This window comes from Parabacteroides sp. AF27-14 (genome assembly GCF_003635425.1).
GTDB lineage: Bacteria > Bacteroidota > Bacteroidia > Bacteroidales > Tannerellaceae > Parabacteroides > Parabacteroides distasonis.
Window position 1 is genome coordinate 15370 of sequence record NZ_QTLZ01000023.1, and the last position, 54355, is coordinate 69724.

A 54355-nucleotide genomic window follows, 5' to 3' on the forward strand; every position below is an offset into this window, starting at 1 on the left:
GCTTGCTTGCTTGCTTGCTTGCTTGCTTGCTTGCTTGCTTGCTTGCTTGCTTGCTTGCTTGCTTGCTTGCTTGCTTGCTAGACAATTATTCCGATTTACCAAGCGCATACTGATAAAAAAGGTTAACATCATATATCCATCACACATTATCATATGATTTTCATATACTCTTTTAATGTATAAGACGTAGTAAATATAAGAAATAAAAAAATATGTAATAAAGACCTGCACACCCCACACCCCAAAATTCATGCTTATTGTGCGTATATAGCGGATAAGCGATTAAAAATAGCGGTTATGTGACATAAATAAATTTGAATACCATTTTGAGGGGATGGAGACGGGGCACGCCCCGTCTCTACAACTGGGTAATGAGTTAATCCTATAGACCTACTTTTTTCCTTACCAAATATCTTATTACATGGAAATTATTCCATACATTTGCCACTGTACTAATAAATAACAGTTACGACTATGACAAAATTAAGCAACATCCCCGCCAAGGAAACTACGGCCAAGACCGCAAAGACACGTAAGACCAAGACCGGACCCGCAAAGCTCAAGTGGGATCCTACCAAGCCGATGCAATTCACCCAAGAAGAGATCTGGGAACATATCCATGAGATTGAGAAGGGGCCGTTCATGACCCTAGATGAAGGTTTTAAACGTTTTGAGGCATGGAAGCAAGACCTACTCAAAAGCAGGTTATAACCAGTAGTTTATTTTGGGAAAGTTACGATAATGTATATGTTCAAGGCCTTGACTTATTTGGATTCTACCAAGCGGAATTATACGCTAACAAGATAAAATCCATCTTATACGAGTTAGACCAAACCTATCCTTATTATCCCGAATGCCGACACCTAACCACGAAAAGCCGCATGTACCGGAACATCATCCTAGATTCACACCTTATCATCTACCGCATCACCGAGGAACGCATCGAGGTGCTGGACATCGTCCATTCAGCATCCAGCATGCGAAAGATCAAGAAGACTAGGAATATCCACATCGAATAACACGAAGAAAGGCGAGCCACCCATAAGTGACCCGCCTTCTTTTTTACTCATTAAATATCTTATTACATGGAAATTATTCCATACATTTGCCACAGTACTAATTAATAACGATTACGACTATGACAAAATTAAGCAACATCCCCGCCAAGGAAACTACGGCCAAGACCGCAAAGACACGTAAGACCAAGACCGGACCCGCAAAGCTCAAGTGGGATCCTACCAAGCCGATGCAATTCACCCAAGAAGAGATCTGGGAACATATCCATGAGATTGAGAAGGGGCCGTTCATGACCCTAGATGAAGGTTTTAAACGTTTTGAGGCATGGAAGCAAGACCTACTCAAAAGCAGGTTATAACCAGTAGTTTATTTTGGGAAAGTTACGATAATGTATATGTTCAAGGCCTTGACTTATTTGGATTCTACCAAGCGGAATTATACGCTAACAAGATAAAATCCATCTTATACGAGTTAGACCAAACCTATCCTTATTATCCCGAATGCCGACACCTAACCACGAAAAGCCGCATGTACCGGAACATCATCCTAGATTCACACCTTATCATCTACCGCATCACCGAGGAACGCATCGAGGTGCTGGACATCGTCCATTCAGCATCCAGCATGCGAAAGATCAAGAAGACTAGGAATATCCACATCGAATAACACGAAGAAAGGCGAGCCACCCATAAGTGACCCGCCTTCTTTTTTACTCATTAAATATCTTATTACATGGAAATTATTCCATACATTTGCCACAGTACTAATTAATAACGATTACGACTATGACAAAATTAAGCAACATCCCCGCCAAGGAAACTACGGCCAAGACCGCAAAGACACGTAAGGCCAAGACCGAGCCCGCAAAGCCCAAGTGGGATCCTACCAAGCCGATGCAATTCACCCAAGAAGAGATCCGGGAACATATCCATGAGATTGAGAAGGGACCGTTCTATCCTATTGAAGAAGTACATCAAAGAATAAGATCATGGATGGACAGCTATCAAGGAAAAAAGTAATCGGTTCTCCCATTTACGAGGAAAGCCTTGAGAGGACTTTCGTGGAAGGCATAGAACGATTCGGTATGTTCCAAGCCCGGAAATATCTTGAGCATATATTGAATACAGTCGAGAAACTAGAAAACGACTATCCTTATTACCCCGAATGCCGACACCTAACCACGAAAAGCCGCATGTACCGGAACATCATCCTAGATTCACACCTTATCATCTACCGCATCACCGAGGAACGCATCGAGGTGCTGGACATCGTCCATTCAGCATCCAGCATGCGAAAGATCAAGAAGACTAGGAATATCCACATCGAATAACACGAAGAAAGGCGAGCCACCCATAAGTGACCCGCCTTCTTTTTTACTCATTAAATATCTTATTACATGGAAATTATTCCATACATTTGCCACAGTACTAATTAATAACGATTACGACTATGACAAAATTAAGCAACATCCCCGCCAAGGAAACTACGGCCAAGACCGCAAAGACACGTAAGGCCAAGACCGAGCCCGCAAAGCCCAAGTGGGATCCTACCAAGCCGATGCAATTCACCCAAGAAGAGATCCGGGAACATATCCATGAGATTGAGAAGGGACCGTTCTATCCTATTGAAGAAGTACATCAAAGAATAAGATCATGGATGGACAGCTATCAAGGAAAAAAGTAATCGGTTCTCCCATTTACGAGGAAAGCCTTGAGAGGACTTTCGTGGAAGGCATAGAACGATTCGGTATGTTCCAAGCCCGGAAATATCTTGAGCATATATTGAATACAGTCGAGAAACTAGAAAACGACTATCCTTATTACCCCGAATGCCGACACCTAACCACGAAAAGCCGCATGTACCGGAACATCATCCTAGATTCACACCTTATCATCTACCGCATCACCGAGGAACGCATCGAGGTGCTGGACATCGTCCATTCAGCATCCAGCATGCGAAAGATCAAGAAAACAAAGAATATCCACATCGAATAACACAAAGAAAGGCGAGCCACCCGTAAGTGACCCGCCTCTTTTTACTGATATATAAGGATTAAGATTGGATTAGTTGTTCTCCGGACGAAGCTTGCGTACAGTAACAGCAGTCTGCCACATCTCGCTCTCGCGCAACGCCTTCAATTCAGCCTCCAATTTCTCACGATAATCCGGCTTAGAGTTTGAGTCGATAGAGATCTGAGCCTCGTTACCGCATTTTACGTTCGCATACAATTTCTCGACAACCGGCTTGATTGCGTCGTGGAACGGACCCATCCAGTCCAAAGCGCCACGCTGGGCAGTCGTAGAGCAGTTAGCGTACATCCAGTCCATACCATTCTTGGCGAATAAGGGCATCAAGGATTGAGTCAACTCCTCGACCGTCTCGTTGAAAGCCTCGGAAGGAGTATGTCCATTCTCGCGCAATACCTCATACTGGGCCAACAACAAACCTTGGATAGCGCCCATCAAAGAACCACGCTCACCAGTCAAATCGGAAGTAGCCTCACGGATGAAAGTCGTCTCGAACAAGTAGCCGGAACCGATACCGATACCCAACGCCAACGTACGATCCATCGCCTTGCCAGTAGCGTCTTGATAGATAGCGAAAGAAGAGTTCAAGCCACGACCCTCAAGGAACATGGAACGCAAAGACGTACCAGACCCCTTCGGAGCGACCATGATCACGTCAATATCCGCAGGAGGAACAACGCCCGTACGATCGTTCCAAGTGATTGCGAAACCATGAGAGAAATACAGGGCCTTGCCAGCTGTCAAATAAGGCTTCATCGTAGGCCATACAGACATTACGGCAGCGTCGGACAACAAGCACATGATGATCGTGGCCTTGTCGCAAGCCTCCTCGATACCGAACAGAGTCTCACCCGGAACCCATCCGTCCTCAACCGCTTTATCGTAAGTCTTACCTTGGCGCTGGCCAACGATTACGTTGAAACCATTGTCACGAAGGTTCAATGACTGTCCCGGTCCCTGTACGCCATAGCCGATAACAGCGATTGTCTCATCTTTTAATATCTCTCTTGCCTTTTCCAACGGAAATTCCTCGCGGGTCATTACATTCTCTACAACACCGCCAAAATTCATTTGTGCCATTTTCTTTTTAACTATTAATGTTTAAAAACCTATTTATGTATCTCTTTTATTATCTCCAAGTAACCGCCGCACGACAGATCGCCTTTCCCTCATGGCAAATAGCCATGTCTTGCTTATCGGGAGCGGACTCCGCCTTATGAAGCGTAAGCGGCATACCTTGTTTACCCTCGGATTGGTAGGCGATCTCCAGACGGCCGATCTCACGGGTCTTGAACTGGTCGATATCGAACAAATCCAGCAGATGCTCGATATACTTCACGCTATTGAAGTGACCGTTGATATCCAAGTCGCTGTATTTGATCGAATACGGGATTCCCTCCGCCTTATTCTCCGCCGGCATGATCTTGCCCGGCTTCTCGATCGGGCACGGACGCTCGTCGATATATTTGCCCAATGCCTCTATATCCAATAAGGTAGGACGGCGGGTCTCCACGTCGATAGCCGCCCAAATAGAACGGGCGAATCCAAAGGTTTTCCCATTCTCATCCGCCAGCTCGAAACAACGACTGGTGAAGAGGCGTCCGACCTCATCGATCCAAGTGTATAGATTAATCTTATCGAAGGCGGTAGGATATTCCTTCATCTCGATAGCCAGACGGGACAACACCCAAGCCGTATGACGCTCCGACATATCATTGAAACCGAACCCACGCTCTCCGGCATGGCTGGAAGCGGCGTGAATCAAATAGTTACCAATCATAGGGAGCGTTACACGTCCCCTGAAATCCATCAAATACGGCTCCGCCACGAAATGAAATAATCCTACTTTCTCCATATCTTATTATTGTTGCTTTTCATGTAACTTTCGCTCCATATCGGCCAACATATCGCTCAAGCGCTCCACCTTGCTCTTCGTGATAGCCACACGTCCGGAGCGGATGAATTGCAGGACACCGATCGTCTCGCTCAACTCATTGAACAAGGCTTGTGTCTCGTCATAGTGGCCACTCTTCTCCAACACCACGCAGGTCTCGTTCATCTCCAAGATACGAGCGTTGTATTTACGGATCAATCCCTCCACGGTTCCCATCTTGATGAAAAGCTCGGTACTTAGCTTATAAAGAGCGATCTCTTGATAAACCAAATCCTCATCCGTATTATAATAAGCCTTCAAGATATCCACACGTTTATCGATCTGTTTCACCACCTTATCGATCATATCCTCATCGGCGAATGTCGTGATCGTAAACTTATGGATGCCCTTGATAGCGGACGGAGAGACGGACAGAGTCTCGATGTTCAGCTGTCGGCGTGTAAAGATAATCGTTATCTGGTTCAAAAGACCTACGATATTCTCTGAAAAGATAATAACGGTATATAATTTCTTTGTTGTCATAGCTTCATCTCCTCCTTATTTCTCGTCTCCCATAATCATGTTTGTCACGCTTCCCCCGGCAGGAACCATCGGATATACCATTCCGCAAGTCTCCACGTTAGCGACCAACACGTAAGCGCCGTCGTGGTTTAGCATCTCAGCGATAGCGTCGTCCAATTCCTCCCGCTTTTCAACGGCACGACCGGCGATACCATAGGCTTTAGCGATCGCCACGAAATCCGGATTCTCCATGATGGTGTTTGAATAACGCTCGTGGAAGAACAATTCTTGCCACTGACGTACCATCCCTAAGAAGTTATTATTAAGAATGATAATCTTCACATTCAGTTTCTCCTGCATGATAGTGCCCAATTCCTGAATCGTCATCTGCATACCCCCATCACCGGTAAAGAAGCAGACCGTACGGTCCGGAGCCCCGAACTTAGCGCCCATAGCGGCCGGCAGACCAAATCCCATCGTACCTAAACCACCGGAAGTCACCACGCTACGGGTTTGTTTATATTTGAAATAGCGGACGCCCATCATCTGGTTCTGCCCAACGTCGGTCACCAATACAGCGTCGTTACCGGTCGCCTCGGAAACCTTACGGACTACCTCGCCCATTTTCAGTTGGCCCTCGGTCGGATACAATTCCTTCTCGATTACCTTATCGTATTCCTCTTTCTCGTCCCGATCGAACTCGGCATTCCATTCCGGACGTTTACGTTCTTCCAGCAACGCCGTGATCATCGGTATCGTGTGCTTGGCATTACCCAGCACCTTTACGTCCACGGCAACATTCTTGCCGATTTCCGAGTTGTCGATATCCAGATGGATAATCTTGGCTTGCTTAGCGTATGTCTTTAAATCGCCAGTCACACGGTCGTCGAAACGCATACCGATAGCGATCAATACATCACACTCATTCGTTTTCCGGTTCGGCCCTACGTTTCCATGCATGCCGAGCATTCCCTTGTTCAATGGGAAATCGGTTGGCAACGCGGATAAGCCCAATACCGTAGATCCGGCAGGTATATCATTCTTTTGGAGAAACGCTTTCAATTCCTCTTCCGCACCGCCTAACAATACTCCCTGCCCGACCAGACAGAAGGGTTTCTTCGCCTCATTGATTAAATCGGCGGCGGCCTTGATACGATCCTTATTGATATCCGGCTCCGGTTGATAACTACGTACGTAATCGACCTTCTTATATTCATATTCCACCAACCCTACTTGCGCATCCTTCGCTAAATCCAGCACAACTGGACCCGGACGGCCTGTAGAAGCGATATAAAAAGCACGAGAAACAGCCCATGCGATCTCCTCCGGCTTGCGGATTTGATAAGCCCATTTCGTGATCGGTTGCGTGATGCCAATCACGTCGACTTCCTGAAAAGCATCGGTTCCCAACAACGGCGAGGGTACTTGACCGGCGATTACGACCATTGGCGTACTATCCATCAGCGCATCAGCGATACCCGTGATGGTATTCGTAGCGCCCGGGCCGGAAGTAACCAACGTCACTCCTACCTTGCCAGATACACGGGCATATCCTTGAGCCGCATGGGTAGCGCCTTGCTCGTGGCGCACCAATACATGCCTCAACTGGTCCCTATAATCATATAAACTGTCGTAAATAGGTATCGCCTGTCCGCCGGGATAACCGAAGATAGTATCTACTCCTTCAGCAATCAACGCTTTCAGCAAAGCTTCCGAACCGGTTATCTTTTGTTTCTCCATAAAAAATAACGTGTTTAATGTATATTATTGGCTTTAATCTTCAACAATCCTTACACCTCCCTTATCGGCGGAGCTAACCATCTTCCCGTACGCTCTCAACGCTTTCGAGACCTCACGCTGACGCGTCGGCGGCGTAAAGGCTTTCTTTCCACGTGCCTCTTCCGCCTTACGGCGCTCGGCCAACTCCTCGTCGCTCAACCGCACGTTGATGGAACGTTCCGGGATATTGATCTCGATGATATCCCCGTCTCTCACCAGTCCGATAGCGCCACCGGAAGCGGCCTCGGGAGAGATATGCCCGATAGAAAGACCGGACGTACCGCCACTGAAACGACCATCCGTGATCAAGGCGCACTCCTTACCTAAGTGACGGCTCTTTATATAAGAAGTAGGATATAACATCTCTTGCATTCCCGGCCCCCCTTTCGGACCCTCATACGTGATGACGACCACATCGCCTGAAACGACCTTGCCTCCTAAAATGCCCTCGCAAGCGGCATCCTGTGAATCGAAGACTTTCGCCGGGCCGGAGAATTTCCAAATACTCTCATCCACACCGGCGGTTTTTACGACACATCCGTCCAAGGCGATATTCCCTCTCAAAACAGCCAAGCCGCCATCCTTGGAATAAGCGTGCTCCACGTCACGGATACAACCTTCGGCACGATCCGTATCTAATTCCTTATAATAAGATTCTTGGGAACCCATCTGGATACTGAACCGATGAGCGGGAGCGCTCTTGTATTTACGGATCGCCTCCTCCGTTACGTTCGGGGAAGTGACGGCGTATTTATCAACAGCCTCGGCCAAGGTCAGGCCGTCCGCACGTCTCGTGCTGCCATCCACAAGCCCGGCTTTCATCAACTCGTTCATGATACCGAGGATTCCACCGGCACGGTTTACGTCTTGTACATGATAAGTGTGCGTATTCGGGGCTACCTTACACAGGCAAGGAGTCTTGCGGGATAACATATCGATATCCTCCATATGAAAATCGGCGCCAGCTTCTTGTGCCACGGCCAATAAGTGAAGCACTGTATTGGTAGACCCCCCCATGGCGATATCCAGCGACATGGCGTTCAAGAAAGCCTGACGGGTAGCGATGTTGCGAGGTAACACGGAATCATCCCCGTCACGATAGTATTTGTAAGCGTTCTCAACGATTTGCTTAGCCGCGTCACGGAAAAGTTGGATACGGTTCTTATGGGTAGCCACGATCGTCCCGTTACCCGGAAGCGCCAGACCGATCGCCTCGTTCAAGCAGTTCATAGAGTTAGCGGTAAACATACCGGAACAACAACCGCAACCCGGACACGCATGGCGTTCCACCTGCTCGATACGCTCATCGCTTACCGATGTATCGGCAGACTCAATCATCGCATCGATCAAATCAAGATGGCGGCCATCCAGCTCACCTGCCTCCATCGGGCCACCGGACACGAACACCGTCGGGATATTTAATCGCATGGAAGCCATAAGCATACCCGGCGTGATCTTATCGCAATTGCTGATGCAAACCATAGCGTCCGCCTTATGGGCATTTACCATATATTCCACGCTGTCCGCGATAATGTCGCGTGAAGGAAGCGAGTAAAGCATCCCATCGTGCCCCATAGCGATACCGTCGTCGATAGCGATCGTATTAAATTCAGCGGCGAAACAACCTTGTTTCTCAATCTCGGCCTTGACCAGTTGCCCGATCTCATGCAAATGCGTATGCCCCGGCACGAACTGGGTAAATGAATTTACGATAGCGATAATAGGCTTGCCGAACTGTTCCTCTTTCATCCCGTTGGCACGCCATAGCGCACGGGCTCCGGCCATCCTACGACCTTCGGTGCTAAATGAGCTTCTTAACGGATTCTTCATCTCTTTCCTATTTTTTGTTCGTAGAGCGCTTTATCCACGCCTCTACCTTGATTTATTTATAATAAAAAAGCCTTTCCCTATATGGAGAAAGGCTTAAGAAATATCTCTACGACTTCACAACTTCTTACACACCTTTCTCCTTACCTACTAATGACTAGAAGGACCACCACGAGAATAATATGCAATACGTTGTTCATCATCTTTTCTTATTGTCTTTGTTTGTTTGACGCTGCAAATGTAGAACAATAATTGATATGCGCAAAGGATTTAAAAGAAAATTCTTCATTTTTCTTTCAATTCTCAAGCAAATACCATTTCAGGATTGCATTTTAACAGGAGCAAGAGTGTATTACTTAGGAATCGGAAGGTATAGAAGGGAAAAAACTTCGATTTCCAAACAGAAACAGTAAAAAGACAAATGTTATCTAAAACAGATTCCAGATAACATTTTTATCAGATAACACGACTTACGATAACACGTATCTCATAAGAAAATCCTATTCTAGCGATAAAAAAGATACATATAAACTCTAAATCACATATTTATTAACACTTGTAGACTATAAATAGCCTTGAAAAAATTCATAATAGTGTTCTAGAAAAAACATAAGGAAGTTTTCTGAAGAACATAAGGAAGAAATTTCATCTAGTATCGGACTAAATTTTGTTAACATTCGAATAAAAATCACCTAAAATCAAGACTAAATCCGGCATAACCCACGCTAGAAGCAGCTCAAGCAAAGACATTTTCAAAATGACTTTCAGACAGAGAAAGCCTTAAATACTCAACCGATAGACAGCTCTTCAAACATCAATCATAAAAAAAGACCAACAAGACCTGCATTCAAACATCATTCTGATTTACACAACCATCAAATGCTTGCGTTTTTTCCGTGCGACCAAGCCCCCGCCCCATAATTCATCACCCACAGAGAGCAATAATAACACTTTGACATTTCGTCAGTTCACGGTTTGATAAGCCATTTAAGTAAACGATTCATTAAATATATCGCCGATTTCCTAATATACAGCATTTCATACTTTGATTTGGATAAACAATAAATATAATAATTTGTATCTTTGACCCCAATAGCAATTAAGAAACTGATCGTTAATAAAAATATGAAACACTACAACTTCGACGAAGTTATCGAACGGCATGGGACGAGTTGCGTGAAATTCGACCGTTTGAAAGAGATGTTCGGTGACGAGAATCTGATACCACTATGGGTGGCGGATATGGATTTCCGCACACCGGACTTTATTGTAGAGGCCCTGAAGAAACGTTGTGAGCACGAGATATTCGGCTATACATTCGGCTCCGACGAGTATTACGAGAGTATCATCAATTGGGTACACTACAAACATAACTGGAAAATACAACGGGAATGGATCAGCTATATCCCGGGAATCGTAAAGGGAATCGCTTTCGCTATCCAATGCTTTACGCAAAAAGGAGATAAGGTCATCATCCAGCCCCCTGTTTACCATCCGTTCCGCATCGTTCCGGAAAAAATGAAGCGTGAGGTCGTTTATAATCCGCTAAAGATGGTAGATGGTGTTTATGAGATGGATTTCGATCATCTTGAATCTATTATAGATGATAAATGCAAGGTATTGATCCTCTGCAACCCTCACAATCCGGGTGGGATCGTCTGGAAAAAGGAAACCTTGGTCCGCTTGGCCGAGATTTGCGCCAAGCACAATATTTTGGTTATCTCCGATGAGATTCATGCGGAAATGGCCTATCCTCAGTATACGCATTATCCATTTGCCTCCGTATCGGATACTGCCGCTTCTTGCAGCATAACTTTCATGGCACCGAGCAAGACGTTCAATATCGCCGGTATCGTGACTTCCTACGCAATCGTTCCCAATGATCGCATCCGGGAAGAATTTTATTCTTTCCTTGAGGCCGGAGAGTTTGGCGATGGCACGATCTTCGCTTATACGGCAACAACCGCCGCTTACACCTATGGCGCCGAATGGTTGCAACAAATGCGAATGTATATCATGGAGAATGTACGTTTCGTGGAAGAGTTCATGAAACTACATCTCCCCAAGATAAAAGCTTACCAGCCCCAAGCCTCCTTCCTCGTTTGGTTGGATTGCAGGGAACTGAAATTAAGTCAAGATGAACTCGTACACCTGTTCAAAGACAATGCCGGACTAGCGCTGAACGACGGAAGTATCTTCGGCCCCGGGGGAGAAGGCCATATGCGTTTGAACATTGGCTGCCCCCGCTCTGTTTTAGATAAAGCGATGAACGCTCTTAAAAAGGCGGTGGATAAGAAATAAAATCGTATCTTTGCGAGCATTTCTATACATATTTAAAATACAAGACAAATGAAAATTACAGCAAACAAATACGTTGCGGTTACATACGACCTGAACGTTGGCGAAGGTGAAGAACGTGAGTTAATGGAAAAAGCGACGGTCGAGGCTCCTTTGAAATTCATCTACGGAACAGGCATGATGCTTCCGGCATTCGAGAAAGCCTTGAACGGGCTGGAAGTAGGTGGCACGTTCAACTTCTCCATCGAGCCAGCCGAGGCTTATGGCGAATATAACGAGGAGCACGTATTGGATCTTCCGAAGAATATCTTCGAGGTGGACGGTAAATTCGACGCCGAGATGATCAAGGAAGGTAATACCGTCCCAATGATGGATTCTAATGGCAACCGTATGAACGGCTCTGTATTGGAAGTGAAGGATGATATCGTGGTAATGGACTTCAACCATCCGTTGGCTGGCGAGACTTTGCATTTCAGCGGCGAGGTAATCGACGTACACGAACCGACAGCGGAAGAGATCGCAGCCTTCTCCGCTCCCGCAGGTGGATGCAGTTGCGGTTGCGACGATTGCGGTAGCGATTGTGGCGATAACCACGAGGGTGGTTGTGGTTGTGGTGGATGCCACTAAATAATGGGAAATTGAGAATTGAAAATTGAAAATTAGGAGAAGTGCCTAATCATCGGCTTTTGATTCTCAATTTTCAGTTTTCAATTTTCAATTAGACAAAACGGTGAATACTTTTGGTAATATTTATAGATTAACATCGTTCGGCGAATCGCACGGCCCCGGTATCGGCGGCGTGATCGACGGATGCCCAGCCGGGATCGAATTAGATACGGCATTCATCCAGCAAGAGCTGAACCGTCGTAAACCGGGACAATCCCGTATCACGACCCCCCGTAAAGAGGATGATGAGGTACAGTTTCTTTCCGGTATCTACGAGGGAAAGACAACCGGCACGCCGATAGGTTTCATCATCTGGAACAAAAACCAACATTCCTCGGACTATGACAATATGAAAACGGTTTACCGTCCTTCCCATGCTGATTATACCTATCAAACGAAATATGGAATCCGTGATCCCCGTGGAGGTGGACGTTCGTCCGCCCGGGAAACGATAGCTCGTTGCGTGGCTGGGGCCATCGCTAAACTCGCCCTTAAGCAATACGGCATACAGATTCAAGCTTATACCTCGCAGGTCGGCCCGATCCAATTAGCGGGTAGTTACCAAGATTATGATTTAAGCTTGACGGAGGAGAGCGACGTACGTTGCCCGGACCCGAAGACCGCCTCAGAGATGGAAACCTTGATCGCCGAGGTCAAATCAAAAGGAGATACGATCGGCGGTGTTATTACCTGTGTGGCGAAAGGGGTTCCCGTCGGATTGGGAGAGCCTGTGTTCGGCAAGTTACATGCCGCGTTGGGACATGCGATGCTTACGATCAACGCCGTGAAGGGCTTCGAGTATGGAGACGGATTCAACGCCGCCTTCTTCCGCGGATCGGAAAGGAACGATCGCTTTTTCAATGATAACGGGCATATCAATACTCGTACCAATAATTCCGGCGGTATCCAAGGAGGGATCTCCAACGGACAAGATATTTATTTCCGGGTAGCCTTTAAATCGGTCGCTACGATCTTGATGGAACAAGAAACGGTTAACATGGAGGGAGAGGATACGATATTAAAGGCACGCGGACGTCATGATCCATGCGTATTGCCTCGTGCGGTACCTATCGTCGAGTCTATGACCGCCATGACTTTATTGGATTATTTATTGATCCAGAAGACACGGGAAAACTTTTAAGACTAATTCTATATGGCTTGGATTCTGTTAATTATAGCCGGATTATTCGAGATCGGCTGGCCGCTGGGCTTTAAATTAGCAAGTATGCATTCCAAATATTTTATTTGGTTTATAGGTTTATCGATCTTATCCATGGGCTTAAGCGGTTATTTCTTATATCTCGCCCAGAAAAGCATCCCGATCGGTACGGCTTATGTAATCTGGACCGGGATCGGGGCTATAGGGACTGTTCTTCTTGGAATCTTGTTTTTCCATGATTCCGCGAATATATTCAGATTATTGTTCTTATCCTTGATATTGATAGGGATCGTCGGCCTGAAATTAGTCCATTAATCCGGGAGAAAAACACCAGTATTCGCATAGCCTCACGGCAGTATCGGTGTGAACTTACGCCAGTATAGGCGTAGGGCTATGCGGATACCGGCGTTAAACGATGCGGTTATTCATGATGGTAAGGCTCGTTATTCAAGATCGTCATCGCCCGGTAAATCTGCTCGATAAAGATCAATCGGATCATCTGGTGGGAAAAAGTCATCTTGCTCAACGAGATCTTTTCCGATGCCGCCTTATACACGGCCTCACTAAAACCGTAAGGACCGCCCACCACAAATACCAAGCGTTTCGGGACCGTATGCATTTTCTTTTCCAGATAAGTAGAAAATTGCATGGAGGTGAACTCCTTCCCTTTCTCGTCCAGCAACACCAAATAATCGCCGGGCTGCAAAGCCTTTAAAATCAATTCGCCCTCTTTCTCCTTTTGCTGCGCCTCTGAGAGGTTCTTCACGTTCTTTATATCCGGTATGACTTCCATTTCAAAGGGTATATAATGCGTCAAGCGATTTTTATACTCATTGATAGCCTCCACAAAATAACCGGCATCCGTCTTACCAATCACAATCAGTCCAATCTTCATCTACTTACATTTACAGGTTTAGAAAGGCTAAGTTACAAGAAAAATACATACCTTTGCCACTAATTACTCAATAAAATAAAGAAAGCTTATGAAACGACTCTTACTTACATTCGCCTTGATATTCGCATTCGTATGTGCGCAGGCGGCGGATATTACCAGTATATCAAATGCTTTCAAGGCAGGAAATGCCTCCTCTCTATCCGGTGCTATGGATAAGGTGGTGGATGTAGCCTTGCCCGGTTCCTCTAAGAAATGTAACGGAAGTGAGGCCGTCTCTATGTTGTCCTCATTTTTCAGCTCGAATAAGCCTTCCGGATTCTCGGTCGTACATCATGCGGATAAAAAGGAAAGCGGTTTCCTTGTCGGAAAGCTTCCGACGTCTTCCGGTGAGTACCGTGTAAACATCACGTACCGTGCCGAAGGGAATACAGCGATTATACAATCAATCAGAATAGAATAAAAGATGGACAAACTTATTGACGACTTAATCAAATTAGCGTTTGCCGAGGATATTGGCGATGGTGATCATACCACCTTATGTTGCATCCCCGAGACAGCGATGGGGAAAAGCCAGCTGATCATCAAGGAAGATGGCGTATTGGCCGGCGTGGAAATGGCTAAACGTATCTTCCACGACTTCGATCCGGAACTGAAAATGACGGTCTTTATACAAGACGGAGCCGAAGTGAAAAAAGGGGATATAGCGTTCGTGGTGGAAGGTAAGATCCAATCCTTATTGCAGACCGAGCGGTTGATGCTGAACGTTATGCAACGCATGAGCGGTATCGCTACTACGACTCGTAAATACGCCAAGGCGTTAGAAGGCACCAAGACACACGTTCTAGATACTCGCAAGACAACTCCCGGTATGCGTATGATCGAGAAAGAGGCCGTACGTATCGGTGGCGGCATGAACCATCGCATCGGTTTGTTCGATATGATCTTATTGAAAGATAATCATGTGGATTTCGCCGGCGGCATCGAGCAAGCGATCACACGTGCGCAAAACTATCTGAAAGAGAAAGGAAAGAGCCTAAAGATCGAGATCGAGGTTCGTAACTTCGACGAGTTGGAACAAGCCATGAAAGTAGGCGGTATCGATCGTATCATGTTGGATAATTTCAATATCGAGAATACAAAAGAAGCGGTTCGCCGCATCAACGGACGTTTCGAGGTAGAGTCTTCCGGCGGTATCACGTTCGCCACATTACGTGATTACGCGGAATGTGGCGTAGACTTCATCTCCGTAGGAGCTTTGACTCACTCCGTGAAGAGCTTGGATATGAGCTTCAAAGCCTGCTAAAACGAAAAACGATCATTCTATAAAAAAACAGCCTTGAGAAGATCAACTTCTTGAGGCTGTTTTTTCTATATCTACCCTATTATCTTGATTCACTATCATTTCTGATAGAACTATTATCATTTTTAAAACATTACCATTCCTTCCTTTCCCGTACTTTTAAGAACAAATTATTCAACCTAAAAATAGTATCATGAAAGAATTGAAAATGTTTATAGATGGCAGATTCATTGAGAATGAGTCTGGGAAATGGATCAAGGTATTGAATCCTTCTACCGAAGAGGTTATTTCACTGATGCCTGACGGGACGGTTGAAGATGCCAGAAAAGCAATCGATGCCGCAGAGAAAGCGCAGAATCAATGGGAAAGAACACCCTCTATAGAAAGGGCTGCTTATCTGACAAAGATAGCGACAGGCATCCGTAAGAGAGAGAAGGAACTGACCGACATCATCGTCCGTGAAGGAGGCAAAACCCAAGGACTCGCCAATGTTGAAGTTCTTTTTACCGCGGATTATATGGATTACATGGCAGGCTGGGCCCGTCGGTACGAAGGGGAAATCATTCCCAGTGACCGCCCTCATGAAAACATTTTCTTATTTAAGAGACCGATTGGAGTAACGACAGGTATCCTACCTTGGAATTTCCCATTCTTTCTAGTCGCTCGTAAAGCCGCTCCGGCCTTGATCACCGGAAATACGATCGTGATAAAACCTAGCCAGCTTACGCCAGAGAACGCATACGTATTCGCACAGATCGTGGAGGAGGCAGGTTTGCCTGCCGGTGTTTTCAATCTGGTAAATGGACGGGGTAGCGTGATTGGGCATGAACTCGCGGCGAATCCGAAAGTAGGTATGGTTAGTCTGACTGGAAGCGTGGGAGCCGGACAACAAACCATGGCAGCTGCCGCTCCTAATATCACGAAAGTTTCTCTGGAGTTAGGAGGTAAAGCCCCGGCTATCGTGATGAAGGACGCAGATATCGATCTTGCTGTTAAGTCTATTATTGCCTCTCGTGTGATCAATACCGGACAGGTATGTAATTGTGCCGAACGGGTTTATGTAGACAAAGCGATAAAAGAGACCTTCATGGAAAAACTAGTCGCCGGCATGAAGCAGGTAAAAGTAGGAAATCCCAATGAGGTCGCGGATCTGGATATGGGACCGCTTATTGAAGCCAGCGCATTGGAGTCTATGGAGAAAAAAGTAGAGAGAGCGATCCAACAAGGTGCTAGGCTACTGTGTGGTGGCCATAGGATCGGTACAAAAGGATATTTCTTCGAACCGACCGTTTTGGATTGTGTTACGCAGAAAATGGATATCATACAAGAAGAGACTTTTGGCCCCGTGCTGCCGGTTGTCGAATATTCGGACATCAACGACGCTATCGCATGGGCGAATGATTGCGAATATGGATTGACATCTTCCGTATATACACAAAACTTGGATAACGCATTCAAGGTAATGCGTTCCTTAAAATTCGGGGAGACTTATATTAACCGTGAGAATTTTGAGGCTATGCAAGGCTTCCATGCGGGATGGCGTAAATCCGGAATCGGTGGCGCGGATGGAAAACATGGACTTGAGGAGTATTTGCAAACTCAAGTGGTTTATCTTGAGACAAAGGAATAAAAAATAAGACTAAAGATCCCTTCTTGGGATCTTTAGCATATCTACTTAATCTAACGTCAAATTAAATTCATCCCTCAAACGACCCAAGGTAGGATTTATCTTCATCAGCAACTCTAGCTTCTCCGTGGATGTATAAGCCAAATGCTTCTCATTTCCCTCTACGATCCGGACACGCATCTGGATACGGCTATTAGTAAGATGCTGGCGGAGAAATGGCAGGATATGGATCGCATTATTGATCAATTCCTCTTGCTGCCCCGGGTTATGTACGGCTACCTCGAAATAATAATTCTCTTGCAAGGTAGGCTTGCAATTGATCATCGTATTCTTAAGATACACTTTCTTGTCAATCGTTGCGGCGTAATTATCCCATTCACGAACCAAGGAATCATTGTCAAAGGGAGTTACTACCTCCTTTACGTTCGTTGTCGCTTGTTGAACGGTTTGTTGCTTAGGCTTCTCCACTCCGATCTCCTTCATGGAGATTCCCATCGGACGAGCCGTTCTACGAACCGGATTAGGCGCTGTAGACGGAGGTGGCGCAGGAACCGAGCTCGGCATGTGCGTACTCATAACTTGTGGAGCACCGGCCGCTGCCGTAACTGAAGGAGCTTGAGGCGGCTGTTGAGGCTTCCCGCTATTCACCGCTTGAGAAGCTGGATTCGTCCCGGCGATCGGCTCAATCAGCGCTTTTTTTTTATCGTCGGCGGCTACCTGTGTTAATTGACAGAGCTGAATCAACGTCAATTCCAATAAAAGACGCTTATTGCGGCTGGCACGATAATTCAAATCACACGTATTCGCTAGCTCTATCGCCTTGAACAGAAGTTGATCCGGACAATGTTTCGCCATCTCCTTATATCGTTCACGTATAGAAGCCCCCACCTCGAATAGCACCAAGGTGGACTCATCCCGGCATACCAATAAATCCCGGAAATGCCCGGCCAAACCGGTTATGATATTCTGCCCGTCGAATCCTTTGCCTAATATCTCGTTCAAGATCAATAAAGATGCCCGCACATTGCCAGATAAGATCGCATCCGTCAGACGAAAATAATACTCATAATCCAGCACGTTCAAGTTATCGATAACCGCTTGATACGTGATATTTCCATTCGTAAAACTTACCACTTGGTCAAAGATAGACAAAGCGTCGCGCATACCTCCATCCGCTTTCTGGGCGATCACGTTCAAGGCTTCCGGTTCCGCTGTTACCCCCTCTTGCGAAGAGACATATTGCAAATGCTCCACCATGTCGGCGATGGATATACGGGAGAAATCATAGATCTGACAACGGGAAAGGATCGTGGGAAGCACCTTGTGCTTCTCGGTCGTAGCCAAGATAAAGAGAGCATGATGCGGAGGTTCCTCCAATGTCTTCAAGAATGCGTTGAAAGCGGCGGTTGTCAACATATGGACCTCGTCAATAATGAAGACTTTGTATTTACCGATTGGAGGCGGGATACGCACTTGGTCGATCAAGGTACGGATATCGTCCACCGAGTTATTCGAGGCGGCATCCAGTTCATGGATATTGTAAGAACGCTGCTCATTGAAAGCCCGGCACGACTCGCACGCATTGCAAGCCTCGCCATCCGCCGTCGGATTCAAGCAATTGATTGTCTTCGCAAAGATACGGGCACACGAGGTCTTTCCTACTCCACGAGGACCGCAAAACAGGTAAGCATGCGCTAATTTGTTACTTTGTATCGCGTTTTTCAGCGTAGTGGTAAGAGACTTCTGCCCTACTACACTCCGAAAAGTGGACGGGCGATATTTTCTTGCCGATACAATATAATTATCCATTCTCTGCTTTTTATTGATAAGACAAAGATAAACAAAATAATTCATTATCTTCGCGAAAACGATGTTTCGATGTCACGCATAAAAGAGTTTTACATAAAGTATCTATCGTGGATCAACGCTTATTGGTTGGTTACCATCGTGTTCCTTATCGTCACCTTTACGGTGGGCGATAGCAGCCTGTATAAACGCTATACGTACGACGAGAAAATACGCGGCTTGGAGAAAGAGATCAAACATTATCAAAAGGAGATCGAGATCAACAGCAAGAAATTAAACGACCTGCATACGGACAAGGAGGGACTGGAACGTTTCGCCCGTGAAGAGTATTTTATGAAAAGGTCGAACGAGGATGTTTTTATTATCAAGGACAAATAAATGAATCAACAAATCAGATCGATTATTTTCGGCGTAGCGGGATTACTCGTATTAGCCGGTGCCGTATTGTTTCTTACTCATTGGGCTGTCGCCCCTTATTTATTCGCTGCCGGTGCGGCGGGTATAGCCGTTTGCTATCTGACCCTTCCGGTTAAGGACTTGGACTTTCGTCGCCGTCGGCTCCACCGTTTCAACGTATTCGCCGGACTTCTAATGATCGTATCTTCCGGCTTTATGTTCAACAACCGTACCGAGTGGATCCTTTGCTTGAGCGTAGCCGCTATCTTACAAGTATATACCGCTTTCGTTACTCCTAAAGAGTAATTGGCCGCAAAACGCAGTCTCGACCGATGAATATATACTGACCAGGCCAACGCAGTATATATTACTTTGCAGATACAGTATATCTTCTATAAAATCCCCGGTAAGTACCGTTAAAAAGGGTGTATCAAACGTTCCTTTGATACACCCTTTCTTTTATAAATTCTATTAATAGCTTACTTGGCCGGAGAGGAATAATTCTTATTCAAGTATTCCAGCAATTCGCCTGTGATATCATAGGAATCGCCAGCCAAAAGGATATTATCTCCTACCGTATTGCTGAATACCACTTGATAGCCCCTACCCAGATTGAAAGCCTTCAATTGAGAAACAACCGTATCGCGTAATTGCTCGTTCAACTTCTGCTGCTCTTGCATCAACTCTTGAGCCAATTGGTTATCTAAGTTCTGCAACTCTTGTTGCTTATTCAATAAACGTTGTTGCTCTTGCTCCGCCCTCTCACGGGTAAGGAAAGCGTTATTTTCTACCTTACGCTGGAAATCTTGCATCTCGCCTTGTAAACTACGGGCTTTCTGGGTGATGTTAGCACGGGAATTCTCTTGTTTCTTCAAGATGATCTCGTTCAGATCCTTGGAATAATTGTAATTAAGTAACAGGGAATCCACATTTACATAAGCGATCGGAAGTAAGGCCGTTGTGTCTCCCGCTGACGCAAATGTTCTTGTTACGCTTGATTCTTTCTTGCCGGAAAATTGCATAATATACAAGATTACGACAGCCACCGCTAGCACACCGTTAATAACGTAGTTAATGTTCTTCATAAAGTGCAATTTAAATCTTATTTTTTTATTCTTTTATTTCGTTCATGATGTCATAGAGCCCCTTTTGCTTAACCGCCATACGATCCATGGTCTTCGCGCAAAATATACCTTTCTTACCCAACGCCCTGTTTCCTTCGATATGCGTATTCGGGAACCTTCCTCCCTTTTTCAACAGCACTTTTATCGATAGCAACACGACACTGATAACAAGAATTATGACCGTAAATAATAACGTTGTAAGCATTTTCTCTATATTTGTGGACGCAAATATAAGAGTTTAAGTGATTACTAAGTGTCTTTTTGGCATTTTATTCTACTTTTTTTCGAACTAAGCTCTTTCAGTTGCGGTTTTATTAACTTTAGAGTAACATCTATAATACATTGTAACATTATGAAGATTACTGATTTAAAGCCTACTATCGTATGGAAGTTCTTCCATCAAGTAACCCAAGTGCCTCGCCCCTCAAAAAAGGAAGGCAAAATGATTGAATTCCTAGAATCATTCGCGAAAGAGTACAAAATAGCTATCAAGAAAGATGAAGCCGGCAACCTTTTAATGTCAAAGCCTGCCACTCCGGGAATGGAGGATCGTCCGGTAGTCGTATTGCAGTCTCACATGGATATGGTTTGCGAGAAAAATAACGGTACGAAACACGATTTCGACAATGATCCGATCGAGACGATCGTCGACGGCGAATGGCTGCGTGCCAACGGCACTACTTTGGGAGCCGATAATGGTATCGGTGTAGCGGCCGAGTTGGCTTTGCTTGCCTCCGATGATATCCAACACGGTCCGATCGAATGTTTGTTCACGGTAGACGAAGAAACAGGTTTGACTGGAGCGAAAGCCTTGAAAGAAGGTTTCATGACCGGAGATATCTTGTTAAATCTCGATAGCGAGGACGAGGGAGAGATCTTTATGGGTTGCGCCGGAGGTAAAGACACACAAGCGACTTTCCATTACGAGCCAGTTCCTACGTCCGATAAGATGCAGTATTTCCGTATCGACGTGAAAGGGCTGAATGGCGGTCACTCCGGTGGCGAGATCCACAAAGGATTAGGCAATGCCAACAAGATCTTGGTTCGTTTCTTATTCTTATTGAAAAAGAAATATGATTTCGTTCTTTGCTCTATCGATGGAGGAAACTTACGTAACGCAATCGCTCGCGAGGCACACGCCGTGATCGGCTTGCATCCGGAAAATAAGGAGGATGTACGTATCTTGCTGAACCATTTCGCCGCCGACGTTGAAAATGAGTTGAAACATGTAGACCCGAACGTTCAGTTAGCGATGGAGTCCACGGATCGTCCGGAGTATCATATCGACAATGCCACCGCCGAGAAATTAATCTACGCCTTGCACGCTTGTCCGCACGGCGTAATCGGTATGAGCCACGATATAGAAGGCTTGGTAGAGACTTCTACCAACCTTGCTTCCGTAAAGATGAAAGAAGGCGATACGATCTTGGTCGGTACCAGCCAACGTAGCTCTATCGAATCATGCAAGATCGCTATCGCCAATACGGTAGCCTCCACGTTCCTATTGGCTGGAGCAGATGTAAAACATGGCGATGGCTATCCAGGATGGGCCCCGAACCCCGACTCTAAGATCTTGAAGATCGCACAGGAGACTTACAAACGCCTATTCAACAAAGACGCCAAGATCATGGCCATCCACGCCGGATTAGAGTGCGGTTTGTTCTTGGAAAAATATCCGAAACTGGATATGATCTCTTTCGGGCCTACTTTGCGTGACGTACATTCACCCAACGAGCGTATCGAGATCGCTACGGTCGGTTTATGGTGGAGCCACCTTCTTGAATTATTAAAGAGCATCCCCGCAAAATAAACCAACGTTTTTTGCGTTATAAGAAGAGGAAAGACACGATAACCGTGTCTATCCTCTTTTTTTATGTTAATGTCTTGCAACTTTTTTATGATAATTTTGTTTATCTATTGAAACAAGAACACAAGATATTTACAGTTAACATTTACGAAAATGAAAAGATTAACGATAACGCTATTTATACTCGCGACGCTTCTGTTGAACATGCTTCCGGCATGCGACGGTTTGGATGATCATTATTCCACCAACCCGACTTACCGGCTAAGCTTCTCGACAGACACGCTCGCTTTTGACACGATCTTCAGTACGATCGGTTCTACCACTCGTCAATTTATGATCTACAATAAAAATAGTGAACCTCTGAGCATTGAGTCCATCATGCTGGCCAGTGGAGAGTCTACCGGCTTCCGCATGAATGTGGATGGACGCAAAGGTAGCTCATTTAATAATGTAGGGATACTCGCCAACGACAGCATGTATGTATTCGTGGAAGTAACGGTCGATCCGAATGGGGGCAATCAACCTCTGTTGATACAGGATTCCGTACTTTTCACCGTGAATGGCATCCGTCAATCCGTATTATTGGAAGCCTATGGGCAGGATGTTAATCTTTACAAAGGCGGTGTTACGATTACAAAAGATTCTATCCTCACGGCCAATCGTCCTTATTTGATCTACGATAGTTTGGTTATCGCTAAAGGGGTTTCATTGAATATCGAGAAGGGGGCTACTTTCTATATGCATGATAAAGCGAGCCTGATCGTTCACGGCTCCATGAACGCTTTAGGCACCTTGGATGAGCCTATCACTTTCCGAGGCGACCGTTTGGATTATATACTAAATGATATATTACCGTATGACCGGACTCCCGGACAATGGGGAGGCATTACCTTTAAGACGGATAGCTACGGGAATGTCTGGGATAATGTAATCGTACGTAATGGTACCTCCGGTGTATATTGCGAGCCTTCCACCCCGGACCGGCCAAAGATCAAGATAAACAACTCACAGATCACGAATATGGGGAGCGATCTATTCTTCGCCATCAATTGTGATGTTATCGCTACAAATACGGAATTCAGCAATGCCGGAGGAAGTGTACTCACTTTAGTCGGTGGTAAATATTACTTCGCTCACTGTACGATGGCTAATTACATGAGTTTAACCAAAAGGGAAATGGCCAGCGAGACTGTTCCTTTGGATAGTAAATGCCTGTACTTGCTCAATAACGTAACAGTAGACGGAAATGGCCCGTATCCTATCACGCAAGCTTATTTTGACAATTGCACTATCGATGGAAGTTACGATGTCGAATTAAAAGCAGATGGCAGTACAGATTTCGATTATCGGTTCAATCACTGTGCGCTTAAAGCCAAAGAATCCTCCAGCGATCACTTCAAGGAGGTCTTGTTTATCAAAAAGACTCCTTCCTATCGGAAAGTAGGAGGCAAGCAAAATAAATACACCTATGATTTCCGGCCAGATTCCGTATCGACTACCGGAGTCGGAAAAGCAGATCCCGAGATAACGAAGAATTATCCGATCGATCGTTGCGGTGTCAACCGGCTAACCAGTTCGAACGGCCCGACCATAGGAGCCTACGAGTTTGTTCAGGAAGAGACCGAAGATTCAAACCAATAAGAATACATTACATATTAACAATTAATCAAAGCTTTAACTATGAAGATTTTTATGTTTTTTCTTTTATTCTTTGCCTCCCCTCCGTTATTTGCCCAAGCTACGTTCAAGGTCATGACCTATAATGTGGAGAACTTTTTCGACACAAGGGATAATCCAACCAAGAATGACGATGAATTTCTACCTTCCGGCAACCGGTACTGGACACAAAGCCGCTACTATCATAAGCTACAACAAATAGCGAAAGTAATAAGCGCTGCCGGGGAATGGAGCACACCGGCCTTAATAGCTCTTTGCGAAGTCGAGAACGACTCCGTCCTGTCTCATCTTACCCGTCGCACACCGCTCCGCTGGCAGGATTACCGATATATTATCACTCAAAGCCCCGATCCCAGAGGTATTAATGTCGCTCTTCTTTATCAACGAGATCAATTCTTTTATTTACGACATGAATCCATTCCAATTCGTTTTTCCGGGAACAAACACAAATTAACCCGAGATATCCTACACGTATATGGAAAGATCATAACAGGCGATACCTTAGATGTTTTCGTGTGTCATTTCCCCTCCCGCTACGGAGGAGAAAAAGAAAGTGAAAAGGATCGTTTTGACGCGGCCCGCACTTTACGGGGATCTAGCGATTCCCTGTTACTGATACGAGAAAAGCCGCAGATACTCATTATGGGAGACTTCAATGATACCCCTCAAGACAGAAGTATTTCCGAGATATTCGCTGCCCAAGCCTTTCCTGAAAATACGCAGATCACAGATTCCACATCTTGTACCTATTATAATTTGTTCGCAAGCCCCCATATAACTCAATTCCCGGGTAGTCATAAATACCAAGGCGAATGGAGCCAACTCGATCAAATAATCGTAAACCGGGATCTCATCACGCAAGAGTCTTCCATGCATATCATTCCGGAAAGCATCCACATATTCGCTCCTGATTTTTTATTGACTAAAGATAAAACATGGCGGGGGGTACGTCCTTTTCGAACCTATTACGGCTTTAAATATGAGGGCGGTTTTAGTGACCACCTGCCATTAGTCATCGATTTCCAAATATGCCCGTAAAAACACGTACGTGTTTTCCATAGACACAAAAAACACTATCTTTGTATCACAAAATACGTAATACCTATGAATATTAGATCCATATATCTAGCCGGTCTATTCGCGATCATCGGCTCCCACATAATCAACACAAACGCCCAGCAACTTAGGAATCCTTTCGATTTCCCGATCTTACTGAGCGGAAATTTCGGTGAGTTAAGAAGTAATCATTTCCATTCCGGAATAGACTTCAAGACACAAGGGGTAGAAGGTAAACCCGTACATACGGTACAAGAAGGATACGTATCACGTATATCCGTAAGTCCATGGGGCTACGGTAACGGGCTTTACATCACACACCCGGATGGAACGACCACCGTATACGGCCATCTACAAAAATTCTCGAAGAAAATAGCGAATTATGTAAAAGAGCAACAATACGCACAAGAAAGTTTCAATGTAAATCTCTTCCTTACGCCGGATTTGCTTCCTGTCGAGAAAAATGAAGTCGTAGCGTTAAGTGGCAATACCGGAAGTTCTGGTGGGCCTCATCTCCATTTTGAGGTACGAGACACCGATACCGAGGAAGTCATGGACCCCTTGGATTATTTCTCGGATCGGATAACCGATACCCGTCCTCCTAAAATCCAAGGAATACAGATCGTCCCCATCGAAGGAAAAGGCGTAGTAAACGGCAAAAGCAAGAAGCTTGAGATAAAACCCGTCACGGCGAAAAACGGGAAACAGACAATCACTGGAAAAATCGAGGCATGGGGAGAAATAGGGCTCGCTGTAAAAGCCTATGATTATATGGATAATACGACTAACATTTATGGCGTACGAGAAATCACGCTCACGGCAGACAGCCAAGTGATTTTCCATAGTAATCTCGATAAGTTCGCATTTGACGAGACCCGTTATCTGAACACATTCACAGATTACGAAGAATGGAAAGATCATCGCTCTTTCTATATGCGTAGTTTCATCGAGCCGGGAAACCGTCTACGCTTCCTTGAAAGCGTAAACCGGGGAATCTTGCGTATAGATGAACCTCGTACCTATCATTTGACGTATACACTTGCTGACGCTTTCGGCAATGCCACCCGTTTATCCATCTGGATCGAGGGAAAGAAACAAGAGATCCCCCAGATCGATACGACTCATACAGAATTATTCCATTGGGGTGGCGAGAATAGGTTCGGCGCTAAAGGCATCCGTCTCGTCCTGCCTAAAGGTAATCTATATAATGACCTCTACTTCCGCTATTCGGTGAAAGAAGATAGTACCTCATTATCAGCCACCCACATATTGCACGATAAGCCAATCCCTTTGCATGGAACGGCCCAGTTATCACTATTCTTGCAAAGCGATACGCTTGAGAATAAACAACAATATGGTGTGGTTCGCTTACAAAACGGACGTGCCTCTTGGATGGGCGGTACATACCGTAATGGCTGGATCGACGCAAATATCAAGGAATTGGGCAGTTATAAGATACAACAAGATACAAAGGCTCCGGTTATCACGCCGATCAACCAACAGACGTGGATCAGCAAACAGAACTTCATATTCCGTTTGTCCGATAACTTAAGCGGGGTACAAACCTACCGGGGAGAAATAGACGGGCAGTTTGTCTTATTCGAGATGAATAATAAATCGGTTATTACCTATCGCTTCGATAAAGAGAGGTTGCAAAGAGGCAAGCATGAACTTAAATTAATCGTAACGGATGCTTGTGGAAATGAGTCGATTTATACACATCCGTTTACTTGGTAGGACGATTTATCGCATTTTTTAGGCAAAATATAAGTCCTTTGATTGCTTTACTTTAAGAAATTCGTATATTTGTTTCTTGTATATTTATCGTATTGAGTAGATTGCTCAACAATAAACACAATAATATTATAAACATGGAAAACAACGACTTATTAGAAATGGTAAGAAGTAAGGCACAAGGATGGCTTACGAAAAGTTATGATGCGGAAACTCGTGCTCAAGTTCAAGCGTTACTTGACAACGAAGATCCTACTGAGTTAATCGAGTGTTTTTATAAAGACCTAGAATTCGGAACAGGTGGATTGCGCGGAATCATGGGGGTAGGTTCAAATCGTATGAATATATATACAGTTGGCGCGGCTACCCAAGGTTTATCCAACTATCTGAAAAAGGAATTCGCGGATTTAGAACAGATAAAGGTTGTCATCGGCCACGATTGCCGTAACAACAGCCGTAAGTTCGCGGAAATATCAGCCGATATCTTCTCCGCTAACGGTATCAAGGTTTATTTATTCGAAGACCTGCGTCCGACTCCGGAAATGTCATTCGCTATCCGTAAACTGGGATGCCAGAGCGGTATCATCTTGACGGCTTCTCACAATCCGAAAGAATACAACGGATACAAGGCTTATTGGGATGATGGCGCACAAATGATCGCCCCGCACGATAAGAATACGATCGCCGAGGTTAACAAGATCCGTAACGCTAGCGAGATTAAATTCAAAGGAAATAAAGAATTGATCGAGATCATCGGACAAGCGATCGATGATGAATATATCAAGGAATTAACAACGATTTCTTTGTCTCCGGAGGCTATTTCCCGCCATAAGGATATGAAGATCGTATACACTCCGATCCACGGAACTGGTGTTAAATTGGTTCCTGCCGCTTTGAAAGCTTATGGATTCACGAACATTATCCATGTACCGGAACAAGATGTTGTTAGCGGTGATTTCCCGACGGTTATCTCTCCGAACCCGGAAGAGCCGGCTGCTTTAGCTATGGCTGTAGAGAAAGCAAAAGAGACTGACGCTGAATTGGTAATGGCTTCCGATCCGGACGCAGACCGTGTAGGTGCCGCCGTTAAGAATAACGAAGGCGAATGGGTACTTTTGAATGGTAACCAAACCGCTTTGATGTTCGTTTACTATTTAATCACTCGCTGGAAAGAGTTAGGTAAGATCAATGGTAAAGAATATATCGTAAAGACAATCGTTACGACAGAGACGATCAAGACAATCGCCGAGCGTAATGGCGTAGAAATGTACGATGTTTATACAGGCTTCAAATGGATCGCTAACGTTATGCGTGAGAACGAAGGCAAGAAAAACTATATTGGTGGTGGCGAGGAAAGCTACGGATTCCTTTGCGAGGATTTCGTCCGCGATAAAGACGCTGTCTCCGCTTGCGTTATCTTAGCCGAGATCGCAGCTTGGGCAAAAGATCAAGGTTTGAGTTTGTATCAATTGCTTCAGAAGATTTACGTGGAATACGGCTTCTCTAAGGAGAAAGGTATCTCTGTCGTGAAGAAAGGCAAGAGTGGAGCGGAGGAGATCGAGGCTATGATGAAAAAGTTCCGTGAGAACCCGTTGACAGAGATCGCAGGCTCTAAGGTAACTTATTTCTACGATTATTCTACATTGAAAGGTAAGGACTATGCGGAGAACGAAACCGTTACATTAGATATGCCTACTACCTCTAATGTGCTTCAATACTTCACGGAAGATAATACAAAAGTATCTATCCGTCCTTCCGGAACAGAACCGAAGATCAAATTCTATTGCGAGGTTCACTCCAAGGTAAAGAGTATCGATGAATTGCCGGAGGCAGAGAAAGCGGCAGAAGAAAAGATCAATCAGATCAAGGCTTCTTTAGGGATCTAATCGAACTTAATTATTACATATAGAGGCAAGGGCGAGAATCGTTCTTGCCTCTTTTTATTCTATCAGATCAAATCAGACTTACTGAAACAAAACGGCAACAAGGCCGTCGCACTCGGAACGAGATACGCTTCCTCTTTTCCACAAAGAAGGACTTTCATAGGTTTGTTATAACGTTGCTCGGTTTCCGACATCACTTGCCGGCAGGCACCACAAGGCGTGATAAGATCCACACGTTCCCCATCCTTCATAGCCGCAATCGCCAAAATCTGAACTGCCGCATCCGGATAACGTGCTCCCGCATAAAATAAGGTGGTCCGCTCCGCGCAAAGCCCAGACGGATAGGCTGCGTTTTCCTGATTATTTCCGGAAAGTATCTCCCCATTCTCCAATAGAACCGCCGCTCCCACATGAAACTTGGAATAAGGAGCATAAGCTTTTTTCGAGGCTTCAAAAGCGGCCTCGTACAATTGCCTATATATATTGTCCAATTCTCCTACCGCATAGACCTCTACCCGGGTCTCTAATTTCAATTCTTTCATTTTCTTGATTGTTTTAATGTTTTGAAAGAAACATAACTATAATTCTTATAGGCTATAAATATAAAAAGAATATATTAATTTCGCACTCACATCATAGAATATACCTTAATATAGAACAAAGACATATGCATTCAATGCTTCTTACATCCGATAAAGACCCGATGGGCGCCGCTATCATCGATTATCTCGCACATGGAAAAGCGAGCAAACTCCGTGTATTCTCCTCCATGTTCGATGAAGATGAGATTCCCGTGAATCAATTATTCCGGACTTTCCAAGAAATGCCCTCCTTGGAACAGAAAGCCCTTCAACTCAGTACAGGTAAAATATTGGATGTTGGTGCCGGAAGTGGATGCCACACCTTGGCTTTACAGGAAATGGGTAAAGAGGTTACCGCTATCGACATATCCCCTCTTTCCATAGAGGCCATGAACAAACGGGGCGTAAAAGACGCCCGCTTACAGAATTTTTTTGACAGGAGCTTAACCGGACCATTCGATACCATTCTTCTCTTAATGAACGGTTCCGGGATTATCGGTAAACTGGAAAATCTCCCGGCTTTCTTTCACCGCTTAAAAGAGGTTCTAGCCCGGGACGGACAGCTTTTACTTGACTCTAGCGACTTAAGTTATTTATTTGAAGATGAAGACGGGAATCTGGATATCGCCCCCGAGGATGATTATTTCGGAGAGATCGATTTCCGCATGCAATATAAAAGTATCAAAGGGGATTCATTTGATTGGTTATATATAGATTTCAACACGCTGAATCTATACGCAAGGCAAGCCGGCTTTAAAGCGGAAAAAATAGAAGATGGGGAGCATTACGATTATCTAGCCCGTATCTCCTATTTTTAACCCATCAATTCCCAGTAGATATGTATTTTCTTTTATATATTTGTCCGGTAAAATCGGATCGAAAAGAACAGTTATGCGTTTATCCCTTCATTTTTTAGGTATATTATTATTGTCCCTCGCCTGTTTAAGCGCAGGGGCAGAAAGCCAGCGGAAGCTGACTTCCTATCAAAAATACATCAGTAAATACAGTGATTTGGCGATTCAACACCAAAAGAAATATCGCATTCCGGCAAGTATCACCTTAGCGCAAGGATTACTGGAATCCGGAGCTGGGCAAAGCGACTTGGCCAGACGCTCCAACAATCACTTCGGTATCAAATGCCATTCGGACTGGCGAGGCGGCAGGGTCTATCACGACGACGACCTGCGGGGAGAGTGCTTCCGGAAATACAAACGAGTAGAGGATTCTTATGATGACCATTCCCGCTTCCTCGCCGAACGCTCCCGCTACGAACGCCTGTTCAAATTAAACATCAAGGATTACAAAGGCTGGGCCAAAGGACTACAAAAATGCGGTTACGCCACCGATCGTGCTTACGCAAATAAATTAATCAAGGTTATCGAAGATTATGAGTTATACCGCTTTGACTCCGGTAAGGGAACAAAGAAGACCTCTACCAAGAAGCAAAATCTTCCGGTGTTCAATTATCAAGTCTATCGTACCCACGGTTTGATCTATGTATACGCTAAGGATAACGACAGTTTCGACCAGATCGCCCGAAGCATGGGATTCAAGGCCAAGCAGTTGATGAAATTCAACGAGGTGCCCGAGGACTTCCCGTTGCAGGAAGGCGATATCGTATATCTGGAAAAGAAAAAGAAGAAAGCGGACAAGCCGAATTACGACCACGTGGTACAAGTCGGAGAGTCTATGCACAGTATCGCACAGATGTACGGAATCCAGATCAAGAGTCTGTATAAAATGAATAAAAAAGACAAAGATTACATCCCGGAGGAAGGAGATGTCTTAAAACTTAGATAAGTAACATAAAAAAGTATTACCTTTGCGGTTCAAATAATATAGTACAATGAGTGATCAACGTTATAACCTGCGAGGCGTTTCCGCTTCAAAAGAAGATGTTCACAACGCAATAAAGAACATCGATAAGGGAATTTTTCCGAAAGCGTTCTGTAAGATCATCCCCGATATCTTAGGCGGTGATCCTGAATATTGTAATATTATGCATGCGGATGGTGCCGGTACCAAATCGTCCTTGGCGTATATGTACTGGAAAGAGACCGGAGATCTTTCGGTGTGGAAAGGTATCGCCCAAGACGCTCTTATCATGAATATCGACGACCTGCTTTGTGTAGGTGCCGTAGACAATATCTTGGTCTCTTCTACAATTGGACGTAACAAGCTGTTGGTTCCGGGCGAGGTGATATCGGCGATCATCAATGGAACAGATGAGTTGCTGGCAGAGTTACGTGAGATGGGCGTTGGTTGCTATGCGACAGGTGGCGAGACCGCAGACGTTGGCGACTTAGTTCGTACCATCATCGTAGATAGTACGGTCACTTGCCGCATGAAACGTTCGGACGTAATCGACAATAAGAATATCCAAGGAGGAGACGTGATCGTAGGTCTGGCATCTTCCGGACAAGCCACTTACGAGAAAGAATACAATGGAGGTATGGGTAGCAATGGTTTGACCTCTGCCCGCCATGATGTCTTCTCCAAGTATTTAGCGCAGAAATATCCGGAAAGCTACGATGCCGCCGTTCCCGAAGAATTGGTTTACTCCGGAGGATTGAAACTTACGGATAAGATCGAGGAATTAGGGATAGACGCCGGAAAGATGGTGCTTTCGCCGACACGTACCTATGCGCCGGTAATTAAGGTATTGCTTGATAAACTACGCTCTCAAATCCATGGCATGGTACATTGTTCGGGAGGGGCTCAGACAAAAGTTATGCACTTCGTAGAGAACAAGCGTGTAACCAAGGACAATCTCTTCCCTATCCCACCGTTATTCCGCACGATTCAGGAGCAGAGCGGTACGGACTGGAGCGAGATGTACAAGGTATTCAATATGGGACACCGGATGGAGATCTACATCGCTCCCGAGCATGCGGAAGAAGTAATCAGCATCTCAAAAAGCTTTGGTATTGATGCGCAAATCGTGGGTTTCGTAGAGGAAGCTGATAAAAATGAATTGATTATCGAAAGCGAGAAAGGTCGCTTTACCTATTAATAAAGATAAATGGCCGAAAATAGTTTACTTGGTAAATTAGACGGATTAGTGAGCCGTTTCGAGGAAGTCGGTACGCTTATTACCGACCCGGCGGTGATCGCCGACATGAAACGGTTCGTAAAACTGAACAAAGAGTACCGTGATTTGGAGAAAATCGTGGGAGCTCGTTCGGAATACGTGAAAGTATTGAACGGGATCGAGGAAGCGAAAGCCTTGCTTGAGTCCGAGCAAGATCCGGAAATGCGGGAAATGGCCCGTGAGGAGCTGGATACCTGCAACGAACGTATTCCCGCTTTGGAAGAAGAGATAAAATTATTGCTCGTTCCCGCTGATCCGCAAGACGACAAGAACGCGATCGTTGAGATACGAGGAGGAACGGGAGGTGACGAAGCCGCCCTTTTCGCCGGTGATCTATATCGTATGTACGTGAAGTATTGCGAACTGAAGGGATGGAAAATAAGCGTGTCTAGCTTTAGCGAAGGCTCGTCCGGTGGTTTTAAGGAAATCATCTTCACGGTATCGGGCGAGAAAGTATACGGAACGTTGAAGTATGAGTCCGGTGTACACCGTGTACAGCGTGTACCGGCTACGGAGACGCAAGGACGTGTACATACCTCCGCCGCTACAGTCGCCGTATTGCCTGAGGCGGATGAATTTGATGTTGAGATTAATGAAGGGGAGATTAAATGGGATACCTTCCGCTCCGGTGGGGCTGGTGGTCAGAACGTAAACAAGGTGGAATCAGGTGTCCGTCTGCGTTATGTCTGGAAGAACCCCATTACAGGTGTGAGTGAGGAAATCTTGATCGAATGTACGGAGACACGAGACCAGCCGAAGAACAAAGAAAGGGCGCTTACCCGTCTTCGTTCGTTTATTTATGACAAGGAACACCAGAAATACCTAGACGATATCGCCAGCAAGCGTAAGACCATGGTATCTACCGGTGACCGTTCCGCGAAGATCCGTACGTACAATTACCCGCAAGGGCGTATCACGGATCACCGTATCAATTACACGATCTATAATCTTTCAGCCTTTATGGACGGCGAAATTCAAGATTGCTTGGATCACCTGATCGTAGCGGAGAACGCTGAGCGATTAAAAGAGTCTGAATTGTAAACACATCCAATCATTTCATACTGAATAAGAAAATGAACAAACAACAGCTATTCGAGAATATTAAAAAGAAACAATCCTTCCTTTGTGTCGGATTAGATACAGATATAAAAAAGATCCCGCAACATCTTTTGTCGGAAGAAGATCCTATTTTCGCATTCAATAAAGCGATCATCGACGCTACCGCCGATTATTGTGTCGCTTACAAGCCGAATCTGGCTTTTTACGAAAGCCTTGGTACAAAGGGCATGATGGCTTTTGAGAAGACTGTGGCTTACTTACGGGAGAATTATCCCGATCAATTTATCATCGCCGACGCGAAACGCGGTGATATCGGAAATACCTCCGAGATGTATGCCCGTTCTTTCTTCGATCATATCAAGGTAGATGCCGTAACGGTCGCTCCCTATATGGGCGAGGATAGCGTAAAACCATTCTTGATCTACCCGGAGGCTTGGGTAATCTTATTGGCCTTGACCTCCAATAAAGGCTCACATGATTTTCAAATGACGGAAGACGCAAATGGTGAACGTCTTTTCGAGAAAGTACTAAAGAAATCGCAAGAATGGGCTAACGATGAGCAAATGATGTATGTAGTGGGCGCTACCCAAGGCAAGATGTTCCTTGATATCCGTAAACAGGCCCCGAATCATTTCTTGTTAGTTCCGGGCGTAGGCGCTCAAGGTGGAAGCTTGGCGGAAGTAGCTCAATACGGGATGAACGACCAATGCGGTCTTTTGGTAAATTCTTCCCGTGCGATTATTTACGCGGATAAGACGGAGGCTTTCGCCAACGTAGCCCGTGAGGCGGCACATGCCGTACAGAAAGAAATGGCCGGTTATCTACATGATAAGGGAATTATTCCCTGCAAAGCATAGGCTATATAAAGAATTTTCACCATTTTTGCAAACTAACTGTCTATAAACAGCGGACAGTCAACGAAGATACATATATAATTGAATAAGTAATGGAGTTTTCAGCCCAACAAATTGCCGGCTTCCTGAACGGAACGATTGAAGGAGATCCGAACGTTAAAGTCAGCAACTTCTCTAAAATAGAAGAAGGAAAGCCAGGTACATTGACCTTTTTGGCGAATCTTAAATATGCGCATCATATTTATAATACCGAGGCAAGCATTGTTTTGGTGAATAATGATTTCAAACCGGAACAACCGATAAGAGCCACACTTGTAAAAGTAGAGAACGCTTATGCGGCGCTCGCGATGTTATTAAATTTGGTAGAGCAATCGAAGAGCAAAAAGAAGGGGGTTGATTCTACCGCTTTTATCGCCGCTTCCGCGATCGTGAGCGACGATTGTTATGTCGGTAACTTCGCCTACATCGGAGAAGGCGTAAAAATGGGTAAGAACTGTATGGTATACCCGCACGCTTATATCGGTGATCACGTGACGGTAGGAGATAACTGCGTATTCTATCCGCATGCCACCGTTTACGAGAATTGTATAATCGGCAATAATTGTATCCTTCATGCCGGTAGCGTAGTCGGGGCTGACGGTTTCGGATTCGCTCCCGAAGGTGAGACTTACAAGAAAATCCCGCAATTAGGCAACGTTATTATCGAGGATGATGTAGAGATCGGAGCCAATACGACAATTGACCGTGCGGTGATGGATTCTACGATCATTCACCGAGGCGTTAAGCTGGACAATCTCGTACAAATCGCTCATAACGTGGAGGTAGGCGAGAATACCGTGATGGCGGCGCAAGTCGGCATCGCCGGTTCCGTAAAAGTAGGAAAGCATTGTATGTTTGGCGGACAAGTTGGTTTGGCCGGACATATCCATGTGGCGGACCACGTCGTATTCGGAGCTCAGGCTGGCGTTATCAGCGACGTGAAGGAAGCGACGACATTGCTCGGGGCGCCGGCGATCAACGCTAAGAACTTCATGCGTTCCAGCGCGATCTTCAACCGTCTTCCGGATATATACCGCTCGCTGGGGCAAATGCAACGGGAGATCGAACAACTCAAGAAAGAAATTAATAAACAATAAAGACCTATGCAAAAACAGAAAACGCTTGCGGCAAGTTTCTCCTTGAAAGGAAAAGGGTTGCATACCGGATTAGATATAGAGATTACGTTTAATCCCGCACCCGAGAACCATGGATACAAGATCAAACGTGTCGATATGGAAGGCCAACCGACGATTGACGCCTTGGCCGAGAACGTGGTTAATACACAACGGGGTACGGTGCTTAGCAAGAATGGCGTTCAAGTAAGTACGATCGAGCACGCGATGGCGGCTTTATACGCTTATGAGATCGATAACTGCTTGATCGAGGTAAACGCACCCGAGTTTCCGATCCTAGACGGAAGTTCTCGCTTCTTCTCCGAGGAAATCCAAAAGACAGGGGTTGTTGAGCAAAACGCTCCGAAGGATTATTATATCGTAAAGCACAAGATCGAGGTAAAAGATGAGGAAACCGGTTCTTCGTTGATCATCCTTCCGGATGATAAGTTCAGCGTGAACGTATTGATCTCATTCGATTCGCCCGTGCTTTCCAACCAATTCGCCACGTTGAACGATCTCAGCGAATTCCCGACAGAATTGGCGGCTTCACGTACGTTCGTATTCGTACGCGAAGTGGAGATGTTGCTCAACAATAACTTGATCAAGGGTGGCGATTTAGACAATGCGATCGTTATCTACGACCAGAAGATACCGCAAGAATCTTTGGACAAATTGGCGGATATGCTGAACATCCCTCACAAGAACGTGCAGGAATTAGGTTATATCAATAACAAGCCGCTTGTATTCGATAACGAACCGGCACGTCATAAATTGATCGACGTGATCGGAGATATCGCCTTGATCGGTAAGCCGATCCGCGGACGTGTGATCGCTACCCGTCCGGGACATAAGATCAATAACCAGTTAGCTCGTATGATCCGCAAGGATATCAAGATGAACGAGGTGCAAGCCCCGGTATACGATCCGAACCGTGAGCCGGTGATGGATATCAACCGTATCCGTGAATTATTGCCGCACCGCTATCCGTTCTTATTGGTTGACAAGATCATCGAGGTTGGCGGGAACTATATCGTAGGCGTAAAGAACATCACGACCAACGAACCGTTCTTCCAAGGGCATTTCCCTCAGGAGCCGGTCATGCCGGGAGTCCTGCAGGTTGAGGCTATGGCACAAACAGGTGGTTTGCTAGTCTTGAATTCCGTAGATGAGCCAGAGCGCTATTCTACCTACTTCATGAAAATAGATGGCGTGAAATTCCGCCAAAAAGTCGTTCCGGGCGATACGTTGATCTTACGTCTGGAATTATTGGCACCGATCCGTCGCGGGATCTCTACCATGAAAGGGTATGTATTCGTTGGTGATAAATTGGTTAGTGAAGCCGAGTTCATGGCTCAGATTGTAAAAAACAAATAATAAGATAAAGTACGATAATGAATATATCTCCTCTAGCAGTCGTTCATCCAGAGGCCCAGATCGGCCAGAATGTAACTATCGATCCGTTTGCCGTGATTGAGAAAGATGTCGTAATCGGTGATAATTGCCATATATATTCTCACGCCGTTATCTTGGATGGCGCACGGATTGGTAAAAATTGCAATATTTTCCCGGGAGCGGTCGTTGCCGGTATCCCTCAAGACATGAAATTCGCGGGGGAAACCACGACGGCGGAAATCGGAGATAACACGACGCTTCGCGAATGCGTGACGATCAACCGGGGTACCGCTTCCAAAGGTAAGACCGTGGTAGGTCGCAATTGCTTAATCATGGCTTATTCGCACGTGGCCCATGATTGCGTCTTAAAAGACCATATTATCATCGGTAACGCTTCGCAAATCGCCGGGGAGGTAGAGATTGATGATTTCGCTATCGTAAGCGGAGGTTCCTTGGTGCATCAGTTCACGCGTATATCCAAGCACGTGATGGTACAAGGCGGTTCTCGTATCGGAAAAGATATCCCTCCTTATACCTTGATCGGCCGTGATCCGATCGTTTATTGCGGTATCAATATCGTAGGTTTACGTCGCCGGGGATTCACGAATCAGCAGGTATTCTTGATTCAAGACATCTATCGCACGCTGTATACCCGAGGCTTGAATAATACGGAGGCGCTGAAAGCGATCGAGACCGAGTACGAGCCTAGCGAGGAACGGGATTTGATCCTCAATTTCATCAAGTCTTCCAGCCGGGGTATCGTAAGAGGTTCGATCGACGAATAAGCGACACGGACATCCGAACAACCAAAAACAAATCGGCGCAAATCCGCATCTTACGATGAGGGGTTTGCGCCGATTCGCTATTTATGTCGCCAAAAGGTTATTTATAGGGTAATTCCCGTGATCTGCCGGATCATTTCAAGATCGATCCCCATAGCTTTCATCTTCTTGGCGTTTTCTAGATTCGCTTCTGCCTTACCTTTCGCCTCGCCTTCCGCCAGTCCTTCCATATGTCCTTCCATATGTCCTTCCATACGTCCCTCAAGCTTCGCCGAATCCAACACGTCATTTTGTATCATGACCGCATTCAAGTGTTCGTCATAAGCGTGTCTGTCCTCAGGAGTCATGGAGTAGTATTTTAATTTTTCTCGAGCTTCGCCTAATCCCGGAGCCATGGTGCCGGGACGGATCGTTCTGTCCTTAAGGTAGTTCATCCATTCCTCTAAGGGAGTGACGGCTACCTTATCGAACTCGTTGACCCGTATAAGTATGTATTCGGGGAAAATCTCGGAAGGTAGCCGGGAAACAATCGCATTCCTCTCTTTCGTGTTGACTACCAATTGATCCTTGGTATGTACGCCGATGAAATGATTCTGCCCGTGATAAAGGTAGTCCTCGCCCAGTGATATGTACTCGGTTATGGTTTTCGCCACGCCATAGAGTACCTGTTCGAGATAATATAGCTTGCGAATATTTTGTATTTTCACGATGATGATCTCGCCCTTGTCGTTAAGCGCCTTGGCGTACACCCTGTTGAACTTGTCATCCTCATGACAGTTGATTACCCTCGCTCTCCAGCAGCTCCACGATGGTAATCTTCTCTCCAAGAAAAAACCGTGAGAAAACCCTCCAGCACACCGAAGTTGGCTTTTTGCCGGAGCAGTCTCTTGATCGCCCAATCGAAACGTATGTATCGGTCTTTTAATTCTTTTATGCGTTGATCCTCCTTTTTTTTATCCATAGTTGATAGGTTTTAAGTTACGGCCCAATAGCGGGCGGTGCCATAAAGATATGTCATTTCGGGCGAAAGACAAAAGATTGATATCTGATACTGTGATTTTTATTATTTACCCATATTACAATTACCTATTCAAGGTGACAACTGCCGCTAATATCTCAGCCGCAGATTCCGTCTCTTTGACGAAGGTTGAAGACGAAGCTACGACGGTCGCCTCAGATACAGGGATCAGACGCGCACCCTCTTTCATTATTTATAGCGACGTATATTGGGTATATCCATATTTTTACTACTTTTGAGGCGATAATAAAACTAAACAACTATGCTATTTAGATTTCTAATCCTATCAGATGAAGCAGATGACTTCAAGCGCGAGATCAAGATTGATTCCGAGTCTACTTTCTTGGATTTGCAAAACGCCATCCTCGACTCTGTAGGTTATACAAAGGATCAAATGACCTCTTTCTTCATATGTGACGATGACTGGAGTAAAAAGACAGAGATCACATTAGTGGAGATGGATACCTCTTCCGAGGAAGACAGCTATGTCATGGCCGATACTCAACTGGAAGAATTGTTGGAAGACGAGCACCAAAAACTACTTTTCGTTTTCGATTATATGACCGAACGTGCCTTCTTCATGGAACTTCGTGAGATCGTTCCGGGAAAAGACTTGGATGCTCCTATTTGCAGCAAATCGGTAGGTACGCCTCCCGCCCAAATAGTTTCTTTCGATGAGTTCGAGGCTAAGAACGGTAGCACGGACGTAGGAGAAGATTTTTACGGTGACTCCGAATACGATATGGACGAATTAGACAAAAGCGGCTTCGACGGTTTAGGCGAAGGTCCGATGGATAATCCTTACGACGACGAGCGCTTTTGATGAATTCCCTCGTTATATTACTTGGGCCGACAGGAGTCGGAAAGACCGAGTTAAGCCTCCAAGTGGCGGAACGTTTCGGCTCTCCGATTATCTCTTCCGACTCCCGTCAGCTCTATAAAGACCTTCCGATCGGCACGGCTGCCCCTACACCGGAACAAATGGCACGTGTCAAGCATTATATGGTAGGCACTCTCTCACTTACCGATTATTACAGCGCCAGCAACTTCGAGGAAGATGTGGTCTCCCTCCTATCCGAATTACATAAAACGATCCCGACCGTCGTAATGACCGGAGGCTCTATGATGTACATCGACGCCGTATGTAAAGGTATTGACGATATCCCGACGGTTACACCGGAGATCCGGGATGCCCTATACATGCAATTTGAAACCGAGGGACTAGCCCCTATCCTCGCTGAATTAAAAGAAGCAGACCCCGTTCATTACGAGGAAGTGGACCGGAATAATTACAAACGAGTGATCCATGCCGTAGAGATTTGCCGGATGACAGGCAAGCCTTACTCCTCCTTCCGCACGAACATTAAGAAAGAGCGTCCGTTCCGGATCATCAAAGTAGGGCTTAATAGAGATCGTGACGAATTATGCGACCGCATCAACCAACGTGTAGATCAAATGATGAGCGAAGGATTATTGGAAGAGGCTCGCCGGGCTTATCCCTTCCGTCATTTGAATTCCTTGAACACGGTAGGTTATAAAGAATTATTCAATTACTTCAGCGGAGAATGGACATTAGACCTCGCCGTGGAGAAAATCAAACGAAACTCCCGGGTCTACGCCCGGAAGCAAATGACTTGGTTTAAACGGGACCCAGAAATAACATGGTTCCATCCGGATGAGACCGAAGCTATATTTACACATCTGAGCCAACAGATCATATAGCGTTTTAACAATGCCCATTATAAGGTGCTTACAATGGGCATTATAAACATGCTTGAATAGGCATTGTAAGCATCTTAAAATAGGCATCAAGGTTTTCCGCTGATTATCAAAGCCAAACGCAACGACTTTATTTCTTGAAAACCAGATAAACCGCCGCTACCAAGAATACGAAAGCAAGCGCATGGTTCCATTTAAACGACTCCCCCTTAAAAGCGATGGTACTGAAGGCCACGAATACCACCAACGTAATCACCTCTTGGATCACTTTCAATTGAATCAAGTTGAACGGCCCCCCGTTATCCCGGAAACCGATGCGATTCGCCGGTACTTGGAAACAATACTCAAAAAAAGCGAGAAACCAACTAAACAGGATTACGCCAAACAAAGGAAGATGCTCAAACCAACTGAATTGTTGCTTCATCTTCAAATGACCATACCAAGCGCATGTCATAAAAATATTAGACACGATCAACAATAAAATCGTATAAACACTTTGCATATTATCTTATTTTTCGAGGTAAATAATCTTCTTGTATATTCGTCATGCTCCCCCAAAGGCTGTAACGGGCCTCCGGATTGATCGCTTCCAGACTTTTCAGCAGCTCTTTCATATCCGAACGACTGGAACCCGACTCATAAGGACAGTTCTTCAATTGTTTCCGGTACCCTTTCCATGCGGCGACCTGAATCAACTCCCTCTCTTCCACCAGACACATCGGACGGATAATCTCCATATCAAACTTATCCATTTTCAACCGGGGAGGCATTGTTCCGAAAGCCCCTTGGTGGGTCAGGTTCATCAACAGTGTCTCTAGGATATCATCTTGATGATGCCCTAGCGCAATCTTATTGCATTTATGAGCCTTAGCGATCTCAAACAAAGCTTTCCGGCGAGTCCAAGAGCATAAAAAGCAGGGAGATTTGCGAGTGTCCGTAGAAGGATCGAAACTTGTCTCATGGACAATGAAAGGCAAATCATGCTCCTCCGCGCAACTTCTAAGATATTCCCGATCCGAACAATAAGGGATATTCGTCATCACGATATGCGCTACCACGACCTCAAACCGAGGACAATAGATTTTCGACCTGCGCCCCAGTAAATCCACCAAGGCCAAGGAATCTTTTCCTCCGGACAACCCGACCAAGATCCGGTCACCATCATTGATCAAGCCATAGTCGAAAATCGCTCTCTTTACCTTATTCTCTATCTTGCGAAACAAACGTTCGTCCGCTGTCAATTTTGCCATATCTTTTCTTTACGGGCGCAAAATTATACATTTATCTTTTCGATTTGTATGCCTCTACAAAAATATTCTTATCTTTGAAACTGCATAACTATATAATCTAGAATAGACAAAATGAAACGGTTATCCAAAAAGCTGCTTTATACGCTAGGAGTTACACTCCTATGCGGAGGAATGCAACTACATGCGCAAAGTCTTGATCAGGCAAAAAAATTATATAACGACGGGAAATACGCGGAAGCCAAACCTGTGTTCGAGAAACTAGTGAAACAAGCGCCAAGCAATGCCTCTTATAATCAATGGTATGGTGTTTGCTGTTTCGAGACCGGAGATTTAGCAGGAGCGGAGAAACATCTTAAGGTTGCCGTAAAGCGTAGGGTACAAGACGCTTATCGATACCTTGGAGAAGTATACTACCAGACCTATCGTTTTGACGAAGCCGAGGAGATGTTCGACGAATACATCACCCTCCTAACAAAAAAGAAACAAGATGTGGAGCCTTACCAGATCCGTATGGACTTGGCGAACAAAGCAAGCCGTATGCTTGATAAGGTAGAGAATGTCCAGATTATCGATAGCTTGGTCGTTGATAAAGATGATTTCTTATCAGCCTATACCTTAAGCGAGGAAAGCGGTACGTTGACCACTTACCAAGATTTCTTCCAGACAAACGATCCGGGCAACTCATCGGTATACATGAACCAGAAGGGGGATAAGATTTATTACGCCCACTCGACAGACGGTAACCACAATTGTCTTTTTACCCAATCCAAGCTCATGGATCAATGGGGAGACGAGAAACAGTTACCGATGAATATCAATAGTGACGCCGACGATGGGTATCCATTCGTGCTATCCGATGGCGTAACGATTTATTACGCATCCAAAGGGAACGGCTCTCTGGGCGGATATGATTTATTCGTCACCCGTTACAACATCAATTCCGATACTTACCTTACACCGGAGCAATTGGGCATGCCCTATAACTCCCCGTTTAACGATTATATGATGGTGATCGACGAAGCCAAGCAATTGGGATGGTTCGTTTCCGATCGTTATCAACCGGAAGGAAAAGTCTGCGTATACTTATTCATCCCGAACGACAACCGCGAGCGAGTAGATAGCGAGGATGTCGAACTAAAACGTGCCCGGGCCTCTATTGCCTCGATCAAGGATTCATGGAAACCCGGATCGAATTACGAAGAGCTTATTCATTTAGCCCATACCGAGATTCCTTATGGACGTATAGAAATAAAGAAAGATTTCACGTTCCCGATCCATGATGATATCGTTTATTACACCTTAGACGATATCCAAAGTCCGGAAGCGAAGAACTACTACGAGAAAGTAGTTTCCATCCATAGACAGATCAAGGAGCTAAATGAGAAACTAGAGAGTTTACGAGCCAGCTACATCAAAGGGAATAAGGCGAAGCGAGAACAACTGAAGCCTACGATTCTTGATGCGGAAGAAAAGTTAAACAACCTGCTCGGCCAACCGGACGAATGGGAGAAAAAGGCACGTAACGCAGAGATCGTATACCTAAGAAACAACCATAAATAAGAAGAACTATGCTACTGGACATAGCCATCATCGTCTTCCTCATGGTAGCGGCCATCCTACTGATACTGGCGGAGATATTCCTTCTTCCGGGAATAACACTCGCGGGTATAGGCGGGGCTATTTTCGCTATCGGCGGAGTCGTTTTCGCTTATACGGTAGGTATATGGGTAGGGCATCTGACTTTATCCTTATCAATCATTACATTCGGAATAATCTTCGCTTGGTTATTGCGTTCCCGGTCTTTTAACAAGATCGCTTTAAAGACAGATATCGATTCCAAGCTGACATCCAGCAGGGATCTCGGAATAGAACCCGGAGACGAGGGGATCACGCTCTCACGCTTAGCCCCTATCGGCAAGGCCCGGATTAAAGGTATTAACGTGGAAGCGAAATCTCAAGACGAATTAATCGATGAGAACACGCCGATCGTAGTGATCAGGGTAGACAGTTACAACGTAATTGTCCGTCCTAAAGAAGAAACAAATATTCACGCTTAATTTTTTATATATGGAAATAACCTTTTTGCCACTTATCCTATTGGGGGCCGCAGTACTTCTGCTGGCAATCTTTTTCTATTATGTGCCGTTCCTGTTATGGATCTCGGCCAAAGTATCAGGAGTCAATATCTCCTTGATCCAGTTATTCTTGATGCGTATCCGAAAAGTTCCTCCCTACATCATCACTCGTGCGATGATCGAAGCGCATAAGGCAGGAATAAAGACGCTTACACGCGACGAGCTGGAAGCGCACTATTTAGCGGGTGGACATGTCGAGAAAGTAGTGCATGCGCTGGTTTCCGCGTCGAAAGCGAATATCGACCTTCCTTTCCAGATGGCTACCGCTATCGACTTGGCCGGACGTGACGTATTCGAGGCTGTACAAATGTCGGTAAATCCGAAAGTGATCGATACCCCTCCGGTAACAGCGGTAGCGAAAGACGGAATCCAGTTAATCGCCAAGGCACGTGTCACCGTTCGTGCGAATATCAAGCAATTAGTGGGTGGTGCCGGAGAAGAGACGATCTTAGCCCGTGTAGGTGAAGGTATCGTATCTTCCATTGGTTCATCCGAAAGCCATAAGACCGTATTGGAAAATCCGGATTCCATCTCGAAATTAGTGCTTCGCAAAGGGCTTGACGCCGGAACAGCTTTCGAAATCCTTTCCATCGATATCGCCGATATCGATATAGGTAAGAACATCGGCGCTTTCTTGCAAATGGATCAAGCTCAAGCGGATAAGAATATCGCTCAGGCGAAAGCCGAGGAACGCCGTGCGATGGCTGTCGCCCTCGAGCAAGAGATGAAGGCGAAAGCACAAGAAGCCCGTGCCAAGGTGATCGAGGCAGAAGCGGAAGTTCCCAAGGCAATGGCAGACGCTTTCCGCACAGGAAACCTAGGCGTAATGGACTATTACAAGATGAAGAACATCGAGGCGGACACTTCTATGCGTGAAGCGATAGCTAAACCGACCGGTACTCCATCAAAACCATTAAAGGACTAAAATAGTTATATACATGGAACTATCTCCAAGGGCAGGGTCGCACCTTGCCCTTTTATGATTAAAAGTAAACTTAATTAGCTGATCGAATATGAGAACAATCCCCGCTTCAGAATTAGCGATCCATTCAGATGGTAGTGTTTTCCACCTGCATTTAAAACCAGAACAACTCGCGGATCGTGTGGTACTTGTTGGCGATCCCGCACGGGTTACAACCGTCGCTTCCTATTTTGAGTCTCAGGAATGTGAGGTTTCCAGCCGGGAGTTTCATACCATCACGGGCCAATACAAGGGAAAACGTATCACGGTTGTATCCCATGGCATCGGTACAGATAATATTGATATCGTATTAAATGAGTTGGACGCTCTCGCTAATATTGACTTCTCAACCCGTACGATCAAGCCGGAATTCAAGCAACTTTCCCTAGTTCGTATCGGGACTTCCGGAGGGTTACAGCCATTTGTCCCGATTGGGACTTACGTAGCTGCGGAGAAATCGATCGGATTCGATGGAGTCATTTATTTCTACGCAAATAGTAATTCCGTTCGTGACGCAGACTTGGAATCTGAATTAATAAAACAGCTTGATTGGCGGCTTAGCGGCATATGGCCTTATGTCGTATCGGCAGATCCATCGTTGATCGAGCAAATCACCCGTAATGATATTATCCGGGGAACGACTATCGCGGCCAATGGCTTCTACGGGCCGCAAGGGCGCGAGCTCCGATTGCCCTTGACTGATCCGGAATTGAACCGGAAAATAGAGGCTTTCGAGTACAACGGGCGAAAGATTACGAACTTCGAGATGGAGAGCTCCTCTTTAGCTGGTCTGGCCGCTCTCATGGGACACCGGGCAATGACCGTATGTTGTATTATCGCCGGACGTGTGGATAATCATATGAATACGGATTATAAAGGTTCTTTGGAGGAACTGATTGAAACTGTATTAGACCGTATATAATAATATCAAGACTATGAAGTGGGATCATTCACTAATCGATACGTTGGAATGGGGGAATCAGATCTCCCATAAGGAAGATAAAATAAAGATAGCGGACCTTATCGCATCTAAAGTCGAAAACGGACAAGTCATAGGTGTTGGCTCCGGTTCTACCTCCTATCTAGCGTTGATTCGCATAGCGGAACGTATCCGGACGGAACGTCTTTCCATCTTGGCGATCCCCACTTCATTAGAAATCCGGATGACTTGCGCCCAGCTAGGCATTCCGGTTACCAGCCTGTTTTCCCACAAGCCGGACTGGACCTTCGATGGGGCTGATGAAGTAGATTCCCACTTTAACTTGATCAAAGGGCGTGGAGGCGCCATGTTCAAGGAAAAGCTATTAATCAGTTCCAGTCCGCAGACCTATATACTGGTCGATCCTTCCAAGAAAGTGGAGAGGCTGGGAGCTAAATTCCCGATCCCGATAGAGATTTTCCCGGGAGCTCTCACCTATGTAGAGGACAGACTCCAGCGTTTGAACCCCGGTGAGATAAAACTTCGTATGGGGCAAGGTAAGGATGGACCGATCATTACCGAGAATGGCAATATGATCCTAGACGTATGGATGGACTATATCCCTGAAAATACAGAATCCACTCTCAAGTCGATTACGGGCGTACTCGAGAGTGGACTCTTTATGAACTATAAGGTAGAAGTATTAGGGCTTACTTCATGAATCCTTGTTGTTTCAATACCTTCAAGAGCACCTCGGAGAAATGTTCACTATTTTTCTTCGTATAGCGTACGTCCGTAAAGACCTGCGCCAGTGTTTCCTTATTATTCTCCCTTACAAACTGCTTATTCACCTCTAATGCCTCTTTCTCACTATACAAGGCATCGATGGAAGCCGGAGTAAAGTCCGTATAAGTCTCGTTTTGTACCACAGCCGCCAATGGTAAACGTTCAACTTGAGCGGGTATAGGCTCTGCCGGATAACCCACCGTAACCGTAACGATCGGGACAACCAGACGGGGAAGAGAAAGCGCCTCAATGATCTGGTCCGCATTATAAGCCGTCGTACCCAGATAGCAAATGCCTAAGCCTTTTTCCTCAGCGGCATTGCAGAAACTCTGGGCGAACAACATCGCATCTATCGTCGAAGCGATAAACGTTTGTAAATTATCGAATCCGGCCTCCGCTTTCCTGCACTCCGCCCATTTCACGAAACGGTTCGCGTCCGCACAAAAAGTAAGTACCACCGGGGCTCCCGTAATCATTGGTTGGTTAAAATGAGCCGGAGCCAGTTTCTCCTTGTTCGCAGGGTCGCGGGTAACCACGACACTATACAATTGCATATTTCCTGTATTCGAGGCACGAGTAGCCACTTCCAATAATTCATTCAGCAAAGACTCCGGGATATCCTGATCCGTATATTTACGGATACTTCTTCTATTCTTCATGCATTCTAACATAGCAATCCTATTTTTAAATTCTCAATAACTAAATCCTAATATCCATGCCGGCATACGGTTAAACACGCTTTTCGGTAACCCGTAGATAGCCGCATAAGCGTCGGGTACGAAGCGGAGACGATCATATCCCCTTAAGGGATCACCTACGGCGAAGATATATTTACCGCCAATCAAGAAATCTCCGTTCTCCATGAATTCCACGTTCGCCACGGAACGCATCTGGCTTAAGAAATAGGTTTCACACATCAATTGCCGATTCTCCTTATCTCCGAAAAAAGAGATCAGCAAGTTGGTATCCCCCATAAAGACTTTCTGCTTGGCCGGAGTGGTTCCCAGTTGGTCTGCCGAGTAATAAATAAGCCTCACATCATGAAAGAAACGCAACAGGCTATCGCTTTGCTGACGAAGCATATTTGTCTTACGGGTTACATCAATCGATTTCGGACGTAAAGGAGCCGACTCAGCCACCATCATAAAATATTTTTGAGCTCGTTCCAGATTACTCATCGAAATAGAAACCACCGAAGGCAAATCCCGGCAAATCTCTTTTCTCACTAATTCTTGCAGACGGAAATAATACATATCCGGGTCTTGCCAATAAAAAGGATAACATCCATGTTCCAGATAGTTCCGGTAAATCGGCACAATATTCATCTCCGCATTGATCTCCTTCACCAAATCATGATGGTTCGCTAAGATATCCTCCAACGGAATGGGATCTTTATCCAGAATGCTTTCGTAAGAAAGGAATTCACGGAACGACATCGGATGCATGGTATAAAAAGCAGCCTCATGCCTTAACCCGTTCCGCACCTCTGTCTGCGAGTACAAAGAAGTGGTAGCGAAAACAATCTTTAAGGCGGGGTTGGCATCCAATAAAGCTGAGACCTCTTCCATCCAGCCCGAATAGAAATGGATCTCATCCAAAAACAAATAATGCCCCCCGGCTTGCAGGAACTCCTTAACCGCATCGGTCAATGAATGTGTCTCAAACCAGAAATCATCCAGATTCACATACAGGGCTTCCCGTGAATCTTCAAATTTCAACTTAATATGCTGTAACAACAAGGTAGTCTTACCAACCCCTCGAGAGCCGAAGATGCCGATTAACCGATCCTCCCACTCTATCCGTGCATGCAAATAACGCAGGAATGTACAATTTATTCCTTTCAACAATAGCTGATGATTCCGCTGAAGCAAGTCCATATACAAATCTGTTTTACGCGAATATAAAAAATGTTCCGTGTTTTTCGTACCTTTGTCAACACTAAACCAATAAAAAGATGAATACATCCAAAGTCTACTTTACTAATTTACGCACGACCCCCAGCAGCAACCTGCTGGATAAGATGGAACGTCTGGTAAAACGTGCCGGTATCGCCAATATCGACTTCAAAAATCAATTTGTAGCCATTAAGATCCACTTTGGCGAACCGGGGAATTTGGCATACATTCGTCCTAATTACGCCGCTCGCTTGGTGAGCCTGTTACGTGAATTAGGCGCGAAACCGTTCCTTACCGATTGCAACACCTTATACTCGGGCCGCCGCTCCAACGCTGTCGATCATCTTCAAAGCGCCATGGAAAATGGGTTCAATCCCATGTCCGCCGGTTGCAACGTTATCATCGCCGATGGCGTGAAAGGTACGGACTACCGGGAAATCGAGATTGACGGGCAATATTGCAAGGCCCCGAAAATAGGTGCCGCTATCGCCGATGCCGATATCATCATTTCCATGAACCATTTCAAAGGTCACGAGCAAGCCGGTTTCGGCGGTGCGCTGAAAAACCTCGGGATGGGATGCGCCAGCGTAGGCGGTAAACTGGAATTACATTGTGCCTCACAACCCCGTATCGATACGGAGGCTTGTAAAGGCTGTAACATCTGTGTAAAGCACTGCGCTCACGATGCCATCCATTTGAATAACAACCGAAAGGCCGAAATTGATTACGAGCGTTGTGTAGGTTGCGGGCAATGTGTGGCTCTTTGCCAGTACGACGGTGCCGTAATGGGCGAAGGTGATACTTCCGAGCGATTGAATTACAAGATCGACGAGTACACGAAAGCCGTATTAGCAGACAAGCCTCATTTCCATGTTAGTTTTATCATGAACGTATCTCCGGAATGCGATTGCTGGAATCATAACGATGCCGCCATCATCCCCGATTTGGGTATCGCCGCGTCTTTCGATCCGGTGGCCTTGGATAAGGCTTGCGCCGATATGGTTATCAACGCTCCTATCATCGGAGGTAATAAATTAGCCGAGACTCATCCTCACGAACACCTTGAGGGAGAGGATAAATTCCATTTGATTCATCCGGATACGAACTGGCAAGCCGGCCTACGTTATGCGGAGGAAATCGGACTGGGTTCTCAAGCGTATGAATTAATAACAGTTTAATAGACGGAATGAGTACAATTTGCGCTATATCTACAGCTCCGGGAGTAGGAGGAATCGCAGTGGTCCGTGTCTCCGGGCCGGATGCTTTCAAGATTTGTGATCGGATATTCCGGCCGAAGAAGGTAGATAAGAGTTTATCTACCCAAAAGGCTTATACCTTAACGTATGGTTCCATCGTCGGTAACAATGACGAAACCATAGATGAGGTGATCGCCGCTGTTTTCCGTGCCCCCCATTCTTTCACGGGGGAAGATACGGTGGAAATCACCTGCCACGGCTCGACGTATATCCAACAACAAATCCTGCAATTCCTTATCTCCAGCGGATGCCGTATAGCGCAACCGGGTGAATATACGCAACGTGCTTTCATGAATGGCAAGATGGACCTTAGCCAAGCGGAGGCCGTTGCGGATTTAATCGCCTCCACTTCGGCCGGCCAACATCGTTTGGCTCTAAGCCAGATGCGAGGTGGTTTCAGTAGGGAACTCGCCGAACTTCGAAACCAACTGCTCCATTTCACCTCTCTCATGGAATTGGAACTGGATTTCAGTGACCATGAGGAATTAGAGTTCGCTGATCGTAGCGAGCTTCGCACGCTTGCGGATCATATCGAACAGGTCATCTCCAAACTCGCCCAATCTTTCAGCGTAGGTAACGCTATCAAAAACGGTATTCCTGTCGCCATCATCGGTGAGACGAATGCCGGCAAATCTACTTTACTAAACGCCTTGTTGAACGAGGATAAAGCGATCGTCAGCGACATCCACGGAACGACCCGTGACGTTATCGAGGATACGATCAATATCAACGGCCAGCTCTTCCGTTTCATCGACACCGCCGGTATCCGTGAAACAAGCGATACGATCGAAGCTCTTGGTATTGAACGTAGTTTCAAGGCTCTAGACCAAGCGCAAATCGTCATCCTCATGTACGACTTAACCCGTGACCTCAAGGATTTCGAGGCTTTCTATCAAGAAATAGCTCCGAGATTAACGAATAAGTCTGTTATCTTAGCGATGAACAAATGCGATGTATTACCCGCATCCTCTCTCCCAACCTTCTCTTTCCCCACCGAAGGCTGGCATCAAATCGCTATTTCCGCCAAAGGCAAGCTGCATATCGCAGAGCTACAACAACTCCTCACGGAAGTCTCTTCCATCCCCACCCTCCACCAAAGCGACATCATCGTAACGAATGCCCGCCACTTCGAGGCGCTTACGCATGCGCTGGAAGCTATACATAGGGTACAAGAAGGTTTGAACTCCAGCCTTTCCGGGGATTTCATCTCGCAAGATTTACGGGAGTGTATATTCCATTTATCGGATATCGTAGGAGAGGTTACGACGGATCAGGTGTTGGGGAATATATTTCGGCATTTTTGCATCGGGAAATAAAATACAGAAGAAATCTATTAATTATAATATAAACTTCTCCACATCACATCTAAAACTATTTAAGATTTCCTTTTTTATTATTTCAATAGTTTTTCTAACTTTGTCATTATTGAACCCAAAAGGATAAAGTATGCAAAGCAAAGAATCTGACATAAACGAGATCATGGAACAAATCGTTCAATTCTCAGAAGATAGAGATTGGGATCAGTTCCATAATGGCAAAGATTTAGCTCTTGCTCTTTCTATTGAAGCCTCTGAGCTAAACGAAGCATTTTTATGGAAAAGCGCAGAAGATGTTAAAATAGATAAAATAAAAGAGGAACTAGCAGACATCATTAACTATGCTTTCTTAATTGCTTATAAATATAATTTAGACATTAAAGACATCGTCTTAACTAAACTAAAAAGAAACGCAGAAAAGTATCCTATAGACAAAGCAAAAGGCTGTGCAAAGAAATATAGCGAATTATGATTAGAAATTATCACACAACAATAACAGATTACATTTTTAATAAAAAGACTTTTTCCGAATTGAAAGAATCAACATTCGGAGACAAATGGCCTGTTGTATATATAATTGAAGATAAAGGAAAAAGGTTGGCATATATTGGAGAAACAACTAATATATGTAATCGCATAAATCAGCATTGGAATAATCCAAAACGAAAAAAACTTAAAAGCATTCATATTATCCACAATCCTGCTTTTAATAAATCCGTAATTTTAGATCTTGAAGCTTTTCTTATCAAATATATTGCCTCTGATGGTAAATATCAGTTACAAAATGGAAATGGAGGTCAACATTTTCACCATTACTATCAACGAGAGGAATACCAAAAAGAATTCAAGTACATTTGGCAAATTTTAAAAAAACACAATATAGTTACTCAAGATATTAGAATCATTGAAAATAGTGATTTGTTTAAATATTCTCCATATAAGACATTAACAGAAGAACAATATAAGATAACATACCAAATAATCGAAAGATTGAAAACAGACCTATCCAATGGTATTCCCCGAATATCCATTATTGATGGTGGAGCAGGAACAGGAAAGTCCATTTTAGGTATCTTTTTATTAAAACTTTTAGTAGATGCTCAAAATGAGACTAATTGGGCTATAGAGGAAAATAATTTGGAAGAAGACCTTAACTTAATCGCAAATGGGCTCAATTATAATTTAAAAATGGGATACGTTGTCCCTATGCAAAATTTTCGTAAGACATTAAAAAAGGTATTCAAAGGTATTAAAGGATTAAGTCCCAATATGGTTCTTAGTCCCGCAGATGTCGCTAATTCACAAGACAAATATGATATTCTGATTATTGATGAATCTCATAGATTAAGACAACGATATGGTTTAGCTAGCCCCGGAGACTATAAAGCTTTTGATCATAAGAATGAGATTTTAGGATTAGGGAAGAAAGGGACGGAGCTTGATTGGATCTTAAAAAAGAGCAAATATCAATTTTTCTTCTATGATTCAGGACAATCCATCAAACCAACAGATGTTGATCCTGAAAGATTTTTTCTTCTACTTCAAAATAAACATAATTACAAGTATAAACTGACTTCTCAACTTCGTTGTAAAGGAGGAAATGATTATATTCAATATATCCAGAATATTTTAAATTGCAAACAAAAGTCAAAAATTACTTTTAAAGAATATGATCTGAAATTATATGAAGATGTTGACGACATGATATCTGAGATAAAAAAGAAAAATAAGGAAGTCGGACTTTGCAGAAATATAGCAGGATATGCTTGGGATTGGAAAACAAAAGGAAAATCATTAAGCTCAATAATAAAAGAGAATCTATTTGACATAGAGATTAATGGTTATAAATATATATGGAACAGAACAGATACAGATTGGATCAATTCCCCAAACTCAATCAATGAAATTGGCTGTATCCATACAACTCAAGGATTCGATCTTAATTATGCAGGTATTATTCTAGGACCAGAAATTGATTATGATAATGAAAAGAATCGTATTTTTATTTATAAAAAGAGATATAAAGACAACAAGGGAAAAATGGGAATAGAGAATGATTCCATTCTACTTGCTTACATAAAGAACATCTATACAACTATCTTAGAAAGAGGTCTGGAAGGTACATATATTTACGTATGTAATGACTCCTTAAGGAATTATTTAAAACAGTTTTTTCCTGTTATTAAGCATAATACAGAGAAGCTACTATTTACAGAAAAAGTTAAAACAATCGAGATCTGTGAAGATATTATACCAGAAGACCAATTTTCCGAATATCTTCCATTATATACAATTCAAGCAGCATGTGGCTATTTTGGAGAGGGTGATGAAGTAAATAAATTAGGATGGATAAAAGTATCAAATCTGGGAAAATTAGACAAAAATATGTTTGTTGTACAAGCCAAAGGTAATTCAATGGAACCAACAATTCATGATGGAGATTATTGCGTGTTCAGAGCAAACCCTGTTGGTAGTAGACAAGGAAAAATAGTTTTAACCCAGCACATAAACTTCTATGATGGCGATAACGTAGGTAATTATTCTATTAAAACTTATACCAGCCTAAAGAAATATTCTGAAACTGGAGAATGGGAACACGAAAAAATAGTTCTTGAGCCCAAAAACAAGGACTATAAATCTATTTCAATCGATAATGTGGACTGTAATGAATTTAAAGTTATCGGAGAGTTCATTGGAATAATTAAACCCTAAATAGAGAATTATAGTCTCTCCATCTGACATTCAATCCCGTTGATAAAATAGTTGAGCTTTACGAGCGATTGTTAAAGGCCGAGCAAGAAAAGGTGGCTATACTCCATGAGATCGTAAAGGATAAATAAGTATCGATCGCAAATCTCTTTCGCCTGACGAGCAAAACGAGATTAGAAAGAAGTATAACTTCGATAAATACAATAAATAATGAAAAAAGAAATTCTATTCGTCTTGTTAAAAGACTTTGCCGATTGGGAAGGAGCTTATATCGCTCCAAACCTCAATGCAGGTGTTGAACCCGGAAGTGAAAGCAAATATATAGTTAAAACCGTATCTGTCAGGAAAGAGCCGGTTGTATCGATCGGAGGATTCAAGGTGCTCCCCGACTATGGGATCCATGACATTCCGGCCGATTATGCAGGGATCGTATTAATAGGTGGCATGAGCTGGTTCACCCCGGAAGCCGAAACCATTGTCCCTCTGGTTAAAGAGGCCATAGAGAAGAAGAGGCTGGTGGCCGGAATTTGTAACGCCTCCGTCTTTCTTGGCAGGCACGGTTTCTTGAACCATGTAAATCATACCAGCAACGGATTGGATTACCTCAAACAATTTGCGGGGGTTAATTATACAGGTGAAAATCTTTATATGGATGAACTGGCTGTCAGAGCCGGAAACATTGTAACCGCCAACGGATTTGCCACTCTGGAGTTCTGCCGTGAAATACTATATGCGCTGGAAGCTGACTCTTCCAAGAAAATAGAGAGAAGCTATCGATTGAACAAAACAGGTGTTTGGGAAGATCCAGAAGTGGGATAAATTATTATCGCGGTTTATAGCTGAAAGCCGGGGATGTATCCCATAAGATGTGTATGAATTTAAATAATACGAAATCAGCTACCACATCTACCATTACCCTTAAAAGTTCCTTGCTATAAATCACTTATCTAATGAAGGTGTCTGAAAAGGATACCTTCTTTTTTGTTATGCTGCCCGTTCATTATC

Annotated in this window: 58 protein-coding genes and 2 pseudogenes; 43 read left to right on the forward strand and 17 right to left on the reverse strand. The window is 44.8% G+C overall.

The window, feature by feature from the left end; genetic code table 11:
- On the reverse strand, nucleotides 1-252 hold a 252-nt coding region (locus DWY79_RS23120), incomplete at its 3' end, for a hypothetical protein (RefSeq protein ID WP_233564009.1).
- 222 nt (nucleotides 253-474) lie between these two features.
- Here DWY79_RS23120 and DWY79_RS18260 point away from each other — a divergent pair.
- The 8 genes from DWY79_RS18260 to DWY79_RS18295 all read left to right on the forward strand — a co-directional run bounded on the left by DWY79_RS18260 (nucleotide 475) and on the right by DWY79_RS18295 (nucleotide 3011).
- On the forward strand, nucleotides 475-711 hold the full coding sequence (locus tag DWY79_RS18260; protein ID WP_057327368.1) for a hypothetical protein: 237 nt from the start codon (nucleotides 475-477) through the stop codon (nucleotides 709-711).
- Nucleotides 678-1019: a type II toxin-antitoxin system RelE/ParE family toxin gene (locus DWY79_RS18265; RefSeq protein WP_044546937.1), complete on the forward strand. Its 342-nt coding sequence runs from the start codon at nucleotides 678-680 to the stop codon at nucleotides 1017-1019. The genes DWY79_RS18260 and DWY79_RS18265 overlap by 34 nt, the downstream gene beginning before the upstream one ends.
- A 119-nt stretch (nucleotides 1020-1138) precedes the next feature.
- Nucleotides 1139-1375, forward strand: a complete 237-nt coding sequence (locus DWY79_RS18270) for a hypothetical protein (protein WP_057327368.1) — start codon at nucleotides 1139-1141, stop codon at nucleotides 1373-1375.
- The gene (locus DWY79_RS18275; RefSeq protein WP_044546937.1) at nucleotides 1342-1683 is read left to right on the forward strand and encodes a type II toxin-antitoxin system RelE/ParE family toxin; all 342 of its coding nucleotides are present in this window, start codon (nucleotides 1342-1344) and stop codon (nucleotides 1681-1683) included. Before DWY79_RS18270 ends, DWY79_RS18275 begins: the two co-directional genes overlap by 34 nt.
- A 119-nt stretch (nucleotides 1684-1802) precedes the next feature.
- Nucleotides 1803-2036 carry a hypothetical protein gene (locus DWY79_RS18280; RefSeq protein ID WP_008773527.1) on the forward strand — a complete coding sequence of 78 codons (234 nt, stop codon included), beginning with the start codon at nucleotides 1803-1805 and terminating at the stop codon, nucleotides 2034-2036.
- Nucleotides 2006-2347 carry a type II toxin-antitoxin system RelE/ParE family toxin gene (locus DWY79_RS18285; RefSeq protein WP_122370003.1) on the forward strand — a complete coding sequence of 114 codons (342 nt, stop codon included), beginning with the start codon at nucleotides 2006-2008 and terminating at the stop codon, nucleotides 2345-2347. Before DWY79_RS18280 ends, DWY79_RS18285 begins: the two co-directional genes overlap by 31 nt.
- A gap of 119 nt (nucleotides 2348-2466) precedes the next feature.
- Nucleotides 2467-2700 (forward strand): hypothetical protein, encoded by a 234-nt coding sequence (locus tag DWY79_RS18290; protein WP_008773527.1) that lies wholly within the window; start codon nucleotides 2467-2469, stop codon nucleotides 2698-2700.
- Complete coding sequence (locus DWY79_RS18295) at nucleotides 2670-3011, forward strand: type II toxin-antitoxin system RelE/ParE family toxin (protein WP_008773528.1); 342 nt, start codon at nucleotides 2670-2672, stop codon at nucleotides 3009-3011. Before DWY79_RS18290 ends, DWY79_RS18295 begins: the two co-directional genes overlap by 31 nt.
- A gap of 69 nt (nucleotides 3012-3080) precedes the next feature.
- Here the strand turns inward: DWY79_RS18295 and ilvC are convergent, their stop codons facing one another.
- From ilvC to ilvD, 5 genes are read right to left on the reverse strand one after another with little or no spacing between them, the layout of a single operon-like run.
- Nucleotides 3081-4124 (reverse strand): ketol-acid reductoisomerase, encoded by a 1044-nt coding sequence (ilvC, locus tag DWY79_RS18300; RefSeq protein WP_005864389.1) that lies wholly within the window; start codon nucleotides 4122-4124, stop codon nucleotides 3081-3083.
- Between the two features lie 49 nt (nucleotides 4125-4173).
- Nucleotides 4174-4899: an acyl-[acyl-carrier-protein] thioesterase gene (locus DWY79_RS18305; RefSeq protein WP_005864388.1), complete on the reverse strand. Its 726-nt coding sequence runs from the start codon at nucleotides 4897-4899 to the stop codon at nucleotides 4174-4176.
- 6 nt (nucleotides 4900-4905) lie between these two features.
- Nucleotides 4906-5460: an acetolactate synthase small subunit gene (gene ilvN, locus DWY79_RS18310; protein WP_008780057.1), complete on the reverse strand. Its 555-nt coding sequence runs from the start codon at nucleotides 5458-5460 to the stop codon at nucleotides 4906-4908.
- Nucleotides 5461-5475: 15 nt separating this feature from the next.
- A complete protein-coding gene (gene ilvB / locus DWY79_RS18315; RefSeq protein WP_048927571.1) occupies nucleotides 5476-7179 on the reverse strand; it encodes a biosynthetic-type acetolactate synthase large subunit in 1704 nt (567 codons plus the stop codon).
- A 33-nt stretch (nucleotides 7180-7212) separates the two neighbouring features.
- Nucleotides 7213-9048, reverse strand: coding sequence for a dihydroxy-acid dehydratase (gene ilvD / locus DWY79_RS18320; protein WP_005864376.1), 1836 nt, complete (start codon nucleotides 9046-9048; stop codon nucleotides 7213-7215).
- A gap of 1122 nt (nucleotides 9049-10170) precedes the next feature.
- On the opposite strand from ilvD, the gene DWY79_RS18325 reads away from it, so the two are divergent.
- The 4 genes from DWY79_RS18325 to DWY79_RS18340 all read left to right on the forward strand — a co-directional run bounded on the left by DWY79_RS18325 (nucleotide 10171) and on the right by DWY79_RS18340 (nucleotide 13483).
- Nucleotides 10171-11346 carry a MalY/PatB family protein gene (locus tag DWY79_RS18325; RefSeq protein WP_122370005.1) on the forward strand — a complete coding sequence of 392 codons (1176 nt, stop codon included), beginning with the start codon at nucleotides 10171-10173 and terminating at the stop codon, nucleotides 11344-11346.
- Between the two features lie 48 nt (nucleotides 11347-11394).
- Nucleotides 11395-11970, forward strand: coding sequence for a peptidylprolyl isomerase (locus DWY79_RS18330; RefSeq protein ID WP_005854436.1), 576 nt, complete (start codon nucleotides 11395-11397; stop codon nucleotides 11968-11970).
- A 103-nt stretch (nucleotides 11971-12073) separates the two neighbouring features.
- Nucleotides 12074-13150 carry a chorismate synthase gene (aroC, locus tag DWY79_RS18335; protein ID WP_022192777.1) on the forward strand — a complete coding sequence of 359 codons (1077 nt, stop codon included), beginning with the start codon at nucleotides 12074-12076 and terminating at the stop codon, nucleotides 13148-13150.
- A 12-nt stretch (nucleotides 13151-13162) separates the two neighbouring features.
- Nucleotides 13163-13483 carry a multidrug efflux SMR transporter gene (locus DWY79_RS18340; protein ID WP_005854432.1) on the forward strand — a complete coding sequence of 107 codons (321 nt, stop codon included), beginning with the start codon at nucleotides 13163-13165 and terminating at the stop codon, nucleotides 13481-13483.
- Nucleotides 13484-13589: 106 nt separating this feature from the next.
- Here DWY79_RS18340 and rlmH read toward each other — a convergent pair whose 3' ends face one another.
- Nucleotides 13590-14063, reverse strand: coding sequence for a 23S rRNA (pseudouridine(1915)-N(3))-methyltransferase RlmH (gene rlmH, locus DWY79_RS18345; RefSeq protein WP_005854430.1), 474 nt, complete (start codon nucleotides 14061-14063; stop codon nucleotides 13590-13592).
- Between the two features lie 88 nt (nucleotides 14064-14151).
- On the opposite strand from rlmH, the gene DWY79_RS18350 reads away from it, so the two are divergent.
- From DWY79_RS18350 to aldA, 3 genes are all read left to right on the forward strand, one after another.
- Nucleotides 14152-14523, forward strand: coding sequence for a DUF4783 domain-containing protein (locus DWY79_RS18350; protein WP_008780051.1), 372 nt, complete (start codon nucleotides 14152-14154; stop codon nucleotides 14521-14523).
- Between the two features lie 3 nt (nucleotides 14524-14526).
- Nucleotides 14527-15366 (forward strand): carboxylating nicotinate-nucleotide diphosphorylase, encoded by an 840-nt coding sequence (nadC, locus tag DWY79_RS18355; RefSeq protein WP_122370007.1) that lies wholly within the window; start codon nucleotides 14527-14529, stop codon nucleotides 15364-15366.
- A 190-nt stretch (nucleotides 15367-15556) separates the two neighbouring features.
- Nucleotides 15557-16993: an aldehyde dehydrogenase gene (aldA, locus tag DWY79_RS18360; RefSeq protein WP_122370009.1), complete on the forward strand. Its 1437-nt coding sequence runs from the start codon at nucleotides 15557-15559 to the stop codon at nucleotides 16991-16993.
- Between the two features lie 45 nt (nucleotides 16994-17038).
- Here aldA and DWY79_RS18365 read toward each other — a convergent pair whose 3' ends face one another.
- A complete protein-coding gene (locus tag DWY79_RS18365; protein ID WP_036613276.1) occupies nucleotides 17039-18799 on the reverse strand; it encodes a DNA polymerase III subunit gamma/tau in 1761 nt (586 codons plus the stop codon).
- Nucleotides 18800-18868: 69 nt separating this feature from the next.
- Between DWY79_RS18365 and DWY79_RS18370 the strand changes: the two genes are divergently transcribed.
- Nucleotides 18869-19174, forward strand: coding sequence for a septum formation initiator family protein (locus DWY79_RS18370; RefSeq protein WP_005854418.1), 306 nt, complete (start codon nucleotides 18869-18871; stop codon nucleotides 19172-19174).
- Nucleotides 19175-19498: a hypothetical protein gene (locus DWY79_RS18375; RefSeq protein ID WP_005864364.1), complete on the forward strand. Its 324-nt coding sequence runs from the start codon at nucleotides 19175-19177 to the stop codon at nucleotides 19496-19498. It begins immediately after the preceding gene.
- Nucleotides 19499-19671: 173 nt separating this feature from the next.
- Here DWY79_RS18375 and DWY79_RS18380 read toward each other — a convergent pair whose 3' ends face one another.
- Nucleotides 19672-20277, reverse strand: a complete 606-nt coding sequence (locus DWY79_RS18380) for an OmpH family outer membrane protein (protein ID WP_005854413.1) — start codon at nucleotides 20275-20277, stop codon at nucleotides 19672-19674.
- 25 nt (nucleotides 20278-20302) lie between these two features.
- Complete coding sequence (locus DWY79_RS18385; protein WP_005854411.1) at nucleotides 20303-20521, reverse strand: hypothetical protein; 219 nt, start codon at nucleotides 20519-20521, stop codon at nucleotides 20303-20305.
- A 147-nt stretch (nucleotides 20522-20668) separates the two neighbouring features.
- Between DWY79_RS18385 and DWY79_RS18390 the strand changes: the two genes are divergently transcribed.
- From DWY79_RS18390 to DWY79_RS18410, 5 genes are all read left to right on the forward strand, one after another.
- Nucleotides 20669-22126, forward strand: coding sequence for an aminoacyl-histidine dipeptidase (locus tag DWY79_RS18390; RefSeq protein WP_008780047.1), 1458 nt, complete (start codon nucleotides 20669-20671; stop codon nucleotides 22124-22126).
- A 150-nt stretch (nucleotides 22127-22276) separates the two neighbouring features.
- Nucleotides 22277-23764 (forward strand): hypothetical protein, encoded by a 1488-nt coding sequence (locus DWY79_RS18395; RefSeq protein ID WP_122370011.1) that lies wholly within the window; start codon nucleotides 22277-22279, stop codon nucleotides 23762-23764.
- Nucleotides 23765-23803: 39 nt separating this feature from the next.
- Entirely contained in the window at nucleotides 23804-24838 is a 1035-nt protein-coding gene (locus tag DWY79_RS18400) for an endonuclease/exonuclease/phosphatase family protein (protein WP_044545015.1), read from the forward strand.
- Nucleotides 24839-24904: 66 nt separating this feature from the next.
- Nucleotides 24905-26593: a M23 family metallopeptidase gene (locus DWY79_RS18405; RefSeq protein ID WP_122370014.1), complete on the forward strand. Its 1689-nt coding sequence runs from the start codon at nucleotides 24905-24907 to the stop codon at nucleotides 26591-26593.
- A gap of 134 nt (nucleotides 26594-26727) precedes the next feature.
- On the forward strand, nucleotides 26728-28476 hold the full coding sequence (locus DWY79_RS18410) for a phospho-sugar mutase (protein WP_008780043.1): 1749 nt from the start codon (nucleotides 26728-26730) through the stop codon (nucleotides 28474-28476).
- A 62-nt stretch (nucleotides 28477-28538) separates the two neighbouring features.
- Here DWY79_RS18410 and cdd read toward each other — a convergent pair whose 3' ends face one another.
- Nucleotides 28539-29015 carry a cytidine deaminase gene (gene cdd / locus DWY79_RS18415; RefSeq protein ID WP_057327242.1) on the reverse strand — a complete coding sequence of 159 codons (477 nt, stop codon included), beginning with the start codon at nucleotides 29013-29015 and terminating at the stop codon, nucleotides 28539-28541.
- Between the two features lie 125 nt (nucleotides 29016-29140).
- On the opposite strand from cdd, the gene DWY79_RS18420 reads away from it, so the two are divergent.
- The 8 genes from DWY79_RS18420 (at nucleotide 29141) to lpxA (ending at nucleotide 37389) form a co-directional block, all read left to right on the forward strand.
- Nucleotides 29141-29872: a bifunctional 2-polyprenyl-6-hydroxyphenol methylase/3-demethylubiquinol 3-O-methyltransferase UbiG gene (locus tag DWY79_RS18420; RefSeq protein ID WP_005864356.1), complete on the forward strand. Its 732-nt coding sequence runs from the start codon at nucleotides 29141-29143 to the stop codon at nucleotides 29870-29872.
- A gap of 73 nt (nucleotides 29873-29945) precedes the next feature.
- Nucleotides 29946-30854, forward strand: coding sequence for a glucosaminidase domain-containing protein (locus DWY79_RS18425; protein ID WP_005864355.1), 909 nt, complete (start codon nucleotides 29946-29948; stop codon nucleotides 30852-30854).
- A 46-nt stretch (nucleotides 30855-30900) separates the two neighbouring features.
- Nucleotides 30901-32067, forward strand: coding sequence for an AIR synthase related protein (locus tag DWY79_RS18430; RefSeq protein WP_005864354.1), 1167 nt, complete (start codon nucleotides 30901-30903; stop codon nucleotides 32065-32067).
- A gap of 9 nt (nucleotides 32068-32076) precedes the next feature.
- Entirely contained in the window at nucleotides 32077-33186 is a 1110-nt protein-coding gene (gene prfA, locus DWY79_RS18435) for a peptide chain release factor 1 (protein WP_005854384.1), read from the forward strand.
- Between the two features lie 32 nt (nucleotides 33187-33218).
- The gene (gene pyrF / locus DWY79_RS18440; protein WP_005854382.1) at nucleotides 33219-34061 is read left to right on the forward strand and encodes an orotidine-5'-phosphate decarboxylase; all 843 of its coding nucleotides are present in this window, start codon (nucleotides 33219-33221) and stop codon (nucleotides 34059-34061) included.
- 89 nt (nucleotides 34062-34150) lie between these two features.
- Complete coding sequence (gene lpxD, locus DWY79_RS18445; protein WP_005854380.1) at nucleotides 34151-35194, forward strand: UDP-3-O-(3-hydroxymyristoyl)glucosamine N-acyltransferase; 1044 nt, start codon at nucleotides 34151-34153, stop codon at nucleotides 35192-35194.
- A gap of 6 nt (nucleotides 35195-35200) precedes the next feature.
- A complete protein-coding gene (locus tag DWY79_RS18450) occupies nucleotides 35201-36586 on the forward strand; it encodes a bifunctional UDP-3-O-[3-hydroxymyristoyl] N-acetylglucosamine deacetylase/3-hydroxyacyl-ACP dehydratase (protein WP_005854379.1) in 1386 nt (461 codons plus the stop codon).
- A 17-nt stretch (nucleotides 36587-36603) separates the two neighbouring features.
- A complete protein-coding gene (lpxA, locus tag DWY79_RS18455) occupies nucleotides 36604-37389 on the forward strand; it encodes an acyl-ACP--UDP-N-acetylglucosamine O-acyltransferase (RefSeq protein ID WP_009018102.1) in 786 nt (261 codons plus the stop codon).
- Nucleotides 37390-37490: 101 nt separating this feature from the next.
- Here the strand turns inward: lpxA and DWY79_RS18460 are convergent.
- Nucleotides 37491-38347: pseudogene (locus DWY79_RS18460) on the reverse strand (PD-(D/E)XK nuclease family transposase).
- A 121-nt stretch (nucleotides 38348-38468) separates the two neighbouring features.
- Nucleotides 38469-38594 carry a hypothetical protein gene (locus DWY79_RS23320; protein ID WP_255352131.1) on the reverse strand — a complete coding sequence of 42 codons (126 nt, stop codon included), beginning with the start codon at nucleotides 38592-38594 and terminating at the stop codon, nucleotides 38469-38471.
- Between the two features lie 72 nt (nucleotides 38595-38666).
- Here DWY79_RS23320 and DWY79_RS18470 point away from each other — a divergent pair, with 72 nt between their 5' ends.
- Nucleotides 38667-39227, forward strand: coding sequence for a hypothetical protein (locus tag DWY79_RS18470; RefSeq protein ID WP_005854369.1), 561 nt, complete (start codon nucleotides 38667-38669; stop codon nucleotides 39225-39227).
- Entirely contained in the window at nucleotides 39227-40126 is a 900-nt protein-coding gene (gene miaA, locus DWY79_RS18475; RefSeq protein WP_011966695.1) for a tRNA (adenosine(37)-N6)-dimethylallyltransferase MiaA, read from the forward strand. Before DWY79_RS18470 ends, miaA begins: the two co-directional genes overlap by 1 nt.
- A 127-nt stretch (nucleotides 40127-40253) precedes the next feature.
- On the opposite strand, the gene DWY79_RS18480 is transcribed toward miaA, so the two are convergent.
- Together DWY79_RS18480 and DWY79_RS18485 are read right to left on the reverse strand one after the other, a co-directional pair.
- Nucleotides 40254-40625 carry a DMT family protein gene (locus DWY79_RS18480; protein WP_005854365.1) on the reverse strand — a complete coding sequence of 124 codons (372 nt, stop codon included), beginning with the start codon at nucleotides 40623-40625 and terminating at the stop codon, nucleotides 40254-40256.
- 1 nt (nucleotide 40626) lies between these two features.
- Complete coding sequence (locus DWY79_RS18485; protein ID WP_122144878.1) at nucleotides 40627-41373, reverse strand: tRNA 2-thiocytidine biosynthesis TtcA family protein; 747 nt, start codon at nucleotides 41371-41373, stop codon at nucleotides 40627-40629.
- Nucleotides 41374-41484: 111 nt separating this feature from the next.
- Here DWY79_RS18485 and DWY79_RS18490 point away from each other — a divergent pair, with 111 nt between their 5' ends.
- The 5 genes from DWY79_RS18490 (at nucleotide 41485) to rpiA (ending at nucleotide 46109) form a co-directional block, all read left to right on the forward strand.
- Nucleotides 41485-42933 carry a tetratricopeptide repeat protein gene (locus DWY79_RS18490; RefSeq protein WP_122144877.1) on the forward strand — a complete coding sequence of 483 codons (1449 nt, stop codon included), beginning with the start codon at nucleotides 41485-41487 and terminating at the stop codon, nucleotides 42931-42933.
- An 8-nt stretch (nucleotides 42934-42941) separates the two neighbouring features.
- Entirely contained in the window at nucleotides 42942-43430 is a 489-nt protein-coding gene (locus tag DWY79_RS18495; protein ID WP_009275728.1) for an NfeD family protein, read from the forward strand.
- Nucleotides 43431-43440: 10 nt separating this feature from the next.
- On the forward strand, nucleotides 43441-44433 hold the full coding sequence (floA, locus tag DWY79_RS18500) for a flotillin-like protein FloA (RefSeq protein WP_005854361.1): 993 nt from the start codon (nucleotides 43441-43443) through the stop codon (nucleotides 44431-44433).
- Between the two features lie 88 nt (nucleotides 44434-44521).
- Complete coding sequence (locus tag DWY79_RS18505) at nucleotides 44522-45391, forward strand: nucleoside phosphorylase (RefSeq protein ID WP_005864339.1); 870 nt, start codon at nucleotides 44522-44524, stop codon at nucleotides 45389-45391.
- A 13-nt stretch (nucleotides 45392-45404) separates the two neighbouring features.
- Nucleotides 45405-46109 (forward strand): ribose 5-phosphate isomerase A, encoded by a 705-nt coding sequence (rpiA, locus tag DWY79_RS18510; RefSeq protein WP_122144876.1) that lies wholly within the window; start codon nucleotides 45405-45407, stop codon nucleotides 46107-46109.
- Here rpiA and DWY79_RS18515 read toward each other — a convergent pair.
- Both DWY79_RS18515 and DWY79_RS18520 read right to left on the reverse strand, forming a co-directional pair.
- Nucleotides 46099-46845, reverse strand: coding sequence for a nitroreductase family protein (locus DWY79_RS18515; RefSeq protein WP_005854358.1), 747 nt, complete (start codon nucleotides 46843-46845; stop codon nucleotides 46099-46101). The two genes, rpiA and DWY79_RS18515, sit on opposite strands and share 11 nt — an antisense overlap.
- A 21-nt stretch (nucleotides 46846-46866) precedes the next feature.
- Nucleotides 46867-48051 (reverse strand): AAA family ATPase, encoded by a 1185-nt coding sequence (locus DWY79_RS18520; protein ID WP_036617201.1) that lies wholly within the window; start codon nucleotides 48049-48051, stop codon nucleotides 46867-46869.
- Nucleotides 48052-48128: 77 nt separating this feature from the next.
- Here DWY79_RS18520 and DWY79_RS18525 point away from each other — a divergent pair, with 77 nt between their 5' ends.
- The 6 genes and pseudogenes from DWY79_RS18525 (at nucleotide 48129) to DWY79_RS18550 (ending at nucleotide 54169) form a co-directional block, all read left to right on the forward strand.
- Nucleotides 48129-49247 carry a DUF362 domain-containing protein gene (locus DWY79_RS18525; protein WP_008773563.1) on the forward strand — a complete coding sequence of 373 codons (1119 nt, stop codon included), beginning with the start codon at nucleotides 48129-48131 and terminating at the stop codon, nucleotides 49245-49247.
- An 8-nt stretch (nucleotides 49248-49255) separates the two neighbouring features.
- A complete protein-coding gene (gene mnmE / locus DWY79_RS18530; protein WP_122370016.1) occupies nucleotides 49256-50641 on the forward strand; it encodes a tRNA uridine-5-carboxymethylaminomethyl(34) synthesis GTPase MnmE in 1386 nt (461 codons plus the stop codon).
- A 130-nt stretch (nucleotides 50642-50771) separates the two neighbouring features.
- On the forward strand, nucleotides 50772-51113 hold the full coding sequence (locus DWY79_RS18535) for a nucleotide pyrophosphohydrolase (protein ID WP_005854323.1): 342 nt from the start codon (nucleotides 50772-50774) through the stop codon (nucleotides 51111-51113).
- Entirely contained in the window at nucleotides 51110-53353 is a 2244-nt protein-coding gene (locus DWY79_RS18540; RefSeq protein WP_122370018.1) for a DNA/RNA helicase domain-containing protein, read from the forward strand. Before DWY79_RS18535 ends, DWY79_RS18540 begins: the two co-directional genes overlap by 4 nt.
- Before the next feature lie 26 nt (nucleotides 53354-53379).
- Nucleotides 53380-53481: pseudogene (locus DWY79_RS23125) on the forward strand (XRE family transcriptional regulator); the annotation flags it as partial.
- Between the two features lie 79 nt (nucleotides 53482-53560).
- The gene (locus DWY79_RS18550; RefSeq protein ID WP_122370020.1) at nucleotides 53561-54169 is read left to right on the forward strand and encodes a type 1 glutamine amidotransferase family protein; all 609 of its coding nucleotides are present in this window, start codon (nucleotides 53561-53563) and stop codon (nucleotides 54167-54169) included.
- Nucleotides 54170-54355: the final 186 nt, after the last annotated feature.

Coding starts and splice junctions, on each gene's coding strand:
- DWY79_RS18260 (WP_057327368.1), top strand. CDS start 475: ATGACAAAATTAAGCAACATCCCCGCCAAGGAAACTACGGCCAAGACC.
- DWY79_RS18265 (WP_044546937.1), top strand. CDS start 678: ATGGAAGCAAGACCTACTCAAAAGCAGGTTATAACCAGTAGTTTATTT.
- DWY79_RS18270 (WP_057327368.1), top strand. CDS start 1,139: ATGACAAAATTAAGCAACATCCCCGCCAAGGAAACTACGGCCAAGACC.
- DWY79_RS18275 (WP_044546937.1), top strand. CDS start 1,342: ATGGAAGCAAGACCTACTCAAAAGCAGGTTATAACCAGTAGTTTATTT.
- DWY79_RS18280 (WP_008773527.1), top strand. CDS start 1,803: ATGACAAAATTAAGCAACATCCCCGCCAAGGAAACTACGGCCAAGACC.
- DWY79_RS18285 (WP_122370003.1), top strand. CDS start 2,006: ATGGATGGACAGCTATCAAGGAAAAAAGTAATCGGTTCTCCCATTTAC.
- DWY79_RS18290 (WP_008773527.1), top strand. CDS start 2,467: ATGACAAAATTAAGCAACATCCCCGCCAAGGAAACTACGGCCAAGACC.
- DWY79_RS18295 (WP_008773528.1), top strand. CDS start 2,670: ATGGATGGACAGCTATCAAGGAAAAAAGTAATCGGTTCTCCCATTTAC.
- ilvC (WP_005864389.1), bottom strand. CDS start 4,124: ATGGCACAAATGAATTTTGGCGGTGTTGTAGAGAATGTAATGACCCGC.
- DWY79_RS18305 (WP_005864388.1), bottom strand. CDS start 4,899: ATGGAGAAAGTAGGATTATTTCATTTCGTGGCGGAGCCGTATTTGATG.
- ilvN (WP_008780057.1), bottom strand. CDS start 5,460: ATGACAACAAAGAAATTATATACCGTTATTATCTTTTCAGAGAATATC.
- ilvB (WP_048927571.1), bottom strand. CDS start 7,179: ATGGAGAAACAAAAGATAACCGGTTCGGAAGCTTTGCTGAAAGCGTTG.
- ilvD (WP_005864376.1), bottom strand. CDS start 9,048: ATGAAGAATCCGTTAAGAAGCTCATTTAGCACCGAAGGTCGTAGGATG.
- DWY79_RS18325 (WP_122370005.1), top strand. CDS start 10,171: ATGAAACACTACAACTTCGACGAAGTTATCGAACGGCATGGGACGAGT.
- DWY79_RS18330 (WP_005854436.1), top strand. CDS start 11,395: ATGAAAATTACAGCAAACAAATACGTTGCGGTTACATACGACCTGAAC.
- DWY79_RS18340 (WP_005854432.1), top strand. CDS start 13,163: ATGGCTTGGATTCTGTTAATTATAGCCGGATTATTCGAGATCGGCTGG.
- rlmH (WP_005854430.1), bottom strand. CDS start 14,063: ATGAAGATTGGACTGATTGTGATTGGTAAGACGGATGCCGGTTATTTT.
- DWY79_RS18350 (WP_008780051.1), top strand. CDS start 14,152: ATGAAACGACTCTTACTTACATTCGCCTTGATATTCGCATTCGTATGT.
- nadC (WP_122370007.1), top strand. CDS start 14,527: ATGGACAAACTTATTGACGACTTAATCAAATTAGCGTTTGCCGAGGAT.
- aldA (WP_122370009.1), top strand. CDS start 15,557: ATGAAAGAATTGAAAATGTTTATAGATGGCAGATTCATTGAGAATGAG.
- DWY79_RS18365 (WP_036613276.1), bottom strand. CDS start 18,799: ATGGATAATTATATTGTATCGGCAAGAAAATATCGCCCGTCCACTTTT.
- DWY79_RS18370 (WP_005854418.1), top strand. CDS start 18,869: ATGTCACGCATAAAAGAGTTTTACATAAAGTATCTATCGTGGATCAAC.
- DWY79_RS18375 (WP_005864364.1), top strand. CDS start 19,175: ATGAATCAACAAATCAGATCGATTATTTTCGGCGTAGCGGGATTACTC.
- DWY79_RS18380 (WP_005854413.1), bottom strand. CDS start 20,277: ATGAAGAACATTAACTACGTTATTAACGGTGTGCTAGCGGTGGCTGTC.
- DWY79_RS18385 (WP_005854411.1), bottom strand. CDS start 20,521: ATGCTTACAACGTTATTATTTACGGTCATAATTCTTGTTATCAGTGTC.
- DWY79_RS18390 (WP_008780047.1), top strand. CDS start 20,669: ATGAAGATTACTGATTTAAAGCCTACTATCGTATGGAAGTTCTTCCAT.
- DWY79_RS18395 (WP_122370011.1), top strand. CDS start 22,277: ATGAAAAGATTAACGATAACGCTATTTATACTCGCGACGCTTCTGTTG.
- DWY79_RS18400 (WP_044545015.1), top strand. CDS start 23,804: ATGAAGATTTTTATGTTTTTTCTTTTATTCTTTGCCTCCCCTCCGTTA.
- DWY79_RS18405 (WP_122370014.1), top strand. CDS start 24,905: ATGAATATTAGATCCATATATCTAGCCGGTCTATTCGCGATCATCGGC.
- DWY79_RS18410 (WP_008780043.1), top strand. CDS start 26,728: ATGGAAAACAACGACTTATTAGAAATGGTAAGAAGTAAGGCACAAGGA.
- cdd (WP_057327242.1), bottom strand. CDS start 29,015: ATGAAAGAATTGAAATTAGAGACCCGGGTAGAGGTCTATGCGGTAGGA.
- DWY79_RS18420 (WP_005864356.1), top strand. CDS start 29,141: ATGCATTCAATGCTTCTTACATCCGATAAAGACCCGATGGGCGCCGCT.
- DWY79_RS18425 (WP_005864355.1), top strand. CDS start 29,946: ATGCGTTTATCCCTTCATTTTTTAGGTATATTATTATTGTCCCTCGCC.
- DWY79_RS18430 (WP_005864354.1), top strand. CDS start 30,901: ATGAGTGATCAACGTTATAACCTGCGAGGCGTTTCCGCTTCAAAAGAA.
- prfA (WP_005854384.1), top strand. CDS start 32,077: ATGGCCGAAAATAGTTTACTTGGTAAATTAGACGGATTAGTGAGCCGT.
- pyrF (WP_005854382.1), top strand. CDS start 33,219: ATGAACAAACAACAGCTATTCGAGAATATTAAAAAGAAACAATCCTTC.
- lpxD (WP_005854380.1), top strand. CDS start 34,151: ATGGAGTTTTCAGCCCAACAAATTGCCGGCTTCCTGAACGGAACGATT.
- DWY79_RS18450 (WP_005854379.1), top strand. CDS start 35,201: ATGCAAAAACAGAAAACGCTTGCGGCAAGTTTCTCCTTGAAAGGAAAA.
- lpxA (WP_009018102.1), top strand. CDS start 36,604: ATGAATATATCTCCTCTAGCAGTCGTTCATCCAGAGGCCCAGATCGGC.
- DWY79_RS23320 (WP_255352131.1), bottom strand. CDS start 38,594: ATGAAAGAGGGTGCGCGTCTGATCCCTGTATCTGAGGCGACCGTCGTA.
- DWY79_RS18470 (WP_005854369.1), top strand. CDS start 38,667: ATGCTATTTAGATTTCTAATCCTATCAGATGAAGCAGATGACTTCAAG.
- miaA (WP_011966695.1), top strand. CDS start 39,227: ATGAATTCCCTCGTTATATTACTTGGGCCGACAGGAGTCGGAAAGACC.
- DWY79_RS18480 (WP_005854365.1), bottom strand. CDS start 40,625: ATGCAAAGTGTTTATACGATTTTATTGTTGATCGTGTCTAATATTTTT.
- DWY79_RS18485 (WP_122144878.1), bottom strand. CDS start 41,373: ATGGCAAAATTGACAGCGGACGAACGTTTGTTTCGCAAGATAGAGAAT.
- DWY79_RS18490 (WP_122144877.1), top strand. CDS start 41,485: ATGAAACGGTTATCCAAAAAGCTGCTTTATACGCTAGGAGTTACACTC.
- DWY79_RS18495 (WP_009275728.1), top strand. CDS start 42,942: ATGCTACTGGACATAGCCATCATCGTCTTCCTCATGGTAGCGGCCATC.
- floA (WP_005854361.1), top strand. CDS start 43,441: ATGGAAATAACCTTTTTGCCACTTATCCTATTGGGGGCCGCAGTACTT.
- DWY79_RS18505 (WP_005864339.1), top strand. CDS start 44,522: ATGAGAACAATCCCCGCTTCAGAATTAGCGATCCATTCAGATGGTAGT.
- rpiA (WP_122144876.1), top strand. CDS start 45,405: ATGAAGTGGGATCATTCACTAATCGATACGTTGGAATGGGGGAATCAG.
- DWY79_RS18515 (WP_005854358.1), bottom strand. CDS start 46,845: ATGTTAGAATGCATGAAGAATAGAAGAAGTATCCGTAAATATACGGAT.
- DWY79_RS18520 (WP_036617201.1), bottom strand. CDS start 48,051: ATGGACTTGCTTCAGCGGAATCATCAGCTATTGTTGAAAGGAATAAAT.
- DWY79_RS18525 (WP_008773563.1), top strand. CDS start 48,129: ATGAATACATCCAAAGTCTACTTTACTAATTTACGCACGACCCCCAGC.
- mnmE (WP_122370016.1), top strand. CDS start 49,256: ATGAGTACAATTTGCGCTATATCTACAGCTCCGGGAGTAGGAGGAATC.
- DWY79_RS18535 (WP_005854323.1), top strand. CDS start 50,772: ATGCAAAGCAAAGAATCTGACATAAACGAGATCATGGAACAAATCGTT.
- DWY79_RS18540 (WP_122370018.1), top strand. CDS start 51,110: ATGATTAGAAATTATCACACAACAATAACAGATTACATTTTTAATAAA.
- DWY79_RS18550 (WP_122370020.1), top strand. CDS start 53,561: ATGAAAAAAGAAATTCTATTCGTCTTGTTAAAAGACTTTGCCGATTGG.